This window comes from Saccharopolyspora sp. NPDC050389 (assembly GCF_040655595.1).
Taxonomy (GTDB): domain Bacteria; phylum Actinomycetota; class Actinomycetes; order Mycobacteriales; family Pseudonocardiaceae; genus Saccharopolyspora.
The window spans coordinates 89,666-140,661 of sequence record NZ_JBFAKG010000017.1; the positions used below are offsets into that span (position 1 = coordinate 89,666).

Consider the following 50,996-nt stretch of genomic DNA (forward strand, 5'->3'; position numbering starts at 1 on the left):
ACTCCTCCCCCGGGCGTTCTGTCCTTCGACAGCCCCACGTTACGTCTGTGTGCTTTTTTTTTCTTGGCCAAACACCACCAACACAACCCCCCCCCGCCCCGGTGCTACCGCTCCGCGTGCAGCTCGACGACCTGGACGCCGTAGGCGGGGAGCGTGACCTTGGAAAGTGCTTCACCGGTTTTGCTGTCGTGCAAGGAAAAACCGTTCGCGCGCGGCGTTGTCGTGACCTCCTGGCCGTGCTGGCTGACGAGCCAGGCGAACCGCCGCCCGTCCTCGTGCCGGAGCGTGTCCGCGAACACCCGCGGATCGTCGACCTCGATCGGCCGCTCAACGCCGGCGATCTCGGCCAGCGCCGCGTAAAGCCGGTGCGTGTCCTCCGGGTTGACGCGCGCGTTCCGCGCGGCGAAGTGCTCGACCGGATACGTGCACAGCACGGCCTCGCCTCGCCCGCTGCGGTGGCGCAGCAGGGCCGGCCTGCCGTGCGCGTCGGTGGCCACCACCGTCGCTCCGCGCGGTTGGACCGGGAGGTACGCCCGGCCGTGCTCGTTGCCGCCGACCCGGAAGCGCAGCACCTCGCCTTCGGCGATGCCGCCGAAGTCCTCGGCGAAGGTGAACTCGACGACCTCGTCGGCCACCTCGTCGACCACGCCGTAGGTCATCTCCTTCGCGACGCCGAAAGTCTCGTCCAGGTAGGGGATCCACGGCTGCCGGTGGTGCCCGACCTCGCCCGCGGTGTAGGACAGGTACAGCACCGCGCCCTCCGCCACCCGTTCGCGCAGCCGCTGCCAGGTCGGCCCCTGGATCTGCTTGGTGCAGGGCAGCAGGTACAGCGAGCAGTCCGGGTCGATGCCGTCGCGTTCCCTGGTGAACCCGATGGGCAGGTCGGCCTCGCGCGCGGCCACGTACGCCTGCTGCAGCGAGTCGAAGATGAGCGGCCGGTCGTCGTCCTGGCTGAACGGGTAGCCGCGTTCCAGGTACTCGGTCACCACCAGCGCCGCCTGCGCGTCGGTGCGCTCGCAACGGTCGAAATCTACAGTGGACAGAACATCGGCGAACGCGGCCAGCTCGTGCAGCGGTGGCTTCGGGTTCCCGGCGTTGTCGGTGATGCCGAAGTGCATCTCGAAGGGGTGGTGCGAGTACGGGCCTTGTCCGATCAGGTTGTCGTAGTCGGTGTTGTTCCACGCCACCCAGCCGGTCGATCCGGCGAGCAGCGAGTTGTGCAACATCTGCCGGTAGTAGTGCCCGGCGTGCTCCGGCGACACCTGGTCGCTGGAGAGGCCGAACTCCTCCAGCACCACCGGCTTGCCGGCCACCGCGGCCAGCTCGCAGATGAACGCCGCGCCGAGGTGCTGGCGCACGGGGTCGTTGTCGATCCGGTACACGTGCGGGCCGACGAAGTCCACCAGCGCACCGGTCTCGCGGACCGAGAAGCCGTTGTCCGTGCCGGTGACCTCGATGCCCCACGCGCCGTCTCCCAGCGACACGGGCTGGTGCCCGCCGCCGGCCCGCACCGCCTGCACCATCAGCTGCGCCCAGCTGGTCACCTGCTCGGTCGGCGCCTTCGGCTCGTGCCGCAGCCGGCCGTAGATCGGCATCTCGTTGCTGATCAGCCAGCCCGCGACCGCCGGGTGCGCGGCGAAGCGCTCGGTCATCCGCTGCACGAACCACGCCTGCCGGGACACCAGCCAGACGTCGGCGTAGAGGTCGCGGCCGTCCCGCCACGCCGGATCCCAGTTGTCGCCGGACATGTGCCCCACGATGAAGGTCGGGATCGACGACATGCCGATCTCCCGGTGCGCGTCCAGGAAGTCCGCGAAGTGCTCGACCTTCGCCGCGTCGATGCTCTCCGGGGTGGGCATGAAGTCGGGCCAGTAGAAGAAGGAACGCGTCTGCCGCAGGCCGTGCTCGTGGAGCACGCGCAGTTCCTCGCGCACGACCTGCGGGGAGTAGTTCCGCCACATCAGCGGCCCGCCGGTGCGCGACCAGAAGTTCGCGCCGAGCCACACGGCCGGTTCCCCGGCCACCGTCACCTTGGCGGAGTTGCGTCGCATCGATTGCCCTTTCTCGGCTGGTGGAGCGAACGGGTCACTTGACCGCGCCCGCGGTCAACCCCTGGGCCAGGTAGCGCTGGAGCAGCAGGAACCCGATGACCACCGGGATGCTGACGACCAGCGACGCCGCCATCACCTCGTTCCAGTACACCGAGGTCTGCGTGGCGTACTCGCGGAGCCCGACCGCGAGCGTGCGCGAACCCGAATCGGTCATGATCGAGGCGAACAGGGTCTCGCCCCACGCGGTCATGAACGCGTAGATCGCCACTGCGGCGATCCCCGGCCGCGCGGCGGGCAGCACCACCCTGAGCAGGGCGCTCACCGGGCTCGCGCCGTCGATCAGCGCCGCCTCGTCCAGGTCCTTCGGGATGGAGTCGAAGTAGCCGACCAGCATCCAGATCGCGAACGGCAGCGAGAACGTCAGGTAGGTGATGATCAGGCCGAGGTGGCTGCCGTGCAGGGCGATGCCGGTCAGCCTGCCGATCGTGGCGTACATCAGGTAGAGCGGCAGCAGGAACAGGATGCCGGGGAACATCTGGGTGGACAGCACGACGATGCGGAACACGTTCCGGCCGCGGAAGCGGAACCGGCTGATCGCGTACGCGGCGAACACGGCGATGGTCACCGACAGCGCCGCGGCGCCCAGGGCCACGATCGTGCTGTTCACGAAGTAGTCGGCCAGCGAGATCGTGGACCACATGTCGACGAACGGCTCGAACGTGATGTTCACCGGCAGCCACCGGAACCGGTCCTGCACGTCGGCCAGCGGCTTCACCGCCGAGGTCACCATGACGTACAGCGGCAGTGCGGTGAACAGCGCGAGGAAGGTCAGCCCGGCCACCCGCAGGAGGCGGAACCACCGCGGTTCAGACATCTTTCAACCTCCGCGACGTGAAGGCCAGGTAGCCCGCGGTGACCAGCAGCAGGAACAGCAGCAGGAGCGCGGACATCGCCGAGCCCAGCCCGAAGTTCCAGGTGAGGAACGAGCTGCCGTAGATGTGGATGGACAGCAGGTTCGCCGCGCCCGGCACCGACTTGTCGAACAGGATGTAGGGCACGTTGAAGTCGTTGAACGTCCACAGGAACAGCACGAGCACCAGCACCTGGTTCACCGGCCGCAGCATCGGCACGGTGATCGACCGGAACTGCTGCCAGATCCCGGCGCCGTCCACTGTGGCCTGTTCGTAGACGTCGGTCGGGATGGACTGCATGCCGGCCATCAGGATGAGGAACGCGAACGGCCACAGCCGCCAGACCGAGGTGACGACGATGCTGCCGAAGGCGTTGTCGCCCAGCAGCCAGAAGGTGTTGCCCGCGCCGATCCCGAGGTCGGCCAGCACGGTGTTGACCATGCCGTCGCTGCGGTCGAGCATGAACTTCCAGATCATGACCGCGGTGTAGACCGGCAGTGCGTACGGCACCAGGAACAGCGTGCGCAGCACAGCGCGGCCGGGGAAGCTGCGCTGGAGCAGCGTCGCTGCGAAGAGTCCCAGCGTCCAGGACAGCCCGACGGTCAGGACCGCGTAGGCCGACGTGACCGCGAAGGAGCGCAGGAGTTCCGCGCCCCCCGCGCCGTTGAGGTCCAGGGCGAAGCCGAAGTTGTCCAGGCCGGCGAACGGGGCGCGAATCCAGTCCCGCAGGTGGAACTGGGTCAGTTCCAGCAGGCTCATCCACAGGCCGCCGAGCATCGGCACCAGGTGCACCAGCAGCTCGAAGGCCAGCGCGGGAGCGATCAGCAGGTAGGGGAGCGCGCGCTTGCTCGGCGTCCACTTGCGACGCCGCACCGGGATCGGCGGGGTGGTGGTGGCCGTCATCCTCCGGTTCCCCGCATCTTCTGCTCGGCTTCGGCCAGCGCCTCGCGCACGTCGTCCGCGCTGGGCGGCCGCCCGGTGGCGGTGGCCGCGAACAGGTCGCGCATCGCCGCGCCGACCGTCGTCTCGAAGTGGGCCTCGTTGGGGATCATCGGCACGGTTTCCGAGCCGCTGGCCAGCACCTCGCCGAACACCTGGTTCTTGGGCGTGTGGAAGGCCGGATCGCCAAGGGCGTCCTCGACCACCGGCAGCGTGCCGTACTTCTCGTTCAGCGACGCTTGGACCTCCTTGCTGGTGAGGAATTCGACCAGCTGGAGGGCCTGTTCCCGGCGCGGGCTGTCGGCGAACACCGCGATGTTCGAGCCCGCGACGTGGCTGCGCACGGCCCGGCCGCCGGGCGGCAGCGGGTCGGGCACCGGCATCGGCACGACGCCGTAGTCCGCTTCGGCCATGCCGTTGTCGTGCAGCGTGGGGATGACGCTGTTCTGCGCGATCAGCATCGCGGCGTCGCCGTCCACGAAATCCGCTGCCGCTCCGGAGGAGTTGCCCTCCTCGGCGTCGTCCGGATCCACCACGCGGGCCGAGGCCATCAGGTCGATGTAGCGCTGCACCGCGGCGACGGCTTCCGGCGACGCGAACGACGGGCTGCCGCGCTCGTCGATGAGGTGCGTGCCGTGCTGGCGGCCGAACATGAACGCGAAGTGCGCGTTCTCGGTGTAGCTGGCGCCGGGGATGGTGAGCCCCCAGCGGCCGCGCCCGGGGTCGGTGAGCCGCTTCGCGGTGTCGATGAACTCCTGCCAGTTCCGGGGCGGCTCGGTGATCCCGGCCTCGGCGAACAGCTTCTTGTTGTAGAACAGGCCGTAGGACAGCCCGTACAGCGGCAGCGAGGCCGGCGCCTGGCCGGGCATCCCGGCGGAGCTCATGCTGCTGTCCAGGAACCGGTCCCGGCCGCCGAAGCGGTTCATCAGCGCGTCGTCGAAGGGCACGAACGCGCCGGTCGCCTGCAGGGACGCGGCCCAGGTGTTGCCGAGGTTCACCACGTCCGGGCCGACGCCGGAGGTCGCCGCGCCGAGGATCCGGTTGAGCAGATCGGACCAGCCGATCACTTCGAGCTTGACCTCGATGCCCGTCCTGGCGGTGAACTCGGCCAGTTCTTCGCTGAGGATCTCGCGGTCCTGCGCGGCGTTCTTGCCCTGGTTGCTCGCCCAGTAGGTGATCGTGTCGTCGTCGTCGGCCGGTGCTGTGCAGCCGGTCAGCACGCCGGCGAGCAATGCCGCGACCAGCGGCACCGCCAGGAGTGAGCGCTTGAGCACGAACGCCTCCTCGGCCTCGTCGGGCCCGTCGTTGGACCCCTGGCTCAAGTTAGGGACTTAACCGGTTAATCAGAAGGGCCGGAAAATGCCGTGATCATTTCGTTACCGTTGCTCGGTCAGTTGCCGGGAGCGGTCGCGGTGCTGCCGCGCGGCATCAGTCGCCGCGGCGACAGCTCACCGTCGTCGGCCGAGCCGGTCTCGATCAGCTCCAGGAGCATGCGCGCGGCGGTGGCGGAATCCACGACGACGCTGTGCGCGAATGCGGTGATGGCGGGGCGAACCACCTGGCACAACATCGAGTCGTCCCACGCCAGCACCGAAAGATCCGCCGGGACCTGCACGCCCAGTTCCTCGGCGTGCACCACGGCCGCGACCGCCATCACGTCGTTGTCGTAGATGATCGCGGTCGGCGGATTCGGGGCCGCGAGCAGGCGGCGCGTGGCACGAATGCCGCCCTCCTCGGTGTACTCGCCGGGCGCGTGGCCCACCGAGAGGCCCGGCGTTTCACGCACGGCGCGACGCAGCGCGTCCGCTCGCCGAACGGTGTGCTGGAGATCGGCCGGCCCCTGCACGTGGCCGATCCGGCGATGGCCGAGCTCCGCGAGGTGCGTGATCGCGCTGCGGATGGCCTCGTCCTCGTCGGCCCGCAGGACCGGAATCCCCGGCATCGGCCCGGCGGTGCCGAAGAACACCGCGGGCGTCCCCAGCTCGCGCAGTAGCTCCGGGCGCGGATCGGAGACCCGGAGATCGGTCAGCATCACGCCGTCGACCCGCCGCTCCGCCCACCAGCGCCGGTAGGTGGCCAGCTCCGTGCCGGTGTCCGCCGCGAGCGCGAGTTGCAGCGAAAACCCGTCCGTGGAAAGGGTTTGCTCCAGGCCGGCCAGCATCTGCATGAAGAACGGCTCGGTGCGCAGCACCTCCGGTGAGCGGGCGAGCACGATTCCGACGTTCGCCGCCCGGTCGTTGGACAAGGCGCGGGCCGCACTGCTGGCTCGCCAGCCCATCGACGCCGCGACGTCGAGGATCCGCTCCCGCGTCTGCGGCGAGACCCCGGCCCGCCCGTTGAGCGCGTAGGAGACGGCGGCCTTCGAAACGCCGACCTCCCGGGCGATGTCGATGATCGTCGGCCGCTTCACCCGGCGCTCCTTCCAGGCCCGGCCCGCACCGACGAACGCCGGGGTGGCGAGACAAACGCGGTGGGGCATCTCCGGGCGCAGCGTACTCGGCGCGCCGAGCCGGGCAGCCGGGATGGGCGATCCACAGTGGATCGCCCATCGACGCGTGGGCTCGCCGGACGGCGAAGCGTGGCGGTGGCCTGTCGCATCCGGCCGAGAACTGGCGGATGCGATCCGTCAGGCCTGGTCAAGGCCGCACGTGGGCTACTTGTGGCTGACCTCTCGGCCGTGGGCGACCAGCGCGTAGATCACCATCACGTCGAGCACGATCACCACCGCCGACCACAGCGGATACGCCATGAAGAAGGCGATGTTGGTCAGGATGCTGATCACCGCCATGGCGATGGCCACGGCACGTGCCCAGGTGCGACCGCTGAACAGCCCGACTCCGGTGGCGGCGAGCACGACACCGGTGATCAGGAAGCTCCAGCCGACCCCGGCGTAGCTGACCTGCACCGCCGACCCGGCCGACGTCACGTACGTCGTGCCGGTGCGGGCGAACGCGATCGCCCCGTTGATCACCTGGACGATGCCGGCGAGCAGCAGGATGGTGGCGGCGAAGTACACCCATCCCACCCAACCGGTGTGCATGTGTCGTGCTCCGTGGGTCGTCATGTCGCCGCCTCCTCCGCTCGCCAGCACTGCTCGATCAGCAGGCCAGGCATGCGCACTGCCAGGAACTCACCGTGCGGGAGTCGGAACTGTCCGCTCAAGGGGCCAAAGACCCCGGTTTGCGGGCTGTCGTCAACGGCGGCCTCGCAGCGCGATCTCCGCGGCTTGCAGGACGGCTTCGGTGGTCGGTTCCCGGTCGGTGCCGTCGAGGTCGGAGTGCATGGCCGCGTCGATCGCGCCGACCAGGGCCCCGGTCAGCGCCGCGGCGTGCAGCGCGTCGAGCTCCGCGGGATACGCCTCGCGGAGGGCGTGTGCGAGCCGCTGCTGCAGGGAGGCGTTGCGGAGCAGGGCGCCCGCGCGCAGGGCCGGGACGGTGGCGATCAGCCGGGCCCGGATCCTGGTCAGCTCGTGGTCGAAGGGGAAGCTCCAGGCGTCGGCGGTGCTGAGCTGGCGGATCGTGCGCAGCAGCAGGTCTTCCGGCTGCTCGTCGGCGGAGCGACCGGCGAAGGCCTCCTGGAGCAGGCCGTCGTAGAGCACGTCGTCGGCGAAGACGACCTCGTCCTTGGCCGCGAAGTAGTTGAAGAACGTCGCGGGCGACACCTCGGCGGCCGCCGCGATCTCGGCGACGGTCGTGCTGTCGTAGCCCTTCTCGTCGAACAGCCGGATGGCCGCCTCGATCAGGGCCTGCTTGGTGCGCCGCTTCTTCCGTTCCCGCAGCCCGATCCGGTCACTCATGGTCGCCGATTCTACACGGGATCTAAAATTAGATAGACTCTAAGTTTCTGTTAGCGTGGTGGTCATGACGGATCGAACGCAGTGCTGCGTCGTCGGGGGCGGCCCGGCGGGGATGATGCTGGGCCTGCTGCTCGCGCGGGCCGGCGTTGCGGTGACGGTGCTGGAGAAGCACCAGGACTTCCTGCGGGATTTCCGCGGCGACACCGTGCATCCCTCCACGTTGCGGCTGCTCGACGAGCTCGGGCTCGGCGAGCGCTTCGCCAAGTTCCCGGCCGGGAAGCTGGCGAAGATGCGCATCCAGGTCGGCTCCCGAACGGTGGTCATGGCCGACTTCGGGCGGCTCCGCGAGCCGTACCGGCACATCGCGATGGTGCCGCAATGGGACTTCCTCGACCTGCTGGCCACCGCGGCCGCCGAGGAGCCGTCGTTCACGCTGCGCATGTGCAGCGCCGTGACCGGACTGAGCAGGGACAGCGCCGGTCGCACAACCGGGGTGCACTACCGCGACGCGGACGGCGTGGAGCGCGAACTCGCTGCTCCGCTGACCGTCGGATGCGACGGCCGCTGGTCGGTGGTGCGCCGCGAGGCCGGGCTGCGGCAGATCTCCTTCGACGTGCCGATGGACGTGTGGCAGGTCCGGGTGCCCAAGATCGACGACGACACCGACGGCGAGGTGTTCGGCCACTTCGGCGGCGGACAGGCGTCGGTCACCATGGACCGCGGCGACTACTTCCAGACGTCCTACCTGATCGGGAAGGGCCGGAACGAGGCCCTGCGCGCGCAGGACATCTCGGTGTTCAGGGCGCGGCTGGCCGAGCTGTTCGGCTGGCCGGAAACCCGGCTGGAATCGGTGCGCTCGTGGGATGACGTGAAGCTGTTGCGGGTGGAGATGAACCGGCTGCGCCGCTGGCACGGCGAGGGAGTGCTGTGCATCGGCGACGCCGCGCACACGATGTCGCCGGTCGGCGGTGTCGGCGTCAACCTCGCCGTGCAGGACGCCGTCGCGGCGGCCCGGGTGCTGGCGGAACCGCTTCGGCGCGGCCGGGTTCCCGCCGGCGTGCTCGCGAAGGTCCAGCGGCGCCGGTGGCTACCGATGGCCGTGGCGCAGCAGTCCCAGCGCGGCGAGCACGAGATGCTGCTGCGGCCGGCGCTCGACGGCACCCTCGACGAGAGCAAGCTGCCGGCGATGCTGCGAGCCCTGCAACGCGCGCCGTTCCTGCGCGGTTTGACCGCTTACATCGGCGGAATGGGAGTTCTCCCCGAACACGCGCCCGCGTTCGCGCGCCGGAGCCGCGCACGACTGTCCTGATTGGACGTATCGCCAAGCGCCGGGCTGCGACGCCTCTTCCGCGGCGAACCAGGCCCTCACGTCGCGCCGAACCGATGACAGCCCAGAAGTGCCCGGCTCGTCGCTCAGGCCGGGACCAGCTGGGGTTCCGCCCGCGCGGCCGGCACCTCTGGCACGTCTGCGGTTTCGGTCCGGGCGGCCGCCGCGCGCTTGGTGTTGCGCTCCAGGGTTCCGGAGACCACGGCGAGCGCGAGGCCGAGCACCGAAAGCGTCGAGCCGACCAGGTTCGGCGACAGCAGTCCGAGGCCGTGCGCGATCGTCAGGCCGCCGGCGTAGGCGCCGATCGAGTTCGCGATGTTGAAGGCGGACTGCAGCGCCGCCGACACGAGCGCCGGTGCTCCGCCGGCCTTGTCCATGACCACGGCCTGCATGATCGGCGCGACCATGAAGCCGAGGGCGCCGATCACGAAGACCGTCACCGCCGCGGCCAGCTTGTCGCCGGAGGTGATGGTGAACGCGCCGAGCACCACGGCCAGCCCGATCAGCACGGCGTAGAGGCCCGGCATCAACGCCCTGTCGGCGACCCGGCCGCCCAGGAAGTTGCCCAGCGTCATGCCCAGCCCGGCCAGCACCAGCAGGCCCGTCGCGCCGGTCGGTGAGTAGCCGGAGACGTCGGTGAGGATCGGGGTCAGGTAGCTCAGGCAGGCGAACGTGCCGCCGAGGCCGAAGGTCACGATCGCCAGCGCCAGCCACACCTGCGGCAGGCGGAACGCGGCGAGCTGACCGCGAACCGAGGCGTCCGCGGGCGCGGGGCGGCCCTGGGCGGGCACCAGCCGGACGATGGCGGCGACGGCGATGAGACCGATGGCGGCCACCACGGCGAACGTGGCGCGCCAGCCGAACTGCTGGCCCAGCAGTGTGCCGAGCGGCACGCCGACGACGTTGGCCAGCGTGAGGCCCATGAACATCATCGAGACCGCCTTGCCACGGTTGCCCGGCCCGACGAGGCTGGTCGCGACGACGGCGCCGGCGCCGAAGAAGGCACCGTGCGGCAGGCCGGCGAGGAACCGGAACACCGTGCCGATCTCCGCGCTCGGGGCCAGCGCGAAGAGCAGGTTGCCGATCGTGAAGAGGCCCATCGTGCCGACGAGCATGGTCTTGCGGGGCAACCGCGCGCCCAGGATCGTCAGCGCCGGGGCTCCGATCACGACGCCGAGCGCGTAGCCCGTGATCAGGTTGCCTGCGGTCGGGATCGACACGCCGAGGTCGGCGGCCGCCTGCGGCAGCACGCCCATCATGACGAACTCGGTAGTGCCGATGCCGAAGGCGCCGATGGCCAGCGCGAGCAGCGCGATGGGCACAGTTCTCCTCTCGGGGGAGCGGAATCGGGGGAGCGCGGCGGGTCGTGATCGCCGCGGTCGGGACGAGGGCGTTTGGATCTGTATCGATCCAGAAGAAACTCGGAAAGGCGCCCGGCCGAATGCCGGCCATGTCACCGTCGGTTGTTCGGTACCCAGTCTCGGGGCGCGGCGGCGGTCCTGTCCACCTGGCAGGCCGTGAAACGAACCACTGTGCGTAGTGCGCGACTCCTTGTGGTCACTCAATAGAGTGAGACGCGGCGCCCGGTTGCCGCCACAGGTGTCCTTTGTGGACTCGGATGCTTGTGGCGCAGAATCGGGCGGAACATCGATTGGGGAGGCGGCGTGCCGGAGGAACGTGGTGGGCACTTCGTCCGCTCGGTCGAGCGGACCCTTTCGGTGCTGCGGGCGTTCTCGCCCGGGCGGGCCGAGCTGACGCTGACCGAGGTGGCGCAGGCCAGCGGCCTGGACCGGGCCGGGGCCCGGCGGATCCTGCTGACGCTGGTCGACCTCGGCTACGTCCGCCACGACGAGCGGCACTTCGCGCTGACGCCGCAGGTCCTGGAGTTCGGCTACGCCTACCTGTCGAGCCGGTCGCTGCCGCAGATCGCCGAGCCGCACTTGCGCCGGCTCACCCGCGAACTGCGCGAGATGACCGCGGTGGCCGTGCTCGAAGGCGACGAGATCTGCTACATCGCGCAGGTGCCGAGCCCGAAGCTGCTGTCCGTGGCGATCCCGGTCGGCACCCGCTTCCCGGCGCACGCCACCTCGATGGGCAAGGTGCTGCTGGCCGGAATGCCGCCGGAGCGGTTGGAGGCGCGGCTGCGTTCGATGGATCTGACGCCGCTCACGCCGCGCACCATCACCACCCGCGAAGGCCTGCTCGCGGATCTCGTCAAGGTGCGCAGGCAGGGCTTCGTGATCTCCGACAGCGAGTTGGAGGAAGGCCTGCGCGGTGTCGCCGCGCCGATCCGCGATGCCGACGGAAAGGTGTTCGCGGCGGTCAACGTCTCGCTGGACGCGCACAGCGCATCGGAGGACGGAGTGCGGCGGGAGATAGTGCCGCTGCTGGTGGCGACGGCCGCCCGGATCGAAGCGGACCTGCGACTGAAGCCACCGGCGCCGACGCGCCGTTCCGGGTTGCCCGACCGCGCGCTGCCACCAGACGTGTAACGCGGCGCCGAGCGGTGCCGGCGATTTCGCGCGAAATCGGCACCCTCCCTCACGAGAAATGCCGATTTCGCGCGAAATCGGCGCAACAGGCGTTCGCTGGCCGACCGCTTGTGTCGCCGTGCGAACGAGCCGCCGATGACTCCCCGCGCATTGGACGGGCACCGATTTGCGTTGTCCACCAGGGAAAACGTCGGGATTTGACGCCGCTCTGCGGAGTCCTCACCGTCTCGGTGCCGTGCGTCACAGTTATTTCCGCTCCGTTCCGTGCTTAGGATCCCCGTCACATCGGGCCACCCCGGCGGCATGCCGCGATTCGCGGGTGGCGCCTTCGACCTCGACGGAGCGGGAGGGCGGACATGACCCGCAGGGTTCGGAACCGGCGGCTGGCGGCGAAGATCGTCGATGCCGAGGAGGCCGCCGGGCTGATCGGGACCGGCGACAACGTGGGCATGAGCGGCTTCACCGGCGCCGGATATCCGAAGGAGGTGCCGGGCGCGCTGGCCAAGCGGGTCGCCGCGGCCCGCGCGGAGGGGCGGCCGATGAAGGTCGGCCTGTGGACCGGCGCGTCCACCGCCCCGGAACTCGACGGGGCGCTCGCCGAGGTGGAGGGCATCGACCTGCGGCTGCCGTACCAGTCCGACCCGGTCACCCGCGAGAAGATCAACTCCGGCCGGATGGACTACACCGACATCCACCTCTCGCACGTCGCGCAGCGCGTGTGGCAGGGCGTCTTCGGCGAACTGGACGTCGCCGTCGTGGAGGTCAGCGGCATCACCGAGGACGGCCGCCTGATCCCGTCGTCGTCGGTGGGCAACAACAAGACCTGGCTGGAGCGTGCCGACCGGGTGATCCTGGAGGTCAACTCGTGGCAGAGCGAGCACCTGGAAGGCATGCACGACATCTACTACGGGACGGCGCTGCCGCCGTTGCGTGAGCCCGTTCCGATCACGCATCCCGCCGACCGGATCGGTGTGCCGTACCTGGAATGCCCGGCGGACAAGGTGATCGCGGTGGTCGAAACCGAATCGCCCGACCGCAACACGGTTTTCACGCCGCCGGACGAGACGTCCGGGCAGATCGCCGGGCATGTGCTGGACTTCCTGGAGCTCGAGGTGCGGTGCGGCCGGCTGCCGCGGAATCTGCTCCCGCTGCAGTCCGGGGTGGGCAACGTGGCGAACGCCGTCCTCGCCGGGCTTCAGGCGGGCCCGTTCGACGGGCTGACCGCCTACACGGAGGTGATCCAGGACGGGATGCTGCAGCTGATCGAGTCGGGCAAGCTGCGGATGGCGTCCGCGACCGCGTTCTCGCTGAGCCCGGCGGCGGTGGACCGCTTCAACCGCGATGCCGCCGCCTACCGTGACAAGATCGTGCTGCGGCCGCAGGAGATCAGCAACCATCCGGAGGTCGTGCGCCGGCTCGGCTGCCTGGCGATGAACGGCATCGTGGAGGCCGACATCTACGGCAACATCAACTCGACGCACCTGATGGGCAGCCGGATCCAGAACGGCATCGGCGGTTCGGGCGACTTCGCGCGCAACGCCTACGTGTCGATCTTCGTGACGCCGTCGGTGGCCAAGGGTGGCGCGGTGTCCGCGATCGTGCCGATGGTCTCGCACGTGGACCACACGGAGCACGACGTCGATGTGATCGTGACCGAGCAGGGCCTGGCGGATCTGCGCGGCCTCTCGCCCCGCAAGCGCGCCGAGCTGATCATCGAGCGGTGCGCGCATCCCGATTTCCGCCCGGCGCTGCGGGACTACTACGACCGTGCCCTGGATTCGTCGTTCGGCCGCCACACCCCGCACCTGCTGGACGAGGCCCTGTCCTGGCACCAGCGCTACCTCGACGAAGGCACCATGCGCCCGGCCTAGCGCAGGCCTCCGATGTGGACGGGATCGGCGCAGCGGAAAGATCGTGCGCACCGCGCGGAACCGAACCTGCTTCCGCGCCGTCGTAGCTGCCGGAAGTTGATCAACCCGGCGCGATGGCGAAGGTGCTGCATCTTGATTACGCACGACGACATGGTCGACGCATTCGGCGGCGACGGCCTGCTGCTGATGGACCCGGAGCAGGCCCGCGAGCGGGGGTTCTCGGACGCCGACGCGGAAATCCTCTGCCAGGTCGGACTGCCGGTCCGCGCGGACCAGGTGTTCACCACCTTCCTCGCGGACGAGCCGCGAACCGGCTCCCCGGTGGTCTTCAAGACGAGCAGCGGGGACGTCGACGTCTTCATTCTCGGCGGGACGTCGGGCGACGCGGGCATGCGCTACTTTCTCGACATCAGCAGCGGCGTCGTCGGGTTGCTCTCGCTCGACGGCGAGGCGCAGGCGGAGAAGGTCAACAGCTCCCTGGCGAACTTCGTCGAGTTCCTCCACCGGATCCGGCTGCGCCAGCAGGCGCTGAACGAATCGCCGGACTCCGGCCAGGAGCACACCGAGAAACTGTGGCTGTCGTTGAAGGAACTGGACCCGGTCGCGTTCGGGCACGCCGAGGCGTGGTGGTCGATGGTGATGGACCACCTGATGGGCCGGGACCTGATCGCCGAGACGCGCGCGTTCCTCCAGCAGCGGCGCGCGGAGGTCGCCGAAGCGGCGTCCGAGTCCCACGCGCCTGCCGCGGGCAGCGGCTCGCACCGCGACCGGTTCGACCGGGCTCTGCGCCGGCTGGAGGCGGAATCCTGGCAGGTCGTCGACTCCGAGCACTTCGCCGCCGACACCGAAAGCGAAGGCCTGCTGAGCCCGTCGGCCGAGCTGGACGACCACTTCGACTCGGACGGCTCTCTCGTCAAGGACGTCAACATCGCCTGGCGCGGCGGGCTCACCTCGAGGATCCAGTCGGTGTTCGCGCGCGAGGGACTTGTCGTCTCCGTTCCCGAGCAGGGTGAAGACGAGGACGACGACCTCCTGGAACTGGACGCCGACGAACTGCGCAAGCGATCAGATGCCGCCATGGAGGCGCTCTTCGATTCGGTCCACGGCCTGAACAAGCCGAAGGACGGGGTCGTGACCTGCCTGGCCACCGACCGGTCGTCCGATCTCTGCCGGATCGTGCGGGCGTTCGACCGCCTCGCCGAGCATGGTTACTTCGCCGAGCCCGACCTCTGGCCGACGCCCTCCGGAGCCTGGCAGCAGGTCCACGCCCAGACGGAGGAGGGGGAGTCGCCCAAGGCCGTTTTCTGGATCACCCAGCGCCACACCGTCTGCTTCGACGCCCGCGGCGACCTCGTCGACGAGCTTCCGCTGCAATGGGCCGGCGACCGGGACGTCATCGCGGAAGCGCTGGCCGAAACCGGGCTCGTGGTGACGGTCCCCGAAGACGACGGGAGCACCTTCGTCCTCGCCCCGGCCTCCTGACCGGCGACGCCTCAGGTGGTACGCAGCGGGGTGGCGATCACCGAGCGCGATGGCCTCGTCGAGCCGGGTGCTGTCCGGGTCCGCGAGCCACTGCAGGGCCACCCCGCGCAGGATGCCTTCGAGTGGTCGACCGGCTCTGGGGCGCCTGCTATCACCGCCTGCTGCTGCCGAACCTGCCGGTCACCGAGAAGTTCGCGACCCAACTGGTGCGCAAGGTGCTGCGCGGTGTCGGGGCCTGACGCTCACCCGGCCTTGAGGTAGCGGGTCAGCATCGTCACGATCTCGTTCTCCAGCCGGGTGGGGTCGACCGGTTCGGGCGCGGCGACGAGCGGGTGCACGACGAACTGAATGGTCGAGATCACCAGCCGGGTGGCTGTTTCCAGGTCGGCCACCCGGACCTCGGGGTGGCGTCCGAGCAGGTCCCGGAAGTAGTCGAAATTCGCCTGCTCGTACTGCGCGATCTTGTCCAGCAGCACGGTGGAGCTGGGGGCCTGCTCCATCATCAGGCGCAGCAGCTGCGGATCGTCCTGATGGTTCTCGATCTGGGCCCGGACGAAAACGCGGAGGACCTCCTCGAGCGATTCGGGCAGCTCGCCGTCCTGCCGGCCGGCCAGCGCCGCCCACCCCTCTTCGAGGTGCCGGATCACCAGCTCGAGCAGGATCGCGTCCTTGTTCGGGAAGTACTGGTACAGCGAACCGATCGAGATCCGAGCCCGTTCGGCGATTCGGTTGGTGGTGCCCGCGGCGTAGCCGTGCTCGGCGAAAACGTGAGCAGCCGCGCCGAGGATCCGCTGCCGGGTGAGCTCCGCGCGTACCTGGCGTGGCTGTTTACGTGGCTGAAGCCGGCGTTGGCCCGACGTCATGGCACCCCCTGCGGAACGGCGCGAAAGCGAGTAGCGCGCGAGCTGAACAATTGCTCATAATAGTGCCATGACCTGCGCGTTCGCCGGAGAACGTGATCCACCCCGGAAAGGAACCTGTGATGACGCACGTCCGCATCCGGCCTCGGCCGGTCGCGCCGGCCGAGGTCCGGGCCCGGCTCGGTGAGCCCGAGGCGATGATCAAGGAGAAGAAGCAGGACCACATCGACGCGTTCGCCCGCCGGTTCATCGCCCATTCGCCGTTCCTGACGCTGGCCACCGCGGACGCGGCGGGCCGGATGGACTGTTCGCCCCGCGGTGACTACCCGGGCTTCGTGAAGGTGCTCGGCGAGCACACCCTCGCGATTCCCGACCGGCCCGGCAACAAGATCGCCGATTCCTTCACCAACCTCGCCGAGAACGACGGGGTCGGGCTGCTCTTCTTCATCCCCGGCATGCGGGAAACGTTGCGGGTCAACGGCCGCGCATATCCCACCGACGAGCCCGAAGTGCTAGCCCGGATGCAGACCGAGGCGCGTGAACCGGTCCTGGCCATCGTCGTCGAGGTGGCGGAGGTGTACTTCCACTGCGGACGCGCGCTGATCCGGTCCCGGCTGTGGGATCCGGCGAGCCAGGCGCTGGCCGAGGAGATGCCCTCGGTCGGTGAGGTCGCGGCCGCCCAGATGGGTGTGGACATCGATCCGGCGTTGCTCGAACAGGTTCTCGAAGCCGGTTACCGCGAGCTGTACTGACGGGGGTTCTCCTTGCAGCAGACGATCATCGACCGGATCGATCCGGTCGCCGAAGACGTGGTCTCGCTCGCTTTGCGGGGCGTGGACGGGCCGCTGGCGCCGTGGCAGCCGGGGGCGCACATCGACCTCGCCCTGCCGAACTGGCTGACCCGGCAGTACTCCCTGTGCGGAGACCCGGCCGAGCGCGAGTGCTACCGCATCGCGGTCCGGCACGACCGCCTCAGCCGCGGCGGCTCGGAGTACGTGCACCGCTTCCTGCGCCTGGAGCGTCCGCTCGAGGTTTCTTTGCCGCGCAACCACTTCCCGCTGGAACCGGCACCGGAGTACCTCTTCGTCGCCGGCGGGATCGGTATCACGCCCATCAGGCCGATGCTGCGTTCGGCGATCGAATCAGGTGCCGCGGTGAAGCTCGTTTACGTGGGCCGCTCGCGCGCGTCCATGCCCTTCGCCGGCGAACTCCGTGCCACGTATGGCGACCGGGCGCGAATCTTCGCGACTGAAGAGAACGGCAGACCCGACTTCGCCGCGTTGGCCGCCGGTTTGAGTTCCGAGGCACTGGTCTTCTGCTGCGGTCCCGGGCCGATGCTCGCCGCGGCCGAAGAGGCGTTTCCCTGCGGACGGCTGCACGCGGAGCGGTTCCGGCCCGCTGCGCGGGAGTTCGCACCCAATGCGGCGTTCGAGGCGGTCTGCGCCCGAAGTGGACGGACGATCGAGGTGCCGGCGGGAAAGTCGTTGCTGGACGCGCTGAACCACGCCGGGAGGCCGGTGGCGTCGGGCTGCCGCGAAGGCGTCTGCGGCAGCTGCGAGATCACCGTCCTGGAAGGCGAGCCCGAACACCGCGACGGCATCGGTGCCTCCGAGGGCCGGATGTACCCCTGCGTTTCCCGAGCGCTTTCACCACGACTGATTCTGGATCTGTGAAGGGAAAGCGAAGTGCTGCCCAGAATCTCGACAGCGTGATGGCCTTTGTGCTCAGCCCGCACCAACCACAACCAGATCCGCAGCTAGATCACCTACGGGAAACGCCCTAGCCGAAGTCGCGGCGGCGGAGGGCCAGCAGTCCGCCACCGAGCAGGACGGCCGAGAGCGCGACCATCACCAGCGCCGGGCCCGGATCGAACGGGTTTCCGGCGATGGTGTTCGGGATGTAGTGGAACGGCTCGAACGGAGTTCCGCCCCACACCCCGTACAGCGGGCCGGCGATCTGTCCCAGCGCCGCCGTCGCCACCCACACCGCCCAGGAGATCGCCACGCAGGCCTTCGGCAGGAGCCCGTAGGCGAACGCGCAGACCGCGCCCACCAGCCACGCGGCCGGGACGGTTCCCATGGTCTGGAGGAGGATTCGCGGCACGTCCGCCGCGAAATCGCCCACGAGCCAAGCGAAGAACACGCCGAAGACGAGCCCGGTGACGGCCAGTAGCGCCGCCGTGCCGAGGCCGGTCACCAGCAGGTGCCCGGCCGCCCAGCGAAGCCGCGTCATCGGCGTGGCCTGCGCGGCTTCCGCCCGGCCGCTGCTCTCCTCGGCGTGCAGTCGCTGGACCATCAGCACCGGGTACAGGGCGATGACGTGCGCGAATATCAGGATGATGGGCCAGATGAAGTAGTGGAGCTCCGAACCCGCCCGGCCGCCGAAGTTCTCCAGCAGCCGGGCTGCGCCGGGCGCGTTGAGCAGCTGGTGCGCCAGCGTGCTGAGCGCACCGGCGGCGGCCGCGAAAGCGGCGAGCCCGACGGCCCATTTCACCAGGAGGCCGCGGTTCAGCCGCCAGGACAGGCTGATCGGGCCGCGCAGGTGCGGCGCGGTCGCGGGCCCGGTGCGCTCAGGGATCAGCCCCGCCCCGAGGTCACGGCGATCCACCAGGCGGTAGGCGATGGCAGAAAGCACCACGACCACGGCGATCGACACCGCGAGCATCCACCACCGCTCGTCCCGGTACGGCGCCACCAGGTGGCTCCAACCGATCGGCGATGCGTACGTCATCCAGTACTGCCCGCTCGCGTCGCCTGCATAGCGCAGGACGTAGGCGGCGCCAAGGACGGAAAGCGCGAAAGCCCTTGCCGTGCGGGCGTTCTGCGCGAGCTGGGCGGTGACCGCGGCGATGCCGCCGAATACCCAGCCCGCGGCGGTGATGCCCGCGCCGTAGGCGATCGACCCCACCGGATCCAGCCCGATCGCGATCAGGACGATGGCGGTCACCGCGCCACCGGCCAGGCTGACCCCGCCCGCCACCGCAAGTGCGGCGGTCAGCGCGGAGTAGCGGCTCACCGGACCCGCGCGCAGCAGCTCGGTGCGGCCGGCGTCCTCGTCGGCGCGGGTGTACCGGACGACGGCCATCAGGGCGGCCAGACCGTTCATCACGTACAGGAATCCGCCGCTGCGCCAGGACGAGAGGACGCCGAGGTCCGGTTCGACTGTTCCGCCGCCGAGCGCCCGGAAGAAGGCGTTCTGGTTGATCATCGCGGTGTAGGTCGCCTTCAGCTCCGGCGTGCCCATGTTCCTGTTGATGTAGGCGACCATGATCAGCGACATGGTGACGAGCAGGAGAACCCACCACGGCGCGATGTTCCGCTCGCGGCGCAGCGCCAGCCGCACCAGGCGGGACGTTCCGGCGAAGCTGCTCATCGGGTGACCTCCGCGCGGGCCCTGTCGTAGTGCCGCAGGAAGAGCTCTTCGAGCGTGGGCGGCCGGCTGACGAGGCTGCGAACGCCGATCGAGCCGAGCCGTTGCAGCGCCGGGTCGAGAGCATCGGTGTCGACTTCGAAGCACACCTGGCCGTCCTCCGTCCGGAGGTCGTGAACTCCCGGGAGCTCGGCGAGCCCGTCCGCGGGGCCGGCGAGCTCGGCGCGGACGGAGGTGCGGGCCAGGTGGCGGAGGTCGGCGAGGGAACCGGAATCGACGGCCCGGCCGTCGCGGATGATGGTGACGCGATCGCACAGCTCCTCGACCTCGCCGAGGATGTGGCTGGACAGCAACACGGTCCGGTCGCCGCGCCGCACCTCCTCGCGGACGACGTCGCGGAACACCACCTCCATCAGCGGATCCAGGCCCGACGTGGGTTCGTCGAGGATGAGGAGCTCGGCGTCGGAGGCGAGCGCGGCGATCAGCGCAACCTTCTGCCGGTTTCCCTTGGAGTAGGCGCGGCCCTTGGTGCGGGGATTCAGGTCGAAGCGGTCGATCAGCTCCTGGCACCTGGATCGGTTGCCGCCGCCGCGCAGCTGCATCAGGAGATCGATGACCTCGCCGCCGGACAGGCCGGGCCAGAGCGTGACATCGCCGGGCACGTAGGCGAGCCTGCGGTGCAGGTTCGTCGCGTCCTGCCACGGATCGCCGCCGAGCAACCGGGCGGTGCCCGCGTCCGCGCGCAACAGCCCGAGCAGGATCCTGATCGTTGTGCTCTTCCCGGCGCCGTTCGGGCCGAGGAAACCGTGCACCTCGCCGGTGCTCACCGAGAGGTCGAAGCCGTCCAGCGCCGTGGTGCGGCCGAACTTCTTGACCAGGCCGGTGGTCGATATCGCATCAGTCATCGATGCCTTCTCCGGATCGAAGGGCGTTTCCGCTCGTGGACAGCCGCGACCGGATGGCGACGGCTTCCTCCGGGCTGAGGAGGGGATGGGAGTAGAGGTCGAGCAGGACGCGGGCGAGCACGTCCTCGCCCTGCGGGCTGAACACGTCGACGCCGAGGCCCCGCGACACGTGCTCGTGCATGACGGCGATGGACAGCGCCATCGCCGCAGCGACGGTCGCGCGCTCCTCCCGGGACACCTCGGGCGGATCGGGCCGCTTCTTGTCGGCTTCCACCAGCCACTGCGCGCCCAGCTCGGCCAGCTTGTCGAACAGCGGCGCGGCCCGCCCCTCGACCAGGGAGCGCGCGACGTACCGCTGGTACGGGCCGAAGGCGGCGCCCGCGACGCCCACGTAGTTCACGCCACCCGGTGAGCTGTCGGCCCTGACCTCGTCGTTGATCCCGTGCAGGACCTTGGCGAGGTAGGCGTCGCAAGCGTCGCGCAGCGCTTCCTTGGAACCGAAGTGGTGGCGCACCAACCCCGAGGAAACGCCTGCCGTCTCGGCGATACCGCGGATCGTTGCCCGGTCGAAGCCGTGCTCGCCGAAGTGCCGCAGAGCCGCGTCTCGGATCCGCGCCCGAGCCGTCAGGTCCTCCGGATCCAGTCCGGGCAAGCTCATGTCCCGCCACCTATCCACACGTGTACTTGGCTATCCACGAGAAAAGATTACTACACGCGTGTGTAGCGCACGTGTGGCATCTCGGCGCGCGGCGACGATTTCCCGTCTCGCGGGCCGTCTACACGTCTGGGAACAGAGCCCGAGGAGGATCAGTGATCGACCTGAAGCCGGCCTGCCGCCGGATGACCGACCTGCTCGCAGCCATCGCGGATGACCAGCTCGTCGGCCCCACGCCCTGCGCCGAGTACACCGTCGGCGACCTGATCGACCACGTCGACGAAGCCGCCCACGGCTTCGCGGCACTCGCCGGCAACGACCTCGGTGAGCGCGCCGACACCGGCTCGCAGCCGACCGCGGCCAACCTCGGCGACGACTGGCGGCGCCGGGTCGCCAAGCACGTCCGGGTGCTCGGTGAGGCGTGGGACGACCCGGCGGCCTGGCGGGGCAGCTCGGGCGGCGCGGGAGTGGAGCTGCCGAACGAGGTGTGGGGCAAGATCGCGCTCACCGAGATGGTCGTGCACGGCTGGGACCTCGCGAAGGCGACCGGTCAGCCCTTCGGCCTGCCGGAGGAGACGCTGCGGGCCTGCCACGAGCACGTGGCGGAATTCGTCCCGAACGCCCCCATCGAGAGCCTGTGGGGCCGCGCCGTCGAGACCCGGGCCGACGCCCCGCTGCTCGATCGCATCGTCGCCATCACCGGTCGTACCCCGTGAACCGCACGATTCCGTTGCCCGGCAACGGAATCGTCCGATTCACGCCAGCGGTTGGGCCTGCTCGAGGAGGGCGGTGAACTGATCTTCCTGGACCGGGCGGGCGAACAGGTAGCCCTGGTACACGTCGATCCCGACGCTGGCGAGCAGTTTGAACTGCTCCGGGGTCTCGACGCCTTCGGCCACGGTCTGGCAGTTCAGCGCGCGGGCGAACTCGGCCACCGCCCGGGCCACCGCCAGGTCGCGGGAGCCGACGCCGAGATCGGAGACGAAACTGCGGTCCGCCTTGATGATCTGCGCGGGCAGGTCCTTGATCCGGGCCAGCGACGAGTAGCCGGTGCCGAAGTCGTCGACGGCGAACCGGACGCCGCGGTCGACGAGTTCGACCATCGCGCGGCGAGGCCCGCTCGGCAGGTCGACCAGCACGGTCTCGACCAGTTCGAGGACGACGCGGTTCGGCTCGATGCCGGATTCGGCGATGCTCCCGTTGACCTCGGCGGTGAACTCGGGGTCGTCGGGCAGCAGCCCGGCGAGGTTGACGGCGATGCCGACCGGACGCCCGCCGACGGCCGGCCACCGGGCGGCGCGGCGCAGGGCGGTGCGCAGCACCCACCGGTCCAGGTCGCGAAGCAGGTCGCCCTGCTCGGCGACGGGCAGGAAGACGTCCGGGTAGAGCAGGCCGTGCTCGGGATGCGGCCAGCGGACCAGGGCCTCGGCCGAGACCACGTTGCCCGCGGCATCCACGACGGGCTGGTAGTGGAGCGTGAGGCCGTTGTTGTCGATGGCCTCGCGCAGCTCCGCTTCCAGCCGCAACTGCCGGTTGATGGACTGGGCCAGTCCCGGATCGGCCAGCGTCACCCGCCCCGGGCCGCGCCGCTTCGCCCGGTACATGGCGGCGTCCGCGAAGCGGAGCAGGTCGTCGCCGCAATTCGCGGTGCCGTCGGGCATCGCGCAGCCGACCGCCGCCGACACCTGGACCGGCTGGCCCTGCAGGCGCACCACGGTGCGGAGCAGGCCGGACACCGTCGCGCCCAGCGCCTCCAGCCCGCCCACGGCATCGACGTCGCGGCAGACCACCACGAACTCGTCGCCGGAGAGCCGGGCCGGGACGCATCCCGGCGGCATGCCGCTGCGCAGCCGGCGGGCCAGGGTCGCGACCAGCTCGTCTCCGGCGTCGTGGCCCAGGGAGTCGTTTACCCGCTTGAAGTTGTCGATGTCGCAGAACAGCACGCCGACCCGCTCGGCGCCGGGCCCGCGCACCAGGTCGTCCAGGAGTTCCTTGACCGCGCGGCGGTTGAACAGGCCGGTCAGCGAGTCGTGGGTGGCCTGGTAGCGGAGCTCCTCGGCCCGCTGGTGCCGTTCGGTGATGTCCTGGAACGCCACCAGCCAGAACAGCCGCCCGTCGTCCTGCACCGCGGCGGCGCAGCGGAGGTCGCAGTGCACCGGCCGGCCATCTGCCTGCTTGAGCACCCGGTGGGTCGGCGCGTCGGAGATCATGACGAGCGGGCCCGGCCGGTCCTGCGGGTGTCGCAGGTCGTCGGCCTGCGTGCCGTGCAGGTCGGATATCTCCGAGCCGAGCAGGTCGCACAGCGCGTCGTTGGCCCGGACCAGCCGGTGCGATTCGTCGAACAGCGCGATCCCAACCGGAGTCAGGCCCATCAGGTTGGTGAATCGCTCGCTGGAGCGCTCCAGCCGGGTGTGGGATTCGGTGTCGTCCCTGGTGACCTTGGCGAAGCCGCGCAGGCTGCCGTCGGAGGACCGCAGCGCGGCGGTGACGACGTGGGCCCAGAACCGGGTGCCGTCCTTGCGGATGCGCCATCCTTCGGCCTGGTGGTAGCCGGTGCGCGCCGCGTGTTCGAGTTCTCGTTCCGGCTGGCCTTCGGCGGCCGCCTCGGGCGGGTAGAACACGGAGAAGTGCCGCCCGACGATCTCGTCGCTGCGGTAGCGCTTCATGCGTTCGGCGCCCGTGTTCCAGCTGGCCACGTTCCCGTTCACGTCGAGCATGTAGATCGCGTACTCGTTGATGGCGGTGGCCAGCAGGTCGAGCCCGACCTCTTGCGCTTGCGGGAACCCGACATGTTCCGAATGGGTCAGCCCGTTCTTCGTTTGCAGAATTTTCGCCCCCGAATGCACCCGGATTTGCGCGGTTGCCGCAGTCGAGCGTAGCGACGGTGGGAACCGAACAACAGCTCCCGGGAGGCCTGCGCGCGGGAAAACGTGTGCAAGGCCACTGCGCTGGGACTTCGGCATCGGCGGATTCGTCGATGCCGAACCGCTTTCGCATTATTGATCCACTGTGAACCAGTCCAATAGTGGGCCGGATTCGCCGCCGCTGCTGCTCGCCGTGGGCGAATTCCTGGTGTCTTCTCAGCCAGTTCTCAAGGAATGCCCGGGTGCCGCCGGTAGCTTGGAGTGCACGGGCCCGGCCGAACGGTGCCGGGCCTGGCGGGTTTCCCCGACGACCCTGCATCGGCAGCCGCCGCGCGTGCGCGACGGCGACTCCAATCCGTCAGGAGGACGTCATGAACCAGAGTCGATGCGATATGACCGCGACGCCTGTCGGAACCTTCGGCCACGAGCCGCCCGTGATCCCGACGCAGGCCGGGGCCGCCACGTCCGCACCACGCGCCGCAGCCGGCTCAGCGGGCGGCGGTGCGGAGCTCGTGATCCGCCGCGGTCCCCACGCGGGCACCGCCATCCCGGTCGCCGGCACGGTGACGGTGGGGCGCGGCCGGGATTGCGACATCACGCTCGACGCGCCCACGGTCTCGCTCTGCCACGCCCGGATCCATCGCGTCGGCGCGCGGTACGCGATCGTCGACTCGGGTTCGCTGAACGGCACCTACCTCAACCGCAACCCGGTCGACCGGGCGGAACTGGAAGACGGCGACGAGCTCTGGATCGGCACCTACCGATTCACCTTCCGCACGACCTGACGCCGTCGACCACCGAACCCGGATGAACGTCCACATCGGATGATCGTCGTGGTGGTTCGCCAGCCGGCTCTGGTGGTTCGCCCGCCGGCTCTGGTGGATCGGCCGCACTGGCGGCAGCATGGACCGGAATCCCGAGGGACGGAGGAACATGGCTGCTGTGGCATCGGGCCGGTTGTCGGATCGGACCGCCGTCGTGACCGGCGCGGCATCGGGCATCGGAGCGGCCACCGCGCGCAGGCTCGCCGCCGAGGGCGCCGGCGTGCTGGTCGCCGACGTGGACGTCGAAGCCGGTAGCGAGGTCGTCGCCGGCATCAACTCGACCGGCGGGCGGGCGCTGTTCCAACGCTGCGACGTCGCCGAGCAGGCCGACTGGACCGCGGCCGTGCAAGCGGCACGCGAAGCGTTCGGGCCGGTGTCGGCGCTGGTCGGCAACGCCTACGCGGTCCGGGTGGCGCCCGCCGACGCGACCACGCGCGAATCGTGGGACCACCAGTTGGCGGTGAGCCTCACCGGAGCGTTCCTCGGCTTCAAGGCGTGCCTGGACGATCTGGCCGAAACGGCGGGCTCGGTGGTGCTGACCTCCTCGGTGCACGCCCTGGTCGGGCTGCCCGGCCGCCCCGCCTACGCGGCGGCCAAGGCGGGACTGACGGGCCTCGCCCGGCAACTAGCGGTCGAGTACGGCCCGCGCATCCGGGTCAACAGCGTCCTCCCCGGGCCGATCCTGACCCGGGCCTGGGACGAAGTCCCGGAGGAAGACCGCCGGCGAACGGCGGAGCAAACGGCGGCGGGACGGATCGGCGACCCCGACGAGATCGCGGCGCCGATAGCCTTCCTGCTCAGCGAGGAAGCGTCCTTCATAACCGGCGCGAGCCTCGTCGTGGACGGAGGCTGGAGCGTCTACAAGACCTCGGCATGACCATCGCGGCCGGTTGGCGGGGCGGCCGAATTCCGTTGCTGGAGCAGGACGTTCTGGCGGAAGCGGTTGGCGATTGCTGCGGGGTCGTCCAGGAGCCAGGGGATGTTCGGCGCGTTTCCGCCCGCTATTCGCGCCACCACCGCGCTCGGGCCCTCGGCGGATCTGGCGTTCAGCAGCGCTTCGCGGAGCCGGTCGGGGTCCGTTGAGACGGCGGTCTTCAGCCCTGCCGCGGCCGTGAGATCCGCGATCCGGACGTGTTCGGCTTGTGTCGGCATCTTGTCGGCTGAGGCGTGCTGGTGGTTGTCGAGCACTATGAGCGTGTACGTGGCGGGCGCGTTGGCGCCGAGCGTCGGGAGCGCGTTCAGCCCCATGAGCAGCGATCCGTCGCCCTCGATCGCCCACACCGGGTGATCACCGGCCAGAGCGATGCCCAGCCCCACCGCCGCGGACAGGCCCATCGAATCGAGCAGGTACAGGTGGTTGTCGCGGCCGTGGTGGTGGGCGAGTTCCCGCGACGTGGCGCCGCAGGTGACGACCAGCGGGTCGGTGCCGACGACCTCGTCGATGACCGCGAGCGCGGTGAGCCGGTCCATCATCGGGCAGCCTCCGCGGGGCGCAGTTCGACGGCGGGGTGCAGCAGGTCGAGCAACGCGACCATCGGGCGGCGTGTCATGACCGCGGTTCGGCACAGGTCCCGCGTGGTGACCTGCCAGGCTTCCGGCGAGATGTGCGGGCCCAGCGGCGTGTGGTGGATGCCCGCCGCGGTCAGCAGCGCCGGAACCGCGGCGGAGAACTCGTGGATCATCGCGTTGTACTCGCCGAGCCCTCCGCGGGTGTTGGCCAGGATCGGCAGGCCGACGTGGTACGCCTTGGCGAAGGTGGTGAGCGCGGTCAGGGCATTGCCGAAACCGTTGTCCTGCATGACTATGAACGCGCGCTTGCCGGTCAGGGCCGCGCCGCCGGCGATGCCGACGGCCTCCTCCTCGCGGTTGGCCAGCACCGACGGCGTGCCGGCCTGCTCGAAGGCGCGGATCAGCGGGGCCGCGTGCGAGGACGGGACGTGGACGAGGAGTTCGGGTTCCCAGTCGAGGACGCCGGCGACCGCGGCGTCGGTGTACGCATTGGATCCGGCCATGGCTCAGCTCCGTTGGGCGTCAGGCGGTGGATTCGAGGGCGGACAGGGTGCGCGAGACGTCGTCGGCCGTGTTGAAACCGTGCAGGCCGAACCTTATGGCACCGGCCCGCGCCGTCGCACGCACATCGTGGGCGGCCAACCGGTGCACCGCCGCGTCGGCGTCCGGGACCGCGAGTGTGACGATGTGGCTTGGCCATTCGGTGGGGGAGCAGCGGAATCCCCGCTCCTGGGCGCCTTCGCGGAGCAATCCGGCCAGTTCCAGGCAGTGCCGTTCGAGTTCGCCGGCATCGAGCGTCCTCAGGAGGTCGAGCGCGGCGGAAGCGCCGGCCCAGGACGGCCAGCACGGCGACATGTCGAGCCTGCGCGCGCCGGGTGCGTAGGACAGCGGACCGCCGTAGTAGTCCTGCGGCTCGGGAGAAGTCTTGACGTTCGGCGCCAACGGGTTGAGAGCGGAAAGCCGGTCGGGGCGCACGTAAAGCCACGCGGCTCCGCGCGGGCACAACATCCACTTGTAGCCGTGGATCGCGATGAAGTCGGGATCCACGGCGTCGGGCAGCTTGAGCACGCCGGCGCTTTGCGTTGCGTCGACGAACAACTGCGCACCCACTTCCCTGCATCGCGCCGCAACGGCTGTCAGGTCGGTGCGCCAACCCGTCGCGGACTGCACTTCGCTGAGCACCACCAGAGTCGTGCCCTCGGCTATCGCTGCCACCAGCGATTCGCTGTGCAGGCAACCGTCCGGCATCGGCACCTGCTCCACGTGCACGCCGCGTTGTTCCGCGGCGAGCAAGGGAAAGAGGTTGCTGCGGAACTCCTCGGCGCCGATGACCACCCTGCTGCCCGTCGGCAGCGCCGCGGCCACCGTCGCGACCGCCTCCGCCACCGACTGGACGAGCGCGACGTGCTCGGGATCGACGCCGAGCAGCCCGGCGACCTGGCGGCGGCTGTGCTGAGCCGCCTGATCGCGCTGCGGCCAGGAGAAATCGCCGAGATCCCAGTTCGCGAGTTCCGCGTGGAGCGCGCGCAGCACCGGCTCGGCGGCGGGCGCGCAGCTCGGGGTGGACAGCCACGTGAGGCGGTCCAGGACGGCGAACTGCTCGCGGAACTTCGCTAGATCCACGGTGCCTCCTTGATCGGGGGTTGTACCGAGGATGGGGAGCCTGGAACCATGAGTCAACGGAATGGTTTTCATGCCTTCCATGAAGGCGGTTGATAGTGGAGCTGCAACAGCTGAGATGCCTCGTCGCGGTGCTCGACACCGGTTCGTTCACGAAGGCCGCCGCCGCACTGCACGTCACGCAGGGCGCGGTGAGCCACGCGGTGAACGGGCTGGAGCGCGAGCTCGGAGTCGGGCTCGTGCGCCGCGGCCGCGGCGGGGCGAGCGCAACCGACGCGGGAGCGCGGATCGCGGAGCATGCGCGGGCGGTGCTCGCGCGCTTGCGGGTGGCCGAGGACGAAGTCCTCGCGATGCGCGGACTGCGAGCGGGGCGCCTTCGCGTCGGAAGCTTCACCAGCGCGTCAACGCGCCTGTTACCCGGACTCCTCGCCGCCTATCGCCGGCAGCACCCCGACGTCGAGGTGTCGCTGCGCGAGGGCAACGACCTGCAGACCAGGGAGCTGCTCGCCAACGGCGAAGTCGACGTCGCCTTCGTCGTACTGCCGGCCGACGGCCACGACGTCATCGCCCTGGCCGAGGACGAGCTGGTCCTGGTCGTCCCCGAGACCCACCGCCTCGCGTGGCACCACGTCGTCCCGCTGGCCGAGCTCGCGCCGGAGCCGTTGATCCTGTCCTCCGGAGGCTGCGCGGCGTTGGTGCGGAGCACGTTCCGCGAGCACGGGCTGGAGCCGTTGGAGTCCGGCGTGGTGCAGGAAGGATCCACAGCCCTGGCCATGGTCGAGGGCGGGCTCGGCGTGACGCTCATGCCGGAGCTGGCGGTGCCGGCGCTTCCCGGAACGCTCGTGATCCGCCCGGTGCGACCGACCAGCCGCCGGAGCCTGGGCCTCGCCGCGCGGAGCGAGGAAGCGCACAGCCCGGCGCTACAAGCCTTCCTCACGCTCGCGAAGCAGCAGGCGTCAGCACTGGCCCACCGGACGGCCTGACGCTCACCGGGCGTCGGTGGTCGCCAGGTCGTCGGAGTTGCCGGTGTGGTCGGGCGCCGCCACGGGGAGCATCGCCAGCAGCCCGATCAGCAGGATGAGGACGATGCCGCCCATGCCCGCGCGCTGGGTGCCGAACAGCGCGATGAAGCCGCTGAACGCCAGCGGCCCGAGGAAGCTGACGGCGCGCCCGGTGGTGGCGTAGAGGCCGAACACCTCGCCTTCCCGGCCGGGCGTGGCGATGCGCGCGAGGAACGTCCGGCTGGCCGACTGGGTCGGCCCCAAGAAGATCGCCAGCAGCAGCCCGCCAACCCAGAAGGCCGGCTTGCCGGGCACCGCGACCAGCGCTCCGCCCACCACGACCAGCCCGATCAGCGACGCGAGGATGACGGTCTTCGGGCCGAACCGGTCGTCCGCGCGACCGCCGAGGAACGCGCCGAGCCCGGCGACGAGATTCGCCGTGATGGCGAAGACCACCACCTCGGTGGCTGTGAAGCCGAACGTGCCCGCGGCGATCACGCCGCCGAAGGTGAAGATCGCGGCCAGGCCGTCCCGGTAGAGCGCGCTGGCCACCAGGAATCCCAGCGTGCGCCGCTCGGTGCGCCACATCCGCGCCAGTCGCTTGCCCAGCACGATGTAGCTGCCCAGGATCGCGCGACGCAGCGGCTCGCCGGACGATTCCGCCTCGGGCACGAAGAAGAACAGCGGCAGCGCGAACACCGCGAACCACGCGGCCGCGAACAGCGCCACGACGCGGATGTTCAGCCCGTCCTGCGAGGTGACGCCGAACAGTCCGACATCGGGCTGCACGAATCCGATCAGCACGATCACCAACGCGATGAGCCCGCCGAAGTAGCCCAGGCCCCAGCCGAAACCCGAGATGCGGCCGATCGTCGCCGGCGTCGAGACCTGGAGCAGCATCGCGTTGTAGTTCACCGTGGCGAACTCGGAGAACACGCTGCCCACCGAGATCAGCACGAGGCCCAGCAACAGGTATCCCGGCTCGTCCCGGACGAAGAACAGCCCGGCCGTGCTGGCCACCACGAGCGCGGTGTGCACCGCCAGCCACAGCTTGCGCCGCCCGCCGGCGTCGCTGCGCTGCCCGGTCACCGGCGCCACCAGCGCGATGCACACACCCGAGATCGTGAGTGCGAGGCCGAGGGACTCCGAGCCGCTCTTCGGGTCGGCGGCCACGCCCTCGGTCAGGTACACCGTGAACACGAAGGTCAAGATCACGGTGTTGAAGGCTGCGGAACCCCAGTCCCACAGCGCCCAGCTGATCACCCCGCGCACGTCCCGATGAGGTGCGGGCGGGGTATTCGCGGTCATGCCCACGGCACGATCAGACCAGCAGGTTCCGGGTGCAGCCAGTCGAAACGCGCCGGTCGCCCGGTCCGCGCGACACCCGTGTAGCGGTGCGTCCGGGAAAAGCATCCGGATGGTCGACGCCGGATAGCCGGTGCTCACCGCCGGTCGGCCGACGGCGGGAACAGCGCGTCGATCGGTGCGGGTTTGCCCAGGTAATAGCCCTGCCCCTGGTCGCAGCCGAGGTCGCGGATGATGCCGAGCTGCGCGACCGTCTCGATGCCCTCCGCCACCACGCCGAGTCCGATCGCGTGGGCCATGGCGACGATGCCGGCGACGATGACTTCGAGCTCGTCGGAGGCGCCGAGGTCGGTGACGAACGTCCGGTCGATCTTGACGATGTCCAGCGGCAGCCGGCGCAGCTGCGCCAGCGAGGAGTAGCCGGTGCCGAAATCGTCGATGGCCAGGCCGATGCCCAGTTCGCGCAGCGCCGTCAGGACGCGCGTCGCGGCGTCGGGATCCTGCATGATCGCGTTCTCGGTGATCTCCAAGCACAGCGCGTGGGCCGGCAGCCCGGATTCGGCGAGCGCCTGCTGCACGTGGTCCTGCAGGTCGGGATCTTCCAGCTGGCGCGGCGAAAGGTTCGCGTTGAGGTGCAGGTCGAGGTCGTGGCGCTCGCGCGCCGCCGCGATCCGGCGGGTCGCCTCGCACAGCATGTGCGCGCCGATGGGGTTGATCAGGTCGCTTTCCTCGGCCAGCGGGATGAACTCGCCCGGCGAAACCGCGCCGTGCAACGGATGCCACCACCGGAGCAGGCCCTCCACGGCGACCGTTTGTTCGGTGCGCAGGTCCACGACCGGCTGGTAGGCCACCCAGAGCTGCTCGTGCCGCACGGCGTGACGCAGGTCCTGCTCCAGGACCATGTGCCGCTGCACGCGTTCGCGCAGGTCGACGTCGAAGAACGCGCAGCGTCCGCCGCCGTGCGCCTTGGCCTGGTACATGGCCACATCCGCATCGCGCAGGAGGTCCTGGGCGGATCGCGTGTCGTCCGGGCCGGCCAGCACCACGCCGATGCTGCCGTTGACGTGCAGCTGCCGGCCCTGCACGTGGATGGGCTCGGTGAGGGCGGCGATCAGCCGTTCGCTGAGCCTGCGGAGCACGGCGTGGCTTCCCTCGCAGTGCACCATGATCACGAACTCGTCGCCGCCGAGCCGGCCGACCAACGCCTCGCCGGGCGTCGCCCGCACCAACCGGTGCCCGGCGATCCGCAGCACCTCGTCGCCGATGACGTGGCCCAGGGAATCGTTGATGCGCTTGAAGTTGTCGAGATCGATGAACAGCACGGCCATCGGGAGCGTTCGCTGCCGCACTGCCCCGAGGTGGCGCAGCATCAGCGTGCGGTTCGCCAGTCCCGTCAGCGGATCGTGGGTGGCCTCGTACTCCAGGCGCTCCCGGGCGGCCCGGCTCTCGGTGATGTCGCTGAAGGAGATGACGACCTTGTGCGGCGGGCGGTCCTGCGGATTCAGCGACCGGGCCGTGACCGCCAACCAGGTGTTGCGGCCGTCCGAGCGGTTGAAGCGGATCACCCGCGAGTTCTGCGGTTTCCCGGTTCGCCGCGTCGTCACCGCCGGGTGCTCGTCCGGCCGCATCGGCGTCCCGGCCTCGTCGAACAACGACCAGGACGTGGGTGCGGTGCCGATGATCTCGGCCGCGGACGAGCCGGCGATGCGCTCGGCGGCGGGATTCACCGCCTCGATGATTCCCGTCGAGCCCACCACGATGACGCCCTCGTCCAGCGCCGCGACCACGGTCGCGAAGTCCTGCTCGGCCTGCCGGTGCGCGGTCTCGTCGGCGCACACCAGCACGAAACCGGAGTCCATTTCCGAAGCCGAGATCCGGACCACGAGGGTGGTGCCGTCCCGGTGCCGGTGCACGGCCTCGGTGACGCCGCCCTCGGCGACCAGGGCTTCGGGCCGCAGCGGCGCGCCGACGAGCGCCTCGACATGCCGTCCCAACGCCTGCTCGGCGGGCACGCCGTACACGGTTTCGGCGGCCGGGTTCCAGCTGGTGACCACGCCCTCGCGGCTGGTCGCGATGATCGCGTTGTTGACGTGCTGAACAAGCGCCGCCTGGTAGCGCAGCGTGGCTTCGGCCGTCTTCTGCGTGGTGATGTCCCGCCCGATGACCTGCACCGCCGGCCGCCCGTCCCAGGTGGTGTGCACCGCGACCATTTCCACCGGGACCGGGGTGCCGTCCACGCCCTGCAGGTGGGCGTGCGATCGGGGCGTCGCGGTGCCCTCCGCCGTCAGCAGCTTGAGCCGCTTGCGCATCTCGACGACCGACTGCGGGGTGACGAAATCCGTGACCCGCCGCCCGAGGAGCTGCTCGGAGGATTCGGCGCCGAGGATGGTGCTCATCGCCGGGTTGGCGTACTTGATGATCCCGTCCTGGTGCACGCAGATCGCATCGGGACTGAGCTCGGCGAGCAGCCGGTATCGGCCGGCGAGGTCCTCCAGCGCCTGCCGGTCCCGGTGCAGGCCGGTCACCTCGCGGATCAGCCCGATGAGGCCGCCGGTCCGCCGGTCGCCGAACGCGCGGGCGCGGAGGTGCAGCAGCCGGGTCTCGCCTTGCGCGGTGACGATGGGCTGTTCCAGGTCGATGTCCTGCGGCCAGGCGGGCGGATCGGCCGTCACCGCCCACGGCTCGATGAGCCCGGCCAGCCGGGCGCGGACGGCCTCGTCGGTCGCGCCCGGCATGTCCAGGAGCACGTCCATGCCGGGCATCCAGGTGATCTTGCGGTCGGCGAAGTCGAACCGCCAGCCGATCGCGCCGTGTGCGGACAGCGCGAGGTCCAGCAACTCGCCGCCAAGGCCCGCACTGCTCGGCCCGCCCCCAGGATCGATCGTCATGATCCGTCCAAAGAAGAGACCCGCCCACCCGCGCACGCGGCGTGGGCTGCGCCCGTCGTGGCCGCACCCGACCTAGCAGTTCCCGGAACCGCCGACCATCAACCATCTGTCCGGGGGCGTCAGCTCCGGTCGGTTTGCCGCGCCGCGCTTTCGAGCCGGTTCCAGTAGGCCTGCCACCACACTTGGTCGCCCGGCGTCATGTTGTCGCTGCCGCAGCGCAGCCCGGAGGCGCCGTCGATGAGCTCCCGGACGATGTCGGCGTGACCGGCGTGCCGATGGGTTTCGGCGATCATGTGCACCAGGATCTGGTGCAGCGTCACCTGGCTCCGGTCGGCGTCAGCGGCCGGCGGACGTCGTACTCCAGCCCGTCCAGCTTCCACAGCACCGCTTCGCGCGCGGCCCGCAGGTAGCGGCGCAAATCCGACTTCGGTTCCGGTTCGGTCGTACCGGAAAGGGTAACGAGATGGCGGTAATGGAACGTTCCGCGTCGCGTCGGAAGATCGACTCGGGTGGAATTCATGCCATCGGGCGGTCTGCGGCGTCGGCGGTCCGGTTACCCCAAGACAACAGCGGAGCGCTGTTCTGGTTCGGGGGGAAACCATGGACATGACGAGTCCGGCAGCAGGCGGGCTGATCAACTACGTGCGCACGGTGGCGGGCGATCTCGGCGACGACGTCTACGAGGTCGACGTCGACCTGGAGAGCGGGTTGGCCACGGCGATCATCCTCGTGCACTCGAAGGTGCCCACGCTCGTGGACTGCCCGCTCCTGCTGACCTGGGACGAGGTCAGCGGTTGGGCCCTGCGGGTGGAGACCGACGGCTGGGGGGACACCACGGCCATCGAATTCATGGGCGAGGACATCCTGCCCGAACCCGGGCTGGTGCGGGAATTCCTGCAGGATGCGATCGACGGGCACAACCCCGGCATGCTCCAGCCTCCGTCGTTCCGCCTGCCCAATGCGGGCGACGACCTCGAAGACCGCCTCGCGCGGTTCGCCGCCTGATCGCGACCGGCTGCGGTCAAGCGCGCGTGCGGTGGAAGATCAGCCGGTAGATCAGCAGGAGGATCACCGAGCCGATGACCGCCCAGACGAAGCTCATCAGGTTGAAACCGGTGACTCCCGCACCACCGGCAACGCTGGTCGCGATCCATCCGCCGAGCAATCCGCCGACGACTCCGATCACGATGGTCACGATGATCCCGCCGGGATCGCGGCCCGGGAGGATGAACTTGGCGATTGCCCCGGCGATCAGCCCGAACAAGATCCAGCTGAGAATACCCATGGCGGCGTCCTCCTGAGCTCGGGTCAACCGTCCGGCCCAGGGGTTCCCCGGGCCCGCGCAGCGCATTCCACACCGCGGCGCACCCGGCGGAAGGCGTTTTCCGAGCACGATCAGCCAGACGCCAGCTGGAAGTGCCAGATGATGGTGCCCGGCACTCCGGCGTTGGCCGCTCGGGCCGCCTCGGGAATCATCGCGGCCAGGCTCCACGGCCAGTGCTCCCACGGCCCCGTCTCGCGCGGAGCGGTCGCGTCCGGCCGGGGCGTTTCCGCGTCCGGCAACCGAGGCTCCTCGCAGCGCCGCGGCTGCAGATCCAGCGGCAGCGCGGCGCGCAGGTAGTCCCCGACGAGGTGGCGGTGAGCGGGCAGCCGGCCCGGCTGCCCGCCCGGCCCGCGCACCGGCGGTACCGAGCCGCGCGCCACGCGGTCCGGGTGGATGTCGGAGATCACCAGATGCCCGCCCGGGCGCAGCACCCTGGCGAACTCCGCGAACACCGGCCCCAGCGCGGGAAGGTGTGCGAGCGCCAGGGTGCAGACGACCAGATCCACATCGCCGTCGGCGACCGGCAGCTGGTGCAGATCACCGAGCAGGAAGTCGCCGTCCGGCAACCGCTTGCGCGCGCGGTCGAGCATCTCGGGCGAGCTGTCCACGCCGACGATCCGGTGGCCGCGCGCCGCCAGCGCCGCGGCGGTCCGGCCGGTGCCGCACGCGGCGTCCAGCGCGACGCCCACCGGCAGCGCTTCGACGATCTCCGCGATCATCGGTTCGTCGAAGTCGAACGCCGCATTGTCTTCGTCGTCGTAGGTCTCGGACCAGATGCGGTAGCCCTCGACGGTGTCCACGCGGGCGACTTCGACGGCAGCGCCCGCCAGCGACTCGTCGTCGAGCAGCCGCCGCACTTCGGCGATGCGCTCTTCGACGAACGCGCGGCCCTGTTCCCCGGTGAACCCGCGCAACAAGGCGATGCCTTCTAGCCCGAGCAGGTAGGCCAGCGGATGCTCGTAGATCACGCGCGTGAGGCTAGCGCCGCGCGCCCGGCCAGGGCCACCGAATTTCCATCGAACCGTCCAATGAGGACTGAATTCGGACGCCGGCACCGCGAGGACCGGCTGGCGCGAGGTGATTTCGAAGCAGCGCGGGGACCCGGCCGGATCGCAGCCGCCGCCGAGCGGTTTGATCTGTTCGGTCGGCACGTGGCTTTCGGAGGCGGTTTTGCAGCGCGGGACATCGTTGGGGCGGGACTTCGGCTGGTTGTGGTCGGCATACGCGATCAGCACGGCGGGCACGTGGCTCGCGCTCGACGCGTTCCCGCTCATCGCCGTCCTGGTGCTGCACAGCAGCACGACGCAGGTTTCCGCGCTGGCTGCCGCGGGCCTGGCGGTCGGTGCGGTTCTCGCGGTGCCGCTCGGCCCGTGGGTGGAGTTCCACCGGAAGCGGCCGGTCATGATCGCGATGGATCTGGTCCGGTTCGCGGTGCTGATGTCCGTGCCGGCGGCCTACGCGCTCGGCGTGCTGACCTTCGCGCAGCTGGTCGTCGTGTCCGTGCTCGTGGCGGCCGCCAACATCCTGTTCACCGCGGCGAGCGGCGCGTGCCTCAAGGCGCTGGTGCGGCCCGACGACCTGCTGGCGGCCAACGGCAGGTTCGAGTCCACGACGTGGACGGCGACCGCGATCGGTCCGCCGCTGGGCGGGTTCGCCATCGGCGCGTTCGGCCCCGTGACGACCGTCGTGCTCAACGCCGCCAGCTACCTGCTCTCCGCGCTAGGGATCCGCGCGATCAGCGGCCGGGAGCGACCGCCGGAGCGGCGCGGATCGCGGTTCCGCGCCGGCGACGTCGTCGAGGGCTGGCGCTGCATCTTCCGGCATCCCCTGCTGCGGCGGCTGTTCCTCAACAACAGCCTGGTGAAGGGGCTGATCATGGCGCCCGTCCCGCTGCTCGCGGTCCTGCTCCTCCGCGACCTGGGCTACGCGCCGTGGCAGTACGGCCTCGCCTTCGGCGTGCCGTGCATCGGCGGCCTGGTCGGGTCGCGGCTGGCAAGGCCCCTGGTCGCGAGGTTCGGGCAGCACCGGGTCATGCTCGCCGCGGGCACGGTGGCCGTGTGCTGGCCGGTGGGCCTGGCATTCGTGCCGCCCGGCCCGCCGGGCCTGCTGCTCATCATCGTGATCGAGTTCGGCCTGATCACGAGCATGGGCATCTTCAACCCGGTGTTCGCTACCTACCGACTCGAGAACATCGATTCCGGCAGCGTCGCCCGAACCTTGGCGGCGTGGTCGATCGGCAGCGGCGCCACCGTTTCGGCGCTGACGTTCCTCTGGGGACTGCTCGCCGCCGCCACCGGCCCCCGCGTCGCCATCGCGATCGCCGGGGTGCTCATCCTCGGCACGCCGCTCCTGCTGCCGCGCCGGAACAGCGATTCGCCCCGTGAGCAACGGATTCCGCGTCCGGCGGAGACTGCTCCGCCGCAAGCGAACACGCCTCCCGGCGGATAGCGTCGCCAAGGACGTCAGGAGGTGCGTCGACGATGGTGACGATGCGGGAAGTAGTGCACCACCACGGTTCCACCACGCTCGAAGGCGTGCTGCTGATCAGCGAGGAGATTCGCGCTCCCGCGCCGACGGTGCTGGTCTGCCACGGTGCGGAGGGGCGCACCGATACCCCGGTCGAGATGGCCGAACGGCTCCTGCCGTGGGGCTACCAGGCGTTCGCCATGGACCTCTACGGCAAGGGCGTCGGCGGCTCCACGCCGGCGGAATTCGAAGCGCTGATGCGGCCTTTCCTCGCGAACCGCGCGATGCCGGCGGACCGGCTGTCGGCCATCGTGTCCACAGTGGCCGGTTGGCCTGAGGTGGATGGCGACCGGATCGCGGCCATGGGGTTCTGCTTCGGCGGGCTCTGCGTGCTCGACATGGCCCGGACCGGGGCGGCGGTCCGGGGTGTCGCCAGCTTCCACGGCGTGCTGACGCCGCCGTCCGGCTGGTCCCCGCGGCCGATCGAGACCAAGGTCGCCGCCTACCACGGCTGGGATGACCCGTGGGCGCCGCCGGAAGACGTGGTCGGGCTGGCCGCGGAGATGACGGAGTCCGGCGCCGACTGGCAGCTGCAAGCGTTCGGCGACACCATGCACGCCTTCATGGCGCCGCAGGCGAACAGCCCGGAGAACGGAATCCAGTACGACGAGCGCTCGGCCGAACGATCCTGGTCGGGGCTGAAGAGGTTCCTGACGGAGTGCCTGGCGGACGATTCCCCTGTCTTGCAACAACAATAGGAGAACTCGCACTGCTGGACCGCTCCTTCGCTAGCCGGGGTAGCCGGGTGGCAGGGGAGTGGGGCGCAGGGCGCGATCCATTCCGGTGGCGACGAATTCCGACACAGCGGCCACCGCGTGCTGCCGGAGGAGCATCGCCACCCGAGGATCCGACGACGTCTCCATGATTCGCACGCCGTCGGGGAGGGGCTCGACCTGCAGATCGATCTGAGCGTGGTGCTCGAAGAGCTCCGCGAACAGCGGGTCGAGCTGGCGGATCGCGTCGCCACGCGCCAGGCGCCACCTCATCCGCTCGACGTGGGTGCGGAGGTTCGCGGCAACATCCCGGTCGGCGCTGGTGGTGGTCGTCCGGACCCCGTAGGAGAAGTGGTCCACCGTCCGCGCGATCTCCTGGTGGTGGACCAGGAGCTCGTGGATGATCCGCACGTCGCGCTCCAGGTCCGGGTCCATCTTCGTGTCCGGGGTCAGCATCCACGGCGGCACTCCTCCCGGCTCCTGGTGCGTGCATCCGGGCAGCGGCACCGCGATGGCGGCGGCCAGGACGAGGAATTCGCGTCGCGAGCATGCGCTGTGTTCACCTGTCATCGGCGGTCCTCGTGGCGCGTGGTCGGCCGGTGTGGTGGAGCAGCTCGATGACCTCGGCGTCGGAAGTCTGTGCGAAGTCCCGGTACCACTGCCCGATCGCCATGAACCAGCCCGGCGTCTCCAGGCAGACCTGCTCGTCGGTCACCTCCTCCAGTCGTTCCAGTGCCTGCGGCGGAGCCACCGGCACGGCCAGCACCACGTGGGCCGCGCCCTGCTCGCGGGCCACGCGGCAGGCGGCGTGCGCGGTTGAGCCGGTGGCGATCCCGTCGTCGACCACGATGGCCGTCCGGCCGGTCACGTCCACGCGCCGGCGGTCGACGCGGAACAGTCGTGCGCGCCGGTCGAGTTCGATCCGCTCGCGGCGCTCCACCTCGTCGAGTTCCTTCGCGCTGACTCCGGTCTTCCACAGCACCTCGTCGTTGATGATGCGCACGTCGCCTTCGCCGATGACGCCCATGCCGAGCTCGGGATGGGTGGGAACCCCGAGCTTGCGAACCACGATCACGTCCAGTGGCGCGTGCAGCGCCGTGGCCACCTCGAAGGCCACCGGAACGCCGCCGCGCGGCAATCCCAGCACGACGGCATCCACCTCGCGGAAGTGCAGCAACTGCCGGGCCAGTCGGCGACCGGCGTCCCTGCGATTCTCGAACGGCACGATGGAGCACCCCCTCATCCCGCCTGGAACCAAGCATGGCCCCGGAGCGAGCGGCTGGCACAGGGGCCATCAGTACTCAGCCGCAGTTCCCTTCGGGCCGGTCGTGTTCGCTCGGGCGCGGAGCTGGATCCCGATGTGGTCGAGCAGGCGGAGGAGGGTCGCGAGCTCGGCCGCCGGAACGTCGTCGAACAGGTCGGCGGCGGCCCGATCGGCCTGGACGTGCATCGCCGCCACCGCGGTGCGTCCTTCATCGGTGAGGTCGACCAGCGTCGCCCGCCGATCTGTCGGGGTGCGGTCCGCGCGTGACGTAGCCGCCGTTCTCAAACGCGTCGAGCAGTGCGGTGACGTTGCGCGGAGTCACCCCGAGTGCGCGGCTGATGTCCCGCTGCGTCGACGATCCGCGCTGGTAGAGCTGCCAGAGCAGGTTCGCGCGCCCGGCTGAGGCCGCGCTCGGCGAGGCCGTGTTCGACGTCGTCGGTTAGCAGCAGCGCCACATCCCATAGCTTGCCCAGCACCGCGAGCGGGTCCGAAGGTAGTTCGCTGCTCATATTGTGAACCTCGTTCACGATACGGCCGTGCGCCTAGGGGCTCGGCACGGCGACACGAGGGGAGGCCGCGCATGCCGGCGAAGCAGTACTCGTTCGCCCGTCCTAACGCGTTCGGGATGTCCGTCGAGTACGCGGAGTTCCGGGAGAGGTCACCGGTCGCCAGGGTGGATGTGCCTGGAATCGGGCCGGCCTGGCCGGTCACCCGCTACGACGACGTGCGCACTGTGCTCGGCGATCCGCGGTTCGGGCTCGAACCACCGGCCGAGCCGGTGCGAACGATTCGCTGTTCCAGGACCCGCCGTGGGCACGGGCGCCTCCGGGGCCTGGTGCCGAAGGCGTTCACCGCCCGCTACGTGGCGGCGCTGCGAGCCGGGGTCGGCGAAATCGTCGCGTCGTTGCTGGAGAGATCTCGTCGAGCACCGGGCCGATCGACCTCGTCGAGGCGCTGGCGGTCCCGCTGCCGATCACCGTGATCGGCGAAATGCTCGGAATCGCCGAAGCCGACCGGATCCCGCTCCGCGATCGCGTGGACGCGATGGTCGCCCTGAACCCGATGACGCCGGATGGCGCCGAAGCGCGGGCGAAACTCCAGGAACACGTGCTGGGCTTGGCCGCAGCGAAGCGGGCCGACCCGGGCGCGGATCTGCTCAGCGCGCTTATCGCGGCCCGCGCGGACGACGGCGACCGGTTCAGTGAGCCGGAGCTGGCGACCATGGCCATCGCGTTGCTGATCGCCGGATACGCCACCACCGCCAACGCGATCGCCATCGGCACCACATTGCTGCTCACCAAACGGTCAATACGCCGCGCTGGGCCGCGATCCGGAACTGGTGGCGCCGGCCGTCGAGGAAGTCTTGTGACACAGACCGGCCGAAACGCCGAGGCGATGCCACGGATCGCGCACGCGGATGTTCGACTCCGCGGTGTGGACATCGCGGTGGGCGAGCAGGTGCTGGTCTCGCTGGAAGCGGCCAACCGCGATCCCGGCCGCTTCCCCGAGCCGGACCGGTTCGGCATCACCCGGCATCCCAATCCGCACCTGAGCTTCGGGCGCGGGCCGCACCACTGCCTCGGCGCGGCACTGGGCGGCACTGGCGCGCAGCGAACTCCAGGCCGTCTTCACCGCGCGCTTTCCCACCCTTCGGCCGGCCACTCCGGCCGAAGAACTGCCGTGGCGGGCGGTCCTGATGGATGCGGGCCCGGAGCGGATGCCGGTGACCTGGTGATCGGCTTCCGGATCAGACGAGGTGGCCGAACACGATCAGGTTGTCCTCGTAGCTGCGGTGCGTCTCGTCGAAGTCCCCGCCGCAGGTGATCAACCGGATCTCGGGGCGGGCCACGTCGCCGTACACGACGTCGGTCGGGAACCGGTTCTTGGCGAACCGTTCGACGCGGTCGACCACGTAGGTGACCCGCGACCCGTCTCGGCGATCGACGTGGATCTGGTCACCGGGGCGGAGGTCGCGCAGCCGGTAGAACACGCCGGCTTCGGTGTAGGAGTCGACGTGGCCCAGCACGACGAAGGGGCCGACCTCGCCCGCGCCCGGCCCGCCTTCGTACCAGCCGGCCTGCCCGGGCTTCTCGATCGGGGGAACCTGAACCGTGCCGTCCGCGTTCAGCCCCAGCGGAACGAGCGTCGACGCAACCCGGATGGACGGGATGGCGATCCCGGCCGGATGGGGATCGCCCGGGGCCGACGTCACCGGTCCCGGCGGGACCGGTCTCGCGGCCACGACCGGGGGCGGCGCGGAATCCGCGTCCGCCGGGCCGAAAACCGCCGGGCCCATCACGGACACCAGCAAGATGCACCACGCGGCCAGCAATGCGGCCCTCATGCTCCCACCCCCGCCGTTTCCGGTGCCCGCGACGTGCGCGCCGTTCGCGGGCCTTCGCGGGGAATGGTGGTGCGCGCTCCCCGAAAGCGCGCACCACCATTCCGATTCCGATCAGCGCCGGGATTCGGCGTGCCGGCGCCGGTGCGCGTAGACGCCACCCGCCGCCAGGGCGACGGCCGCCGCACCGCTGGCTGCCAGCAGCGAGCCGGAGACGCCGGACTCGTCGTGTGCCGTGGCACCGCCGCCCGCCGGCACGGCGCCCACCGGCCTCTGCTCGACCTGCGGCCGCTGCTGCGGCTTGGCCGGAACGGCGGGCTTGGCCGTCGGCTTCGGCTTGACCGAGGTCGGCCTAGCCTCCGGCGACTGCTGAGCCGGTTGCTGGGCCGGCTGCTGCGCAGGCGGTTGGCCCGGGGCCGGCGGTGCCGGCGGTGCCGGAGGCGGTGCAGGCGGCAGGGCCGGCTGCTCGACCGGTGGCTTGACCTCCTCCGGCGGGCAGTTCTCGAAGCACGGCGGCGGCTTCATGCAGTCTTCGGGCTTGCACTCCGGCGGCTGCAGGCAGTCTTCCGAGTTTTCGCACTGGTCGTCGACCGTGGACACCAGTGGTGGCGCCGCCATATTGCCTTCGGCGTTCCCCACAGGAGTCAGGCCGATCGAAGTACCCAACACAAAGGCGGCGATCCCGCCAAGGCGAACAAGCGTTGAGGACACTCGAGCCTCCCTTTGATCATTCGAGCGAGAATCCCGCATCCGAGATCTTTTCCCCGATCGCCTCGCTAGATCTGAAGGCGACTATTCGTAACGGTAAGCACGGTCATTCGGGTTGGCAGCGGCAGCGATGCATGATCATACGATCGGGGTTCTGTTGATATGTCCAATTGGGAATATTCTTCACGCAAGGTGAGATCGACACCGATGAAGGGCTCCGATCACCCCGTTGGTCGTCGATCGACGCCGCGAAACCAGGGGATGTCGTCACAGATCGTCACCATCGGATTATGTTGCGAGGCGGCGATCGTCCATTTAGCTAGATCGGCCGCAATTATGATCTGTCCGCTTTGGAGATCAATTATTCGAGACGGCCGAAAAAATGATTTTGAGAAAATGATCGAGGCGCTGATCAGAAATGATCGCGTCGACGTTGGTAATTGCGATCAATTTTCGATCAATTCGCGATCAATTCGTGCGGGGATGTTCTCTGGGATCGCCGAGAAAGGCCGGAAAGATGCCGCGCGGGGCGGCTGATCACCGCCAGGTATCGGCGGTGATCAGGTAGCGGTGGTGCGGCCGGCCGTATTCGACGCATTCGCCGTGGAAACTGAATCCGAGCTTGTCGAGCACGCGCGCCGACGCGGGGTTTCGCGGGTCGACGACCGCTGTCAGTTCCGGCAGGCGGAGCTGGTCGAACGCCGCGTTGAGGCAGAGGTGTCCGACCTCGGTGGCGAGGCCGTGTCCCCACCGCTCGCGTGCCAGCGTGTAGCCGAACTCCGCGCCGGTCCCGTGCGCCTCGAATCCGGCGTCGCCGATGAGGCGGCCCGTCGAGCGCTCGATCACGGCCCAGAACGCGTAGCCGTGCGAGCGTTGGTGCTGGATGTAGTCGTTCACCATCGTCGCGCTCTCCGTCGCCGAGACCGCGTTCCCGTACGCGACGTAGCGCATCACCTCGGGATCGCCGTAGACCGCGTGGATCGCGGCGTGATCTTCGGCCTGGAACGGGCGAACCTGCAGGCGAGCGCTCATCAGCGGGAAGCGGATAGCCACACGGCAACCCTTTCGCGTTCGCGGGCCGGGCGGCAAGCCATTTACGGCGCCGTGGGCCGAGCTATAGTGACCGCAAGATGGCTTCCGGTCACTACGAGATGGATGTGGTTCCGTGCCGCGACCGCTGATCCCCAACCGGGTGGGCGCGATCCTCGACGCCGCCGAGGATCTGGTGCTGTGCGACGGTTTCGACAGCGTGAGCGTCGAGCGGATCGCTCGCCGAGCGGGGATCGGCAAGGGTGCGATCTACCGCGAGTTCGAGGGCAAGCACGAGCTGATGGACGCCCTGCTCACCCGGTGCACGAGTCGTCTGGTCGATCAGGTGCGCCAACGTGTCGTCGCGGCACTGACGCCGGTCGGTCTGAGTGCCGTCTACCGGTTCGGGCTGGAGGCGTTGCTCGACGACGCGCTGATGACCGCTGCGCTCCTGGACGACGAGGCAGTTCTCGGCTCACACGCGCATGCTGTCGGCGGCGATCGGTACCGGCAGCGCTTCGCCTGGATCACCGACTACGTCGAAGCCCTCCACGAGGCAGGATCATTGGCGACCGACGCCCGGCCTGAGGCGGTTTCCCTCGCGCTCTCGTCGTTCACCATCGGCTTGCTGTCGGCGAACTCCATGCTCGGGCCGCTGACCCGGGATCAGCTCGCGGCGGCGGTGGACGTGGTGATCACCTTCATCGAGCGGGGCCTGGAACGCCCGCCGGAATCCGCGGCGGCGACAGGAGATCCCGCCGCGACCGACGCCCACTTGCTGCTCCTCGGTCGCCTGGCCGAGCAGCTCGGCACCGATCAGGAGGAGCAGCCATGACCGGGTTCGCCACCGTCACCGATCTCGAACTCGCCGGCGGCCCGGTGCGGCTGTACACCGCGGGCGACAAGGAACGCGAACCGGTTCTGCTGCTGCACGGTGCGATGCTCGACACCGTTGAGCTGCTCTGGCACCGCGTCCTGCCGGCGCTGGCCCGCACGCACCGCGTCTACGCGATCGATCTGCCGAAGCACGGCGGTAGCCGGCCGTGGCAGCGGACCGTCGACCAGGAGTTGTGCGAACTCCTCGTGGAACAGCTCCTCGACCACCTGGAAGTCGAACGGATCTCCCTCGTCGGCCACTCCATGGGCGGCGGCATCGCGATCGGCTACAGCCTGCACCACCCGGAACGCGTTTCGCGCGCGGTCTTCTCGGCACCCGGCGGGATCGGCGCGCGCCGGCCGATGCAACTCGGCACCTGGCTGGCGCTGCGAGCGCCCGGCCTGCTGCGCGCGTCGAGCCGCTACCTGGCCAACTCCGCCACCGCGATCCGCCGGTCGATGGTGCGCGGTCTCGCCGCCGGTGCGGCCGCGGACGATTTCGACCGGATCGTCGAACTCGCCCGCGCCGAGGCGCAGGCCAAGTCGCGGCATCGCGAAAAGGCGCTGGACGACTGGCAGATCCTCGCCTACGGGCCCTTCGGCATGCGGCTGGACTTCCTGCCGGAGCTGGGCCGGCTGGAAGTGCCGAGCTTGTGGTTGCGCGGAGCGGATGATCAGCTCGTCGGAGACCGGGAAGTGCGGCAGGCGGCCGCGGCGGCGCCCGGCGGGCGGTTGGCGGTCATTTCCGGTGCCGGGCACCTGCTGCCCCTGGACCAGCCCGCCGAATTCCACCGGCTCACCGCCGATTTCCTGGCCGAGGGCCGACCGTGAGCGGTACCGGCGTCAGAGTCGGTCGATGGCGGTGGGTTCGGGTGCTCGGACCGGCAGCATGGCCAGGAGCCCGAGCACCAGGATGAGGACGATCCCGGCCATGCCCGCGCGTTGCGTGCCGAACACCGCGATGAAGCCGCTGAACGCCAGTGGCCCGAGGAAGCTCACGGCTCGTCCGGTGGTGGCGTAGAGGCCGAACGTTTCGCCCTCGCGGCCGGGGGTGGCGATGCGGGCGAGGAACGTTCGGCTGGCCGATTCGGTCGGCCCCAGGAAGGCCGCCAGCAGCAGCCCGCACACCCAGAACGCGGGCTTGCCGGGCAGCACCACCAGCGCCGATCCCACCACGACCAGCCCGGACAGCGCCGTGACGATGACCGGTTTCGGGCCGAACCTGTCGTCCGCGCGGCCGCCCAGGAAGGCGCTGGCCCCGGCGAGGAGGTTCGCCGCGATGGCGAAGACCACCACCTCGCCAGGGCTGAAACCGAACGTTCCTGCCGCGATCACGCCGCCGAAGGTGAAGATCGCGGCCAGGCCGTCTCGGTAGAGCGCGCTGGCCACCAGGAACCCCAGCGTCTGCCGGTCGCTGCGCCACATCCGCGCGAGCCGCCTGCCGAGCACCCGGTAACTGCCCAGGAAGGACCGCCGCACCTGGTTCGCGGGGGAGGGAGTCTCCGGGACGAGAAGGAGCACCGGCAGCGCGAACAGCGCGAACCACGCGGCCGCGAACAGCGCCACGGCACGGATGTTCAGCCCGTCCTGCGAGGTGACGCCGAACAAGCCGACATCGGGCTGGACGAAACCGAACAGCACGATCGCCAACGCGACCAGCCCGCCGAAATAGCCCATCGCCCAGCCGAAACCGGAAACGCGGCCGATCGTCGCCGGCGTCGAGACCTGGAGCAGCATCGCGTTGTAGTTCACGCCCGCGAACTCCACGAACACGCTGCCCGCGGCGACCAGGACCAGACCGAGCAGCAGGTACGCCGAGTCGTCGTGGACGACGAACAACGCCGCGGTGCAGGCCACCACGAGCGCGGTGTGCACCGCCAGCCACCGCTTGCGGTGCCCGCCGGCGTCGCTTCGCAGGCCGGTCACCGGCGCCACCAGCGCGATGCACGCTCCGGCGATGGTGAGCGTGACACCGAGCGCAGCGGAGCCGCTTCGCGGATCGTCGGCCACCGAGCCGGTCAGGTATACGGTGAACACGAACGTGAGGATCACGGCGTTGAACGCCGCCGAACCCCAGCCCCAAAACGCCCAGCAGAGCACCGAACGCCAGTCCCGCCGAGCCGCAACGCCCGGATCCGCAGCCACGTCCATCACGCGATCAGACCAGCCGCCCGCCGCCCGGGCCACTCGGCGGCACCCGCGTCGCCGCCAGTCTCACCAGCGGTTTCGGGGAGCCTGGGTGCTTCGGCGGCTCCGCCGAAGCACTCGGTCGTTCACCCCTTGACGCACACGACCTGCTTCAGATGGGTGACCACCTCCACCAGATCGGTCTGCGCGGCGACCACCGACTCGATGTCCTTGTAGGCGGCCGGGATCTCGTCCACCACGCCGGCGTCCTTGCGGCATTCCACTCCCGCGGTCTGCGCCTCCAGGTCCGCGGCGGTGAAGGTCTTCCGGGCCTTGGTCCGCGACATGCGCCGGCCGGCGCCGTGCGAGGCCGACTGGAACGACCGCTCGTTGCCGAGGCCGCGCACGATGTAGGACCCGGTGCCCATGCTGCCAGGGATGATGCCGAGATCACCCGTGCCCGCCCGGATCGCGCCCTTGCGCGTGACCAGCAGCTCGACGCCGTCGTAGCTCTCCTCCGCCACGTAGTTGTGGTGGCAGGAGATCGGCGTGTCGAACCTGGTGCCCGGCACCGTATCCGCCACCGCGAGCTGCACCAGCGCCAGCATCGTGGCCCGGTTGCGCGCCGCGTAGTCCTGCGCCCAGAACAGGTCCCGGCGGTACGCCTGCATTTCCGGGGTGCCCGCGACGAACACCGCGAGGTCGGAGTCCGGCAGGTCGGCGTTGTGCGGGAGGCGCCGGGCGATGTCGATGTGCCGCTTCGCCAGCTCGTTGCCGATGCCGCGGGAACCGGAGTGCAGCATCAGCCACACCCGGCCGGCGTCCGGGCCGCCCTGCTCGAGGCAGACCTCGATGAAGTGGTTGCCGCCGCCGAGGCTGCCGATCTGCGCCCGCGCCCGGTCTTCGAGGCTCTGCACGCCCGGGTGCAGCTCCGCGAAGACGGACCAGAACTCCCGCCAGCCGCCGACGCCTGGCACGCGCGCCGGGTTCACCGGCGTGCGGTGCATGGCGAAGCCGACCGGCACGTCCGATTCGATCCGCCGCCGCAGGACGCCGAGGTCGTCCGGCAGGTCGTCGGCCGTCAGGGACGTCCGCACGGCGCTCATCCCGCAGCCGATGTCGACGCCGACCGCGGCAGGGGACACGGCGTTGCGCATGGCGATCACGCTGCCGACGGTGGCGCCCTTGCCGTAGTGCACGTCCGGCATCACGGCGAGGCCGTGCACCCACGGCAGGTTGGCGACGTTGTGCAACTGGCGCATGGCAGCGTCTTCCACGGACTGCGGGTCTGCCCACATCCGGATCGGAACCCTTGCGCCTTCAACTGCCGCGTACATCGTTCTTCCTGACTCTCGGTCACCTTGACCCGGCAATGATCGCGGTTTTTCTCCCGCCATGCCACCGAATTAAATGAAGAACCACCCGCCATCTGATCACGTTGGACAGTCGTGCCCCGCCGATCGGCGACGACCACGTGTCATCGTCAGCGTCCTATGAGGACATTCGCGCGCCATGACCCGGAGGCGACACGTGCCGGTCGCTTGCGCGATGCCGGCGCATAACCGCGGCGACGCGAAATCGGAAGTAACCTCCTCTGCATGACGCGCCACATCGAGTTCCGGAGCACCTACGAGTGGCCCGCCGCCCTGGTGTTCGCAGTGCTGATCGACCCCGGCTACCTCCGTGAGCGGCTGCGCGTGCTCGGCGGCGACAACGAGCTGCTCGAACACGAGGCGACCGAGAACGGTGTGTGGTTCCGGATCCGGCAGGGCGTGCGCGCCGAAGTGATTCCCTCGGTGGCCCGCACTGTCGTCGGTGGCGATCTTGCGATCGACCGCGCCGAGGAGTGGTCTCGCGAAGCCGACGGCGGCTTCGCTGGCGAGGTGACGGCAGGTGCCCTGGTGATGCCGCGTTCGATCACGGCGGTGCAGCGGTTGCGCGACCTGCCGGCGGGTGCGGGCTGCGAGTTCGTCGTCGAGGGCGATGTGAAGGTGGCCATCCCGCTGCTCGGCGGAAAGCTGGAGGACCTCTTCGCCAGGGAGGTGCGCGGCCTGCTCGAGGCCGAGCACGAGTTCACGGTCGAGTGGCTGTCCGAGCACGGCTGAGGCCGGGCTGCTTGTCGACGACCGGCGTTCCTGCGGCCAGCAGATCTCGCACGGCACCCGACACTGAGCGCGCCACCCGAACTGCGCACGTCCGTCGCGCGAAAACTCCGAGGCCACGGCTCGCCGGAAAACCATTCGAGCGAGCCGGAAGCCGTTTGCTACGGTGAGGCCGATCGGAGCAAGGGAGACCAGACGTGGCTGGTGACGACGACATCTCCGGGTGATACCCGGACGTGATGCCGCCGGTAGGCGCGCGAGAGCGCTGCTGCCGTGTGGCGATTTCGTCGTCCCGTTCGTCGCCCCGGGCGTCCTAGGCGCGCCCGCATCTCCACGAGGGTTCTCGCATGTCCGATGCATTCATCATCTGCTCCAACCTGTCCTTCTCCTGGCCCGACGACACCCCGGTTTTCCAGGACCTGTCGTGCACCATCGGCGGCGGGCGCACGGGTCTCGTCGCGCCGAACGGCGCCGGGAAGAGCACGCTGCTCAAGCTGATCGCCGGCGAGTACCGGCCCACCGGCGGAAGCGTGTCCGCCGAAGGAGTGCTCGGTTACCTCCCGCAGAGCCTGCCGCTGCTCGGCGATCCGACTGTGGCCGAGGTCCTCGGGATCGCTCCGGTGCTCCGGGCGCTGGCCGCGATCGAATCCGGGGACGCCGACGAGCAGCACTTCACCACGATCGGCAACGACTGGGACATCGAGGAGCGCACCCGCGCCCAGCTGGACCGGCTCGGCCTCGGGGACGTCTCCCTCACCCGGCGCCTGCACACGCTCAGCGGCGGGCAGGTCATCTCCCTCGGCCTCGCCGCGCAGCTGCTGAAGCGGCCCGACGTGCTGCTGCTCGACGAACCGACCAACAACCTCGACCGCGACGCGCGCCGCAAGCTCTACGACGTGCTAGACGACTGGAACGGCTGCCTGCTGCTGGTCAGCCACGACCGGGCGCTGCTCGACCGGATGGACCGCATCGCCGAACTCGAACGGGGCGAGATCCGGTTCCACGGCGGGAACTTCACGTCGTACGAGGAGGCGGTGCGCGCCGAGCGGGAGGTCGCGGAGAAGAACATCCGCAGCGCCGAGCAGGAGGTGAAGCGCGAGAAGCGGGAGATGCAGCAGGCCCGCGAGCGAGCGCAGCGCCGGGCCAGCAACGCCGCCCGGAACATCGAGAGCGCCGGGCTGCCGAAGATCGTCGCCGGCGGGTTGAAGCGGCGCGCTCAGGAGTCGGCAGGCAAGGCGAACGACACGCATGCCGCGCGGCTCGGCGATGCCAAGGCGCGCCTCGACGAGGCCGAGCGATCCCTGCGCGACGAGCAGCGGATCGCGCTGGAACTGCCCGGAACCAACCTGCCGGCGGGGCGCACGGTCTTCCTCGGCGAGCGGCTGCAGGTGCACCGCGGCGAGCGGGCCCTGTTCGCCGGCGACGGCGTCGACCTCGCGATCCGCGGGCCCGAGCGGATCGCGCTGACCGGGCCGAACGGCGCCGGCAAGTCCAGCCTGCTGCGCGTCATCAACGGCGATCTGGAGCCCGCCGGTGGGAGCGCGAAGCGTGCCGACGGCCGGGTCGCCTACCTGTCCCAGCGGCTGGACCTGCTGGATCTCGACCGCACGGTGCTGGAGAACCTGGCGGCGTTCGCGCCGGGAATGCCTGAGGCGCAGCGGATGCACCTGCTCGCCCGCTTCCTGTTCCGGGGCTCCCGCATCCACCTGCCGGTCGGGGTCCTCTCCGGCGGCGAACGCCTGCGCGCCACGCTGGCCTGCGTCCTGTTCGCCGAGCCGGCGCCACAGCTGCTGCTGCTCGACGAGCCGACCAACAACCTCGACCTGCTGAGCATCGGGCAGCTGGAAAGCGCGCTCACCGCGTACGAGGGCGCGTTCGTGGTGGTGAGCCACGACGAGCGGTTCCTCGCGAAGATCGGCGTGGACCGCTGGCTCCGGCTCGCCGACGGCCAGCTGCTGGAGACGGCGGCACCCGACGGCGAATCCCTTTAGCCACCACAGAGTTACCAGCCTGCGGCGGTCCGGACCTTCTCGGCGAGGACCGCAGGCGGCTCATGCGAGGAGTCGACGACGAGGTCGTCGAGCCCGGCCGCGTCGATGATCCCGGCGAGCTCGGTCGTGCGATCCAGGTGCCAGCGCAGGCCGGGCTCGTCGTCGGCGTGCCGCCGCCGGAGTCGGTCGCGGGCGACGGCCGGGTCGACGACGAGCCGGACCAGCAGGATCGCCGTCGACCCCAACGCCGCCTGGTAGCGGGTGATGGCCGAGCGCTCCTCGATCACTCCCGCGACGATCAGGTGCTGCGCGCCGGCCCGCCGGTAGTTGGCGGTCAGGTCCCGCAGGTTCCGCAGTTCGAGCGTGTGGTTGAACGGGTCGTCGGCGGGACTCGGCCAGCAGTTGCGGATGTGGTCGAGGTCGATCAGCGCGTGGGGCCGGCCCGCCTGCACCTCCAGTTCGCCGATCGCCTCGGCGAGGGTGGACTTGCCCGCGCCGACGGTCCCGTTGACGAAGACGACGTCGATTCCGGAGCCGGTCATGGTCTCCTCTGGTTGTTCCCGCTGCTACGCGGGCGCGCGCAGTGCGGTGATCGCGGTCGCGAACATGGTGGACTTGATGGCGCTCAAGGTATCGCGGTCCTTGCCCGCCAGCGGGCGGACGATCTCCGTCGCGCTGCGGACGACATCGGCCTCGGGTGCGGTCGCGTCGACCAGGCCGAGCTCGCGGGCCTGGTCTCCGCCGAAGCGCCACCCGGTCGTCATCGACGCGATCGCCGCCGCCGGGGTGATCTTGCCCTGGATGAGCGCGGCCATCCCGGGCGTGAACGGGATGTTGATGTCGGCCTCGGGGAAGCAGAAGTAGCCGCGATCGGCCCGCATGACCCGGAAGTCGTGCGCCAGGGCCAGCATCGCCCCGGCGCCGAAGGCGTGCCCGTTGATCGCCGCGACGGTGGGGACCGGCAGGGTCAGCACGCGGGCCAGCAGCTCGTGGATCTCCGTGCGGTAGGAGTCGAGCTGGTCGTAGTTGTTCAGCAGCCAGTCCAGGTCGAGCCCGTTGGAGTAGAACTTGCCCTGTCCGGTGGTCACGAGAGCACCATGGGACGGGGCGTCGACGACGGTGTCCAGCAGCGAGTGCACCGTCTTGAGCCACTCCGGGGAGAACCGGTTCTCGTCGTCGCCGAGGTCGAGGATGAAGACGTTGTCTTCTTCGCGAAGCGCGGGCATGGTCAGTCCTACCTTTCAAGGCGTGGGTCTGATCTGGTCATTCGTAGGATCGGAGGGCCCGGGGGCTCTGGGTATGGCTGGCATGTCGGAGCCGGTGGAT

General features: G+C 69.9%; 51 protein-coding genes and 1 pseudogene. 20 read left to right on the top strand and 32 right to left on the bottom strand.

What is annotated here, in order from left to right:
* Positions 1 to 104 precede the first annotated feature (104 nt).
* The 7 genes from AB0I53_RS13845 to AB0I53_RS13875 form a co-directional block, all read right to left on the bottom strand.
* Entirely contained in the window at positions 105 to 2,051 is a 1,947-nt protein-coding gene (locus tag AB0I53_RS13845) for a cellulase family glycosylhydrolase (RefSeq protein WP_358601432.1), read from the bottom strand.
* Between the two features lie 34 nt (positions 2,052 to 2,085).
* A complete protein-coding gene (locus tag AB0I53_RS13850) occupies positions 2,086 to 2,925 on the bottom strand; it encodes a carbohydrate ABC transporter permease (protein WP_358601435.1) in 840 nt (279 codons plus the stop codon).
* Positions 2,918 to 3,865, bottom strand: coding sequence for a sugar ABC transporter permease (locus AB0I53_RS13855; RefSeq protein WP_358601438.1), 948 nt, complete (start codon positions 3,863 to 3,865; stop codon positions 2,918 to 2,920). The genes AB0I53_RS13850 and AB0I53_RS13855 overlap by 8 nt, the downstream gene beginning before the upstream one ends.
* Entirely contained in the window at positions 3,862 to 5,223 is a 1,362-nt protein-coding gene (locus AB0I53_RS13860; protein WP_358601441.1) for a sugar ABC transporter substrate-binding protein, read from the bottom strand. Before AB0I53_RS13860 ends, AB0I53_RS13855 begins: the two co-directional genes overlap by 4 nt.
* Before the next feature lie 68 nt (positions 5,224 to 5,291).
* On the bottom strand, positions 5,292 to 6,311 hold the full coding sequence (locus AB0I53_RS13865) for a LacI family DNA-binding transcriptional regulator (RefSeq protein ID WP_358601444.1): 1,020 nt from the start codon (positions 6,309 to 6,311) through the stop codon (positions 5,292 to 5,294).
* Between the two features lie 243 nt (positions 6,312 to 6,554).
* Positions 6,555 to 6,965: a hypothetical protein gene (locus AB0I53_RS13870; protein WP_358601447.1), complete on the bottom strand. Its 411-nt coding sequence runs from the start codon at positions 6,963 to 6,965 to the stop codon at positions 6,555 to 6,557.
* A 129-nt stretch (positions 6,966 to 7,094) separates the two neighbouring features.
* Positions 7,095 to 7,697 carry a TetR family transcriptional regulator gene (locus AB0I53_RS13875; protein WP_358601450.1) on the bottom strand — a complete coding sequence of 201 codons (603 nt, stop codon included), beginning with the start codon at positions 7,695 to 7,697 and terminating at the stop codon, positions 7,095 to 7,097.
* A gap of 64 nt (positions 7,698 to 7,761) precedes the next feature.
* On the opposite strand from AB0I53_RS13875, the gene AB0I53_RS13880 reads away from it, so the two are divergent.
* Positions 7,762 to 9,006, top strand: a complete 1,245-nt coding sequence (locus tag AB0I53_RS13880; protein WP_358601453.1) for an FAD-dependent oxidoreductase — start codon at positions 7,762 to 7,764, stop codon at positions 9,004 to 9,006.
* A 104-nt stretch (positions 9,007 to 9,110) separates the two neighbouring features.
* On the opposite strand, the gene AB0I53_RS13885 is transcribed toward AB0I53_RS13880, so the two are convergent.
* Positions 9,111 to 10,346: an MFS transporter gene (locus AB0I53_RS13885; RefSeq protein WP_358601456.1), complete on the bottom strand. Its 1,236-nt coding sequence runs from the start codon at positions 10,344 to 10,346 to the stop codon at positions 9,111 to 9,113.
* A 342-nt stretch (positions 10,347 to 10,688) separates the two neighbouring features.
* Between AB0I53_RS13885 and AB0I53_RS13890 the strand changes: the two genes are divergently transcribed.
* From AB0I53_RS13890 to AB0I53_RS13900, 3 genes are all read left to right on the top strand, one after another.
* Positions 10,689 to 11,516: an IclR family transcriptional regulator C-terminal domain-containing protein gene (locus AB0I53_RS13890; RefSeq protein ID WP_358601459.1), complete on the top strand. Its 828-nt coding sequence runs from the start codon at positions 10,689 to 10,691 to the stop codon at positions 11,514 to 11,516.
* A gap of 356 nt (positions 11,517 to 11,872) precedes the next feature.
* A complete protein-coding gene (locus AB0I53_RS13895; RefSeq protein WP_358601462.1) occupies positions 11,873 to 13,387 on the top strand; it encodes an acetyl-CoA hydrolase/transferase family protein in 1,515 nt (504 codons plus the stop codon).
* A gap of 132 nt (positions 13,388 to 13,519) precedes the next feature.
* Positions 13,520 to 14,869, top strand: a complete 1,350-nt coding sequence (locus AB0I53_RS13900; RefSeq protein ID WP_358601465.1) for an SUKH-4 family immunity protein — start codon at positions 13,520 to 13,522, stop codon at positions 14,867 to 14,869.
* 242 nt (positions 14,870 to 15,111) lie between these two features.
* Here the strand turns inward: AB0I53_RS13900 and AB0I53_RS13905 are convergent, their stop codons facing one another.
* A complete protein-coding gene (locus AB0I53_RS13905) occupies positions 15,112 to 15,732 on the bottom strand; it encodes a TetR/AcrR family transcriptional regulator (protein WP_358601467.1) in 621 nt (206 codons plus the stop codon).
* A gap of 119 nt (positions 15,733 to 15,851) precedes the next feature.
* Between AB0I53_RS13905 and AB0I53_RS13910 the strand changes: the two genes are divergently transcribed.
* Positions 15,852 to 16,481 carry an MSMEG_1061 family FMN-dependent PPOX-type flavoprotein gene (locus tag AB0I53_RS13910; RefSeq protein ID WP_358601469.1) on the top strand — a complete coding sequence of 210 codons (630 nt, stop codon included), beginning with the start codon at positions 15,852 to 15,854 and terminating at the stop codon, positions 16,479 to 16,481.
* 12 nt (positions 16,482 to 16,493) lie between these two features.
* Positions 16,494 to 17,402, top strand: a complete 909-nt coding sequence (locus AB0I53_RS13915) for a PDR/VanB family oxidoreductase (RefSeq protein ID WP_358601471.1) — start codon at positions 16,494 to 16,496, stop codon at positions 17,400 to 17,402.
* Positions 17,403 to 17,508: 106 nt separating this feature from the next.
* Here the strand turns inward: AB0I53_RS13915 and AB0I53_RS13920 are convergent, their stop codons facing one another.
* The 3 genes from AB0I53_RS13920 to AB0I53_RS13930 are packed head-to-tail and all read right to left on the bottom strand — an operon-like array spanning position 17,509 to position 20,661.
* A complete protein-coding gene (locus tag AB0I53_RS13920; protein WP_358601473.1) occupies positions 17,509 to 19,101 on the bottom strand; it encodes a hypothetical protein in 1,593 nt (530 codons plus the stop codon).
* Entirely contained in the window at positions 19,098 to 20,003 is a 906-nt protein-coding gene (locus AB0I53_RS13925) for an ABC transporter ATP-binding protein (protein ID WP_358601475.1), read from the bottom strand. The genes AB0I53_RS13920 and AB0I53_RS13925 overlap by 4 nt, the downstream gene beginning before the upstream one ends.
* Complete coding sequence (locus tag AB0I53_RS13930; protein ID WP_358601478.1) at positions 19,996 to 20,661, bottom strand: helix-turn-helix domain-containing protein; 666 nt, start codon at positions 20,659 to 20,661, stop codon at positions 19,996 to 19,998. Before AB0I53_RS13930 ends, AB0I53_RS13925 begins: the two co-directional genes overlap by 8 nt.
* Before the next feature lie 152 nt (positions 20,662 to 20,813).
* Between AB0I53_RS13930 and AB0I53_RS13935 the strand changes: the two genes are divergently transcribed.
* Positions 20,814 to 21,374 carry a TIGR03086 family metal-binding protein gene (locus tag AB0I53_RS13935; protein ID WP_358601481.1) on the top strand — a complete coding sequence of 187 codons (561 nt, stop codon included), beginning with the start codon at positions 20,814 to 20,816 and terminating at the stop codon, positions 21,372 to 21,374.
* 39 nt (positions 21,375 to 21,413) lie between these two features.
* Here AB0I53_RS13935 and AB0I53_RS13940 read toward each other — a convergent pair whose 3' ends face one another.
* On the bottom strand, positions 21,414 to 23,504 hold the full coding sequence (locus tag AB0I53_RS13940; RefSeq protein WP_358601484.1) for an EAL domain-containing protein: 2,091 nt from the start codon (positions 23,502 to 23,504) through the stop codon (positions 21,414 to 21,416).
* 389 nt (positions 23,505 to 23,893) lie between these two features.
* On the opposite strand from AB0I53_RS13940, the gene AB0I53_RS13945 reads away from it, so the two are divergent.
* Both AB0I53_RS13945 and AB0I53_RS13950 read left to right on the top strand, forming a co-directional pair.
* A complete protein-coding gene (locus tag AB0I53_RS13945; RefSeq protein WP_358601487.1) occupies positions 23,894 to 24,307 on the top strand; it encodes an FHA domain-containing protein in 414 nt (137 codons plus the stop codon).
* Between the two features lie 148 nt (positions 24,308 to 24,455).
* A complete protein-coding gene (locus AB0I53_RS13950; protein ID WP_358601489.1) occupies positions 24,456 to 25,223 on the top strand; it encodes an SDR family NAD(P)-dependent oxidoreductase in 768 nt (255 codons plus the stop codon).
* Here AB0I53_RS13950 and AB0I53_RS13955 read toward each other — a convergent pair.
* The 3 genes from AB0I53_RS13955 to AB0I53_RS13965 are packed head-to-tail and all read right to left on the bottom strand — an operon-like array spanning position 25,205 to position 27,478.
* On the bottom strand, positions 25,205 to 25,819 hold the full coding sequence (locus AB0I53_RS13955; RefSeq protein WP_358601492.1) for a thiamine pyrophosphate-dependent enzyme: 615 nt from the start codon (positions 25,817 to 25,819) through the stop codon (positions 25,205 to 25,207). The genes AB0I53_RS13950 and AB0I53_RS13955 overlap by 19 nt on opposite strands.
* Positions 25,816 to 26,358: a thiamine pyrophosphate-binding protein gene (locus AB0I53_RS13960; protein WP_358601494.1), complete on the bottom strand. Its 543-nt coding sequence runs from the start codon at positions 26,356 to 26,358 to the stop codon at positions 25,816 to 25,818. The genes AB0I53_RS13955 and AB0I53_RS13960 overlap by 4 nt, the downstream gene beginning before the upstream one ends.
* A gap of 19 nt (positions 26,359 to 26,377) precedes the next feature.
* Positions 26,378 to 27,478, bottom strand: coding sequence for an aminotransferase class V-fold PLP-dependent enzyme (locus AB0I53_RS13965; RefSeq protein ID WP_358601497.1), 1,101 nt, complete (start codon positions 27,476 to 27,478; stop codon positions 26,378 to 26,380).
* A 95-nt stretch (positions 27,479 to 27,573) separates the two neighbouring features.
* Between AB0I53_RS13965 and AB0I53_RS13970 the strand changes: the two genes are divergently transcribed.
* Positions 27,574 to 28,458: a LysR substrate-binding domain-containing protein gene (locus AB0I53_RS13970; RefSeq protein ID WP_358601499.1), complete on the top strand. Its 885-nt coding sequence runs from the start codon at positions 27,574 to 27,576 to the stop codon at positions 28,456 to 28,458.
* A 3-nt stretch (positions 28,459 to 28,461) separates the two neighbouring features.
* On the opposite strand, the gene AB0I53_RS13975 is transcribed toward AB0I53_RS13970, so the two are convergent.
* The 3 genes and pseudogenes from AB0I53_RS13975 to AB0I53_RS13985 form a co-directional block, all read right to left on the bottom strand.
* Positions 28,462 to 29,784: an MFS transporter gene (locus tag AB0I53_RS13975; RefSeq protein ID WP_358601501.1), complete on the bottom strand. Its 1,323-nt coding sequence runs from the start codon at positions 29,782 to 29,784 to the stop codon at positions 28,462 to 28,464.
* A 134-nt stretch (positions 29,785 to 29,918) separates the two neighbouring features.
* Positions 29,919 to 32,669 carry an EAL domain-containing protein gene (locus AB0I53_RS13980; protein WP_358601504.1) on the bottom strand — a complete coding sequence of 917 codons (2,751 nt, stop codon included), beginning with the start codon at positions 32,667 to 32,669 and terminating at the stop codon, positions 29,919 to 29,921.
* 119 nt (positions 32,670 to 32,788) lie between these two features.
* Positions 32,789 to 33,087: pseudogene (locus AB0I53_RS13985) on the bottom strand (DUF664 domain-containing protein).
* Between the two features lie 188 nt (positions 33,088 to 33,275).
* Between AB0I53_RS13985 and AB0I53_RS13990 the strand changes: the two are divergent.
* Positions 33,276 to 33,674: a DUF6292 family protein gene (locus AB0I53_RS13990; RefSeq protein WP_358601507.1), complete on the top strand. Its 399-nt coding sequence runs from the start codon at positions 33,276 to 33,278 to the stop codon at positions 33,672 to 33,674.
* Positions 33,675 to 33,690: 16 nt separating this feature from the next.
* Here AB0I53_RS13990 and AB0I53_RS13995 read toward each other — a convergent pair whose 3' ends face one another.
* Both AB0I53_RS13995 and AB0I53_RS14000 read right to left on the bottom strand, forming a co-directional pair.
* Positions 33,691 to 33,954, bottom strand: a complete 264-nt coding sequence (locus tag AB0I53_RS13995; RefSeq protein WP_358601510.1) for a GlsB/YeaQ/YmgE family stress response membrane protein — start codon at positions 33,952 to 33,954, stop codon at positions 33,691 to 33,693.
* 110 nt (positions 33,955 to 34,064) lie between these two features.
* Complete coding sequence (locus AB0I53_RS14000) at positions 34,065 to 34,961, bottom strand: class I SAM-dependent methyltransferase (RefSeq protein ID WP_358601513.1); 897 nt, start codon at positions 34,959 to 34,961, stop codon at positions 34,065 to 34,067.
* A gap of 202 nt (positions 34,962 to 35,163) precedes the next feature.
* Here AB0I53_RS14000 and AB0I53_RS14005 point away from each other — a divergent pair, with 202 nt between their 5' ends.
* Positions 35,164 to 36,441, top strand: coding sequence for an MFS transporter (locus AB0I53_RS14005; RefSeq protein ID WP_358601516.1), 1,278 nt, complete (start codon positions 35,164 to 35,166; stop codon positions 36,439 to 36,441).
* Positions 36,442 to 36,482: 41 nt separating this feature from the next.
* Entirely contained in the window at positions 36,483 to 37,217 is a 735-nt protein-coding gene (locus tag AB0I53_RS14010) for a dienelactone hydrolase family protein (RefSeq protein ID WP_358601519.1), read from the top strand.
* Positions 37,218 to 37,247: 30 nt separating this feature from the next.
* On the opposite strand, the gene AB0I53_RS14015 is transcribed toward AB0I53_RS14010, so the two are convergent.
* The 4 genes from AB0I53_RS14015 to AB0I53_RS14030 form a co-directional block, all read right to left on the bottom strand.
* Positions 37,248 to 37,802 (bottom strand): hypothetical protein, encoded by a 555-nt coding sequence (locus tag AB0I53_RS14015; protein ID WP_358601522.1) that lies wholly within the window; start codon positions 37,800 to 37,802, stop codon positions 37,248 to 37,250.
* On the bottom strand, positions 37,792 to 38,457 hold the full coding sequence (locus tag AB0I53_RS14020) for a phosphoribosyltransferase (protein ID WP_358601524.1): 666 nt from the start codon (positions 38,455 to 38,457) through the stop codon (positions 37,792 to 37,794). Before AB0I53_RS14020 ends, AB0I53_RS14015 begins: the two co-directional genes overlap by 11 nt.
* A 247-nt stretch (positions 38,458 to 38,704) precedes the next feature.
* Positions 38,705 to 38,836, bottom strand: coding sequence for a hypothetical protein (locus AB0I53_RS14025; protein ID WP_358601579.1), 132 nt, complete (start codon positions 38,834 to 38,836; stop codon positions 38,705 to 38,707).
* Entirely contained in the window at positions 38,778 to 39,005 is a 228-nt protein-coding gene (locus tag AB0I53_RS14030) for a hypothetical protein (protein WP_358601527.1), read from the bottom strand. The genes AB0I53_RS14025 and AB0I53_RS14030 overlap by 59 nt, the downstream gene beginning before the upstream one ends.
* 71 nt (positions 39,006 to 39,076) lie before the next feature.
* Between AB0I53_RS14030 and AB0I53_RS14035 the strand changes: the two genes are divergently transcribed.
* Positions 39,077 to 39,478, top strand: a complete 402-nt coding sequence (locus AB0I53_RS14035; protein ID WP_358601530.1) for a hypothetical protein — start codon at positions 39,077 to 39,079, stop codon at positions 39,476 to 39,478.
* A gap of 8 nt (positions 39,479 to 39,486) precedes the next feature.
* The gene (locus AB0I53_RS14040; protein WP_358601533.1) at positions 39,487 to 40,320 is read left to right on the top strand and encodes a cytochrome P450; all 834 of its coding nucleotides are present in this window, start codon (positions 39,487 to 39,489) and stop codon (positions 40,318 to 40,320) included.
* Here the strand turns inward: AB0I53_RS14040 and AB0I53_RS14045 are convergent.
* A complete protein-coding gene (locus tag AB0I53_RS14045; RefSeq protein ID WP_358601536.1) occupies positions 40,244 to 40,840 on the bottom strand; it encodes a class F sortase in 597 nt (198 codons plus the stop codon). The two genes, AB0I53_RS14040 and AB0I53_RS14045, sit on opposite strands and share 77 nt — an antisense overlap.
* A 111-nt stretch (positions 40,841 to 40,951) precedes the next feature.
* Complete coding sequence (locus tag AB0I53_RS14050; RefSeq protein ID WP_358601539.1) at positions 40,952 to 41,455, bottom strand: hypothetical protein; 504 nt, start codon at positions 41,453 to 41,455, stop codon at positions 40,952 to 40,954.
* 297 nt (positions 41,456 to 41,752) lie between these two features.
* Between AB0I53_RS14050 and AB0I53_RS14055 the strand changes: the two genes are divergently transcribed.
* Positions 41,753 to 42,082: a hypothetical protein gene (locus AB0I53_RS14055; RefSeq protein ID WP_358601542.1), complete on the top strand. Its 330-nt coding sequence runs from the start codon at positions 41,753 to 41,755 to the stop codon at positions 42,080 to 42,082.
* On the opposite strand, the gene AB0I53_RS14060 is transcribed toward AB0I53_RS14055, so the two are convergent.
* Positions 42,083 to 42,577 carry a GNAT family N-acetyltransferase gene (locus AB0I53_RS14060; protein ID WP_358601545.1) on the bottom strand — a complete coding sequence of 165 codons (495 nt, stop codon included), beginning with the start codon at positions 42,575 to 42,577 and terminating at the stop codon, positions 42,083 to 42,085.
* Positions 42,578 to 42,710: 133 nt separating this feature from the next.
* Here AB0I53_RS14060 and AB0I53_RS14065 point away from each other — a divergent pair, with 133 nt between their 5' ends.
* Both AB0I53_RS14065 and AB0I53_RS14070 read left to right on the top strand, forming a co-directional pair.
* Positions 42,711 to 43,409: a TetR/AcrR family transcriptional regulator gene (locus AB0I53_RS14065; RefSeq protein WP_358601548.1), complete on the top strand. Its 699-nt coding sequence runs from the start codon at positions 42,711 to 42,713 to the stop codon at positions 43,407 to 43,409.
* Complete coding sequence (locus AB0I53_RS14070) at positions 43,406 to 44,281, top strand: alpha/beta hydrolase (RefSeq protein ID WP_358601550.1); 876 nt, start codon at positions 43,406 to 43,408, stop codon at positions 44,279 to 44,281. Before AB0I53_RS14065 ends, AB0I53_RS14070 begins: the two co-directional genes overlap by 4 nt.
* 12 nt (positions 44,282 to 44,293) lie before the next feature.
* On the opposite strand, the gene AB0I53_RS14075 is transcribed toward AB0I53_RS14070, so the two are convergent.
* Both AB0I53_RS14075 and AB0I53_RS14080 read right to left on the bottom strand, forming a co-directional pair.
* Positions 44,294 to 45,601, bottom strand: a complete 1,308-nt coding sequence (locus tag AB0I53_RS14075) for an MFS transporter (protein ID WP_358601553.1) — start codon at positions 45,599 to 45,601, stop codon at positions 44,294 to 44,296.
* Between the two features lie 122 nt (positions 45,602 to 45,723).
* Positions 45,724 to 46,914 carry an RtcB family protein gene (locus tag AB0I53_RS14080; RefSeq protein WP_358601556.1) on the bottom strand — a complete coding sequence of 397 codons (1,191 nt, stop codon included), beginning with the start codon at positions 46,912 to 46,914 and terminating at the stop codon, positions 45,724 to 45,726.
* A 261-nt stretch (positions 46,915 to 47,175) separates the two neighbouring features.
* On the opposite strand from AB0I53_RS14080, the gene AB0I53_RS14085 reads away from it, so the two are divergent.
* A complete protein-coding gene (locus AB0I53_RS14085) occupies positions 47,176 to 47,682 on the top strand; it encodes a DUF2505 domain-containing protein (protein ID WP_358601559.1) in 507 nt (168 codons plus the stop codon).
* Between the two features lie 344 nt (positions 47,683 to 48,026).
* Positions 48,027 to 49,670 (top strand): ribosomal protection-like ABC-F family protein, encoded by a 1,644-nt coding sequence (abc-f, locus tag AB0I53_RS14090; protein ID WP_358601562.1) that lies wholly within the window; start codon positions 48,027 to 48,029, stop codon positions 49,668 to 49,670.
* An 11-nt stretch (positions 49,671 to 49,681) separates the two neighbouring features.
* On the opposite strand, the gene AB0I53_RS14095 is transcribed toward abc-f, so the two are convergent.
* Positions 49,682 to 50,212, bottom strand: coding sequence for an AAA family ATPase (locus AB0I53_RS14095; RefSeq protein WP_358601565.1), 531 nt, complete (start codon positions 50,210 to 50,212; stop codon positions 49,682 to 49,684).
* A 24-nt stretch (positions 50,213 to 50,236) separates the two neighbouring features.
* A complete protein-coding gene (locus AB0I53_RS14100; protein ID WP_358601568.1) occupies positions 50,237 to 50,896 on the bottom strand; it encodes an enoyl-CoA hydratase-related protein in 660 nt (219 codons plus the stop codon).
* Positions 50,897 to 50,996 lie beyond the last annotated feature (100 nt).

Excerpts from the sequence above, each read along its gene's own strand:
- AB0I53_RS13845 (WP_358601432.1), bottom strand. The coding sequence starts at position 2,051 with ATGCGACGCAACTCCGCCAAGGTGACGGTGGCCGGGGAACCGGCCGTG.
- AB0I53_RS13850 (WP_358601435.1), bottom strand. The coding sequence starts at position 2,925 with ATGTCTGAACCGCGGTGGTTCCGCCTCCTGCGGGTGGCCGGGCTGACC.
- AB0I53_RS13855 (WP_358601438.1), bottom strand. The coding sequence starts at position 3,865 with ATGACGGCCACCACCACCCCGCCGATCCCGGTGCGGCGTCGCAAGTGG.
- AB0I53_RS13870 (WP_358601447.1), bottom strand. The coding sequence starts at position 6,965 with ATGACGACCCACGGAGCACGACACATGCACACCGGTTGGGTGGGATGG.
- AB0I53_RS13875 (WP_358601450.1), bottom strand. The coding sequence starts at position 7,697 with ATGAGTGACCGGATCGGGCTGCGGGAACGGAAGAAGCGGCGCACCAAG.
- AB0I53_RS13880 (WP_358601453.1), top strand. The coding sequence starts at position 7,762 with ATGACGGATCGAACGCAGTGCTGCGTCGTCGGGGGCGGCCCGGCGGGG.
- AB0I53_RS13895 (WP_358601462.1), top strand. The coding sequence starts at position 11,873 with ATGACCCGCAGGGTTCGGAACCGGCGGCTGGCGGCGAAGATCGTCGAT.
- AB0I53_RS13905 (WP_358601467.1), bottom strand. The coding sequence starts at position 15,732 with ATGACGTCGGGCCAACGCCGGCTTCAGCCACGTAAACAGCCACGCCAG.
- AB0I53_RS13910 (WP_358601469.1), top strand. The coding sequence starts at position 15,852 with ATGACGCACGTCCGCATCCGGCCTCGGCCGGTCGCGCCGGCCGAGGTC.
- AB0I53_RS13920 (WP_358601473.1), bottom strand. The coding sequence starts at position 19,101 with ATGAGCAGCTTCGCCGGAACGTCCCGCCTGGTGCGGCTGGCGCTGCGC.
- AB0I53_RS13925 (WP_358601475.1), bottom strand. The coding sequence starts at position 20,003 with ATGACTGATGCGATATCGACCACCGGCCTGGTCAAGAAGTTCGGCCGC.
- AB0I53_RS13930 (WP_358601478.1), bottom strand. The coding sequence starts at position 20,661 with ATGAGCTTGCCCGGACTGGATCCGGAGGACCTGACGGCTCGGGCGCGG.
- AB0I53_RS13945 (WP_358601487.1), top strand. The coding sequence starts at position 23,894 with ATGAACCAGAGTCGATGCGATATGACCGCGACGCCTGTCGGAACCTTC.
- AB0I53_RS13950 (WP_358601489.1), top strand. The coding sequence starts at position 24,456 with ATGGCTGCTGTGGCATCGGGCCGGTTGTCGGATCGGACCGCCGTCGTG.
- AB0I53_RS13955 (WP_358601492.1), bottom strand. The coding sequence starts at position 25,819 with ATGATGGACCGGCTCACCGCGCTCGCGGTCATCGACGAGGTCGTCGGC.
- AB0I53_RS13960 (WP_358601494.1), bottom strand. The coding sequence starts at position 26,358 with ATGGCCGGATCCAATGCGTACACCGACGCCGCGGTCGCCGGCGTCCTC.
- AB0I53_RS13975 (WP_358601501.1), bottom strand. The coding sequence starts at position 29,784 with ATGACCGCGAATACCCCGCCCGCACCTCATCGGGACGTGCGCGGGGTG.
- AB0I53_RS13980 (WP_358601504.1), bottom strand. The coding sequence starts at position 32,669 with ATGACGATCGATCCTGGGGGCGGGCCGAGCAGTGCGGGCCTTGGCGGC.
- AB0I53_RS13990 (WP_358601507.1), top strand. The coding sequence starts at position 33,276 with ATGACGAGTCCGGCAGCAGGCGGGCTGATCAACTACGTGCGCACGGTG.
- AB0I53_RS13995 (WP_358601510.1), bottom strand. The coding sequence starts at position 33,954 with ATGGGTATTCTCAGCTGGATCTTGTTCGGGCTGATCGCCGGGGCAATC.
- AB0I53_RS14010 (WP_358601519.1), top strand. The coding sequence starts at position 36,483 with ATGCGGGAAGTAGTGCACCACCACGGTTCCACCACGCTCGAAGGCGTG.
- AB0I53_RS14015 (WP_358601522.1), bottom strand. The coding sequence starts at position 37,802 with ATGACAGGTGAACACAGCGCATGCTCGCGACGCGAATTCCTCGTCCTG.
- AB0I53_RS14030 (WP_358601527.1), bottom strand. The coding sequence starts at position 39,005 with ATGAGCAGCGAACTACCTTCGGACCCGCTCGCGGTGCTGGGCAAGCTA.
- AB0I53_RS14035 (WP_358601530.1), top strand. The coding sequence starts at position 39,077 with ATGCCGGCGAAGCAGTACTCGTTCGCCCGTCCTAACGCGTTCGGGATG.
- AB0I53_RS14040 (WP_358601533.1), top strand. The coding sequence starts at position 39,487 with ATGCTCGGAATCGCCGAAGCCGACCGGATCCCGCTCCGCGATCGCGTG.
- AB0I53_RS14045 (WP_358601536.1), bottom strand. The coding sequence starts at position 40,840 with ATGAGGGCCGCATTGCTGGCCGCGTGGTGCATCTTGCTGGTGTCCGTG.
- AB0I53_RS14050 (WP_358601539.1), bottom strand. The coding sequence starts at position 41,455 with ATGGCGGCGCCACCACTGGTGTCCACGGTCGACGACCAGTGCGAAAAC.
- AB0I53_RS14055 (WP_358601542.1), top strand. The coding sequence starts at position 41,753 with ATGAAGGGCTCCGATCACCCCGTTGGTCGTCGATCGACGCCGCGAAAC.
- AB0I53_RS14060 (WP_358601545.1), bottom strand. The coding sequence starts at position 42,577 with ATGAGCGCTCGCCTGCAGGTTCGCCCGTTCCAGGCCGAAGATCACGCC.
- AB0I53_RS14070 (WP_358601550.1), top strand. The coding sequence starts at position 43,406 with ATGACCGGGTTCGCCACCGTCACCGATCTCGAACTCGCCGGCGGCCCG.
- AB0I53_RS14075 (WP_358601553.1), bottom strand. The coding sequence starts at position 45,601 with ATGGACGTGGCTGCGGATCCGGGCGTTGCGGCTCGGCGGGACTGGCGT.
- AB0I53_RS14080 (WP_358601556.1), bottom strand. The coding sequence starts at position 46,914 with ATGTACGCGGCAGTTGAAGGCGCAAGGGTTCCGATCCGGATGTGGGCA.
- AB0I53_RS14085 (WP_358601559.1), top strand. The coding sequence starts at position 47,176 with ATGACGCGCCACATCGAGTTCCGGAGCACCTACGAGTGGCCCGCCGCC.
- abc-f (WP_358601562.1), top strand. The coding sequence starts at position 48,027 with ATGTCCGATGCATTCATCATCTGCTCCAACCTGTCCTTCTCCTGGCCC.
- AB0I53_RS14095 (WP_358601565.1), bottom strand. The coding sequence starts at position 50,212 with ATGACCGGCTCCGGAATCGACGTCGTCTTCGTCAACGGGACCGTCGGC.
- AB0I53_RS14100 (WP_358601568.1), bottom strand. The coding sequence starts at position 50,896 with ATGCCCGCGCTTCGCGAAGAAGACAACGTCTTCATCCTCGACCTCGGC.